This is a genomic window from Geomonas silvestris, assembly GCF_014193515.1.
In the GTDB taxonomy this organism is placed as follows: domain Bacteria; phylum Desulfobacterota; class Desulfuromonadia; order Geobacterales; family Geobacteraceae; genus Geomonas; species Geomonas silvestris.
This window is the reverse complement of record NZ_BLXX01000019.1, coordinates 1-54853: the sequence shown is the minus strand read 5'-3', so window position 1 is coordinate 54853 and position 54853 is coordinate 1. Positions and strand designations below refer to the sequence as shown.

General features: G+C 61.7%; 52 protein-coding genes and 1 rRNA gene. 25 read left to right on the top strand and 28 right to left on the bottom strand.

The window, feature by feature from the left end:
- From GMST_RS22685 to GMST_RS20415, 6 genes are all read left to right on the top strand, one after another.
- Positions 1–99, top strand: a 99-nt coding sequence (locus GMST_RS22685) for an IS3 family transposase (protein ID WP_371873112.1), incomplete at its 5' end; no start/stop codon positions are given.
- Between the two features lie 407 nt (positions 100–506).
- Positions 507–1499 carry a cytochrome c3 family protein gene (locus GMST_RS20435; protein WP_183356560.1) on the top strand — a complete coding sequence of 331 codons (993 nt, stop codon included), beginning with the start codon at positions 507–509 and terminating at the stop codon, positions 1497–1499.
- 57 nt (positions 1500–1556) lie between these two features.
- Positions 1557–1823, top strand: coding sequence for a hypothetical protein (locus tag GMST_RS20430; protein ID WP_183356559.1), 267 nt, complete (start codon positions 1557–1559; stop codon positions 1821–1823).
- Between the two features lie 35 nt (positions 1824–1858).
- Positions 1859–2539, top strand: a complete 681-nt coding sequence (locus GMST_RS20425; protein WP_183356558.1) for a response regulator — start codon at positions 1859–1861, stop codon at positions 2537–2539.
- A gap of 50 nt (positions 2540–2589) precedes the next feature.
- The gene (locus tag GMST_RS20420; protein ID WP_246399970.1) at positions 2590–3684 is read left to right on the top strand and encodes a cytochrome c3 family protein; all 1095 of its coding nucleotides are present in this window, start codon (positions 2590–2592) and stop codon (positions 3682–3684) included.
- 2 nt (positions 3685–3686) lie between these two features.
- The gene (locus GMST_RS20415) at positions 3687–4421 is read left to right on the top strand and encodes a cytochrome b/b6 domain-containing protein (RefSeq protein WP_183356557.1); all 735 of its coding nucleotides are present in this window, start codon (positions 3687–3689) and stop codon (positions 4419–4421) included.
- A 529-nt stretch (positions 4422–4950) separates the two neighbouring features.
- On the opposite strand, the gene GMST_RS20410 is transcribed toward GMST_RS20415, so the two are convergent.
- Complete coding sequence (locus GMST_RS20410) at positions 4951–6360, bottom strand: sigma-54-dependent transcriptional regulator (protein ID WP_183356556.1); 1410 nt, start codon at positions 6358–6360, stop codon at positions 4951–4953.
- A 544-nt stretch (positions 6361–6904) separates the two neighbouring features.
- Between GMST_RS20410 and GMST_RS20405 the strand changes: the two genes are divergently transcribed.
- Both GMST_RS20405 and GMST_RS20400 read left to right on the top strand, forming a co-directional pair.
- The gene (locus GMST_RS20405) at positions 6905–7744 is read left to right on the top strand and encodes a cache domain-containing protein (protein WP_183356555.1); all 840 of its coding nucleotides are present in this window, start codon (positions 6905–6907) and stop codon (positions 7742–7744) included.
- Between the two features lie 35 nt (positions 7745–7779).
- Complete coding sequence (locus GMST_RS20400) at positions 7780–8334, top strand: menaquinol oxidoreductase (protein ID WP_183356554.1); 555 nt, start codon at positions 7780–7782, stop codon at positions 8332–8334.
- Positions 8335–8458: 124 nt separating this feature from the next.
- Here the strand turns inward: GMST_RS20400 and holA are convergent, their stop codons facing one another.
- The 17 genes from holA to der form a co-directional block, all read right to left on the bottom strand.
- The gene (holA, locus tag GMST_RS20395; protein ID WP_183356553.1) at positions 8459–9454 is read right to left on the bottom strand and encodes a DNA polymerase III subunit delta; all 996 of its coding nucleotides are present in this window, start codon (positions 9452–9454) and stop codon (positions 8459–8461) included.
- 128 nt (positions 9455–9582) lie between these two features.
- Positions 9583–10116, bottom strand: coding sequence for an LPS assembly lipoprotein LptE (lptE, locus tag GMST_RS20390; protein WP_246399968.1), 534 nt, complete (start codon positions 10114–10116; stop codon positions 9583–9585).
- Between the two features lie 3 nt (positions 10117–10119).
- A complete protein-coding gene (gene leuS / locus GMST_RS20385) occupies positions 10120–12597 on the bottom strand; it encodes a leucine--tRNA ligase (protein ID WP_183356552.1) in 2478 nt (825 codons plus the stop codon).
- Positions 12598–12782: 185 nt separating this feature from the next.
- Positions 12783–13160, bottom strand: a complete 378-nt coding sequence (locus GMST_RS20380) for a response regulator (protein ID WP_183356551.1) — start codon at positions 13158–13160, stop codon at positions 12783–12785.
- Positions 13161–13206: 46 nt separating this feature from the next.
- The gene (locus tag GMST_RS20375) at positions 13207–14022 is read right to left on the bottom strand and encodes a GAF domain-containing protein (protein ID WP_183356550.1); all 816 of its coding nucleotides are present in this window, start codon (positions 14020–14022) and stop codon (positions 13207–13209) included.
- Between the two features lie 248 nt (positions 14023–14270).
- The gene (locus GMST_RS20370; protein WP_183356549.1) at positions 14271–15338 is read right to left on the bottom strand and encodes a protein-glutamate methylesterase/protein-glutamine glutaminase; all 1068 of its coding nucleotides are present in this window, start codon (positions 15336–15338) and stop codon (positions 14271–14273) included.
- Positions 15338–16204, bottom strand: a complete 867-nt coding sequence (locus GMST_RS20365; protein ID WP_183356548.1) for a CheR family methyltransferase — start codon at positions 16202–16204, stop codon at positions 15338–15340. The genes GMST_RS20370 and GMST_RS20365 overlap by 1 nt, the downstream gene beginning before the upstream one ends.
- Positions 16205–18193 (bottom strand): HEAT repeat domain-containing protein, encoded by a 1989-nt coding sequence (locus GMST_RS20360; RefSeq protein WP_281380077.1) that lies wholly within the window; start codon positions 18191–18193, stop codon positions 16205–16207.
- Between the two features lie 35 nt (positions 18194–18228).
- Positions 18229–19242 carry a response regulator gene (locus GMST_RS20355; RefSeq protein WP_183356547.1) on the bottom strand — a complete coding sequence of 338 codons (1014 nt, stop codon included), beginning with the start codon at positions 19240–19242 and terminating at the stop codon, positions 18229–18231.
- Positions 19236–19787 carry a chemotaxis protein CheW gene (locus tag GMST_RS20350; RefSeq protein ID WP_281380076.1) on the bottom strand — a complete coding sequence of 184 codons (552 nt, stop codon included), beginning with the start codon at positions 19785–19787 and terminating at the stop codon, positions 19236–19238. Before GMST_RS20350 ends, GMST_RS20355 begins: the two co-directional genes overlap by 7 nt.
- Positions 19788–19889: 102 nt before the next feature.
- On the bottom strand, positions 19890–20258 hold the full coding sequence (locus GMST_RS20345) for a response regulator transcription factor (RefSeq protein WP_183356546.1): 369 nt from the start codon (positions 20256–20258) through the stop codon (positions 19890–19892).
- A gap of 44 nt (positions 20259–20302) precedes the next feature.
- The gene (locus GMST_RS20340; protein WP_198424585.1) at positions 20303–21331 is read right to left on the bottom strand and encodes a chemotaxis protein CheW; all 1029 of its coding nucleotides are present in this window, start codon (positions 21329–21331) and stop codon (positions 20303–20305) included.
- A 29-nt stretch (positions 21332–21360) separates the two neighbouring features.
- Positions 21361–22161 (bottom strand): ExeA family protein, encoded by an 801-nt coding sequence (locus tag GMST_RS20335; RefSeq protein WP_183356545.1) that lies wholly within the window; start codon positions 22159–22161, stop codon positions 21361–21363.
- Entirely contained in the window at positions 22161–24248 is a 2088-nt protein-coding gene (locus GMST_RS20330; RefSeq protein ID WP_183356544.1) for a chemotaxis protein CheA, read from the bottom strand. Before GMST_RS20330 ends, GMST_RS20335 begins: the two co-directional genes overlap by 1 nt.
- A gap of 185 nt (positions 24249–24433) precedes the next feature.
- Positions 24434–24799 (bottom strand): response regulator, encoded by a 366-nt coding sequence (locus tag GMST_RS20325; RefSeq protein WP_183356543.1) that lies wholly within the window; start codon positions 24797–24799, stop codon positions 24434–24436.
- Positions 24800–26524: a response regulator gene (locus tag GMST_RS20320; protein WP_183356542.1), complete on the bottom strand. Its 1725-nt coding sequence runs from the start codon at positions 26522–26524 to the stop codon at positions 24800–24802.
- An 80-nt stretch (positions 26525–26604) separates the two neighbouring features.
- Positions 26605–27927, bottom strand: coding sequence for a ribosome biogenesis GTPase Der (der, locus tag GMST_RS20315; protein WP_183356541.1), 1323 nt, complete (start codon positions 27925–27927; stop codon positions 26605–26607).
- A 388-nt stretch (positions 27928–28315) separates the two neighbouring features.
- Between der and GMST_RS20310 the strand changes: the two genes are divergently transcribed.
- Positions 28316–29380 (top strand): pyridoxal-phosphate-dependent aminotransferase family protein, encoded by a 1065-nt coding sequence (locus GMST_RS20310; protein ID WP_183356540.1) that lies wholly within the window; start codon positions 28316–28318, stop codon positions 29378–29380.
- A gap of 157 nt (positions 29381–29537) precedes the next feature.
- Here the strand turns inward: GMST_RS20310 and rd are convergent, their stop codons facing one another.
- Positions 29538–29696, bottom strand: a complete 159-nt coding sequence (rd, locus tag GMST_RS20305) for a rubredoxin (RefSeq protein WP_183356539.1) — start codon at positions 29694–29696, stop codon at positions 29538–29540.
- Between the two features lie 819 nt (positions 29697–30515).
- Here rd and GMST_RS20300 point away from each other — a divergent pair.
- From GMST_RS20300 to GMST_RS20255, 10 genes are all read left to right on the top strand, one after another.
- Entirely contained in the window at positions 30516–32381 is a 1866-nt protein-coding gene (locus GMST_RS20300) for a phosphoenolpyruvate carboxykinase (GTP) (protein WP_308936505.1), read from the top strand.
- 192 nt (positions 32382–32573) lie between these two features.
- Positions 32574–34163, top strand: coding sequence for a phosphoenolpyruvate carboxykinase (ATP) (gene pckA / locus GMST_RS20295; RefSeq protein WP_183356537.1), 1590 nt, complete (start codon positions 32574–32576; stop codon positions 34161–34163).
- A gap of 97 nt (positions 34164–34260) precedes the next feature.
- On the top strand, positions 34261–34455 hold the full coding sequence (locus GMST_RS20290) for a hypothetical protein (protein WP_183356536.1): 195 nt from the start codon (positions 34261–34263) through the stop codon (positions 34453–34455).
- A gap of 347 nt (positions 34456–34802) precedes the next feature.
- A complete protein-coding gene (locus GMST_RS20285) occupies positions 34803–35828 on the top strand; it encodes a hydrogenase small subunit (RefSeq protein ID WP_246399955.1) in 1026 nt (341 codons plus the stop codon).
- Positions 35829–37529 carry a nickel-dependent hydrogenase large subunit gene (locus GMST_RS20280; protein ID WP_183356534.1) on the top strand — a complete coding sequence of 567 codons (1701 nt, stop codon included), beginning with the start codon at positions 35829–35831 and terminating at the stop codon, positions 37527–37529.
- A gap of 10 nt (positions 37530–37539) precedes the next feature.
- Positions 37540–38196 carry a Ni/Fe-hydrogenase, b-type cytochrome subunit gene (cybH, locus tag GMST_RS20275; RefSeq protein WP_183356533.1) on the top strand — a complete coding sequence of 219 codons (657 nt, stop codon included), beginning with the start codon at positions 37540–37542 and terminating at the stop codon, positions 38194–38196.
- A complete protein-coding gene (locus GMST_RS20270; RefSeq protein WP_183356532.1) occupies positions 38197–38700 on the top strand; it encodes a HyaD/HybD family hydrogenase maturation endopeptidase in 504 nt (167 codons plus the stop codon). It begins immediately after the preceding gene.
- Positions 38701–39003: 303 nt separating this feature from the next.
- Positions 39004–39315 (top strand): hypothetical protein, encoded by a 312-nt coding sequence (locus GMST_RS20265; RefSeq protein ID WP_183356531.1) that lies wholly within the window; start codon positions 39004–39006, stop codon positions 39313–39315.
- A 219-nt stretch (positions 39316–39534) separates the two neighbouring features.
- Positions 39535–39933: a Fur family transcriptional regulator gene (locus tag GMST_RS20260; protein ID WP_183356530.1), complete on the top strand. Its 399-nt coding sequence runs from the start codon at positions 39535–39537 to the stop codon at positions 39931–39933.
- Positions 39934–40226: 293 nt separating this feature from the next.
- Complete coding sequence (locus GMST_RS20255; protein WP_183356529.1) at positions 40227–40727, top strand: rubrerythrin family protein; 501 nt, start codon at positions 40227–40229, stop codon at positions 40725–40727.
- A 108-nt stretch (positions 40728–40835) separates the two neighbouring features.
- On the opposite strand, the gene GMST_RS20250 is transcribed toward GMST_RS20255, so the two are convergent.
- From GMST_RS20250 to GMST_RS20225, 6 genes are all read right to left on the bottom strand, one after another.
- A complete protein-coding gene (locus GMST_RS20250) occupies positions 40836–41324 on the bottom strand; it encodes a hypothetical protein (protein WP_183356528.1) in 489 nt (162 codons plus the stop codon).
- Positions 41325–41571: 247 nt separating this feature from the next.
- Positions 41572–42447, bottom strand: coding sequence for an ATP phosphoribosyltransferase (hisG, locus tag GMST_RS20245; RefSeq protein WP_183356527.1), 876 nt, complete (start codon positions 42445–42447; stop codon positions 41572–41574).
- 102 nt (positions 42448–42549) lie between these two features.
- Positions 42550–42927, bottom strand: coding sequence for a phosphoribosyl-AMP cyclohydrolase (gene hisI / locus GMST_RS20240; RefSeq protein ID WP_183356526.1), 378 nt, complete (start codon positions 42925–42927; stop codon positions 42550–42552).
- 262 nt (positions 42928–43189) lie between these two features.
- Entirely contained in the window at positions 43190–43987 is a 798-nt protein-coding gene (locus tag GMST_RS20235; protein WP_183356525.1) for an ABC transporter ATP-binding protein, read from the bottom strand.
- Positions 43984–44892, bottom strand: coding sequence for an ABC transporter permease (locus GMST_RS20230; RefSeq protein ID WP_183356524.1), 909 nt, complete (start codon positions 44890–44892; stop codon positions 43984–43986). The genes GMST_RS20235 and GMST_RS20230 overlap by 4 nt, the downstream gene beginning before the upstream one ends.
- Before the next feature lie 139 nt (positions 44893–45031).
- Positions 45032–46036: an ABC transporter substrate-binding protein gene (locus GMST_RS20225; RefSeq protein ID WP_246399953.1), complete on the bottom strand. Its 1005-nt coding sequence runs from the start codon at positions 46034–46036 to the stop codon at positions 45032–45034.
- 570 nt (positions 46037–46606) lie between these two features.
- On the opposite strand from GMST_RS20225, the gene GMST_RS20220 reads away from it, so the two are divergent.
- Positions 46607–47845 carry a hypothetical protein gene (locus GMST_RS20220; protein WP_246399952.1) on the top strand — a complete coding sequence of 413 codons (1239 nt, stop codon included), beginning with the start codon at positions 46607–46609 and terminating at the stop codon, positions 47843–47845.
- A 76-nt stretch (positions 47846–47921) separates the two neighbouring features.
- Here the strand turns inward: GMST_RS20220 and GMST_RS20215 are convergent, their stop codons facing one another.
- Positions 47922–48686 carry an NRDE family protein gene (locus tag GMST_RS20215; protein WP_183356523.1) on the bottom strand — a complete coding sequence of 255 codons (765 nt, stop codon included), beginning with the start codon at positions 48684–48686 and terminating at the stop codon, positions 47922–47924.
- Between the two features lie 102 nt (positions 48687–48788).
- The gene (locus tag GMST_RS20210; RefSeq protein ID WP_183356522.1) at positions 48789–49475 is read right to left on the bottom strand and encodes a PilZ domain-containing protein; all 687 of its coding nucleotides are present in this window, start codon (positions 49473–49475) and stop codon (positions 48789–48791) included.
- A 450-nt stretch (positions 49476–49925) separates the two neighbouring features.
- On the opposite strand from GMST_RS20210, the gene GMST_RS20205 reads away from it, so the two are divergent.
- From GMST_RS20205 to GMST_RS20185, 5 genes are read left to right on the top strand one after another with little or no spacing between them, the layout of a single operon-like run.
- Entirely contained in the window at positions 49926–50183 is a 258-nt protein-coding gene (locus GMST_RS20205) for an acyl carrier protein (protein ID WP_183356521.1), read from the top strand.
- Between the two features lies 1 nt (position 50184).
- Positions 50185–51330, top strand: coding sequence for an acyl-CoA dehydrogenase family protein (locus GMST_RS20200; protein ID WP_183356520.1), 1146 nt, complete (start codon positions 50185–50187; stop codon positions 51328–51330).
- A 2-nt stretch (positions 51331–51332) separates the two neighbouring features.
- Positions 51333–52943 carry an amino acid adenylation domain-containing protein gene (locus tag GMST_RS20195; RefSeq protein WP_183356519.1) on the top strand — a complete coding sequence of 537 codons (1611 nt, stop codon included), beginning with the start codon at positions 51333–51335 and terminating at the stop codon, positions 52941–52943.
- Complete coding sequence (locus tag GMST_RS20190; protein ID WP_183356518.1) at positions 52940–54049, top strand: amidohydrolase family protein; 1110 nt, start codon at positions 52940–52942, stop codon at positions 54047–54049. The genes GMST_RS20195 and GMST_RS20190 overlap by 4 nt, the downstream gene beginning before the upstream one ends.
- Entirely contained in the window at positions 54009–54662 is a 654-nt protein-coding gene (locus GMST_RS20185) for a GNAT family N-acetyltransferase (RefSeq protein ID WP_183356517.1), read from the top strand. The genes GMST_RS20190 and GMST_RS20185 overlap by 41 nt, the downstream gene beginning before the upstream one ends.
- 84 nt (positions 54663–54746) lie before the next feature.
- Here the strand turns inward: GMST_RS20185 and rrf are convergent.
- Positions 54747–54853: ribosomal RNA gene (gene rrf, locus GMST_RS20180) — 5S ribosomal RNA — on the bottom strand; the annotation flags it as partial.

Sequence of the window (54853 nt, the reverse complement as noted above, 5' to 3'; positions counted from 1 at the left end):
TTTGACTACATCGAGCGGTTCTACAACCGCAAACGGATTCATTCCTCGCTGGGGTATCGGACCCCGTTCGAGGTCGATCAACTCAACCTAGCCGCTTAACCGACTGTCCACGAAATCGGGGCAATTCCAAACACCCATCCGCGCCCCGTATAGTAGCGCTATACACCTCCCCTCCCCCCCCACATCCCACTAAAGCCGCGCCCAGAGCGGGTCCAGCCTCATTTCTTCCCTAAGGGAAAAACGTGCCGGCCAAATGGCTGTATAGAGCTCCTATACATGAATCCGGAAAACGGCTGCGATTCATGGGTTTTCTGTCGCGGAAATAACGACGCCAGGACAGCGGGTTATGAGAAAACACTCAAGAAGAGACAATTCGGGCACGGCTGATGCTAGTTCCTGGGTGACCGGCCGTTTTTATGCGCAATAACCCCAAGAGAATCAGCTGGATCGGTTTCACAGACGACGCTTTAGCGATTCCAAAATCATAGGCCTGGGAGGGAGACATCATGAGATTCGGATCAGCCATCATCGTCCTAACAGCACTGGCAGCAAGCGTCTCGGGAGCAGCCGCACTGGAGCTCAAGGAAGTGACCTACAACACCCCCGGCGCGGGGAAGGTGCTCTTCAGCCACAAGCAGCACCTGAGCCAGAAGACGGAGAAGCTCGGCAAGGTGAGCTGCAAATCGTGCCACGACAACGTCAAGAACACCAGCAACGTGCGCTATTCGATGGCGGACATGGAGAAGGGGAAATCCTGCGGCAAGTGCCACGACGGGAATATCGCCTTCAGCATCACCAAGTGCACCGCCTGCCACAAGGTGAAGGAGATCACCTACCAGGTGAAGCAGACCGGCGCCGTCCGTTTCAGCCACGCGAAGCACCTCAAGGATCAGCAGTGCGACGCCTGCCACCCGAAACTCTTCGCCACCGGCCCGAACCGGACCTTCACCATGGCGGAGATGGAGAAGGGGAAATCCTGCGGCGCCTGCCACAACGGCGCGAAGGCCTTTGCCCTCGCCAACTGCGGCGGCTGCCACCCAACGAAAGAGATCGTCTTCAACGTGAAGCAGACCGGCCCCACCCGCTTCAGCCACAAGACGCACCAGCAGCAGTACGACTGCAGCGCCTGCCACGCGAAGCTCTACCCGATAGGCCCGCGCAAATCGGTGACCATGGCGGCCATGAAGAAGGGGAAATCGTGCGGCGCCTGCCACAACGGCAAGGAGGCCTTCGCGGTCGCCAGCTGCGGCAAGTGCCACCCGGTAAAAGACGTCAACTTCAAGCTGGCGGGGATCGCCAACGTGAAGTTCAGCCACAACGCCCACTTGGCCAAGTACAGCTGCAGCTCCTGCCACACCCGGACCTTCCCGCTGAAAACCGGCAACAAGCCGGTCAGCATGGCCGAGATGCGCAAGGCCAAATCCTGTGGAGCTTGCCATGACGGCGGCACCGCCTTCACGGTGCGCGGCAACTGCGACAGCTGCCACGTCCGCGGCTGAGCCGGAACCGGAGCGGGCAGGACGCGAGCAGCCCCATAAGGGGGAAAGGAGAACGCCATGAAAGCCGAAACGGAAACCAAGAAATCCAAAACGGGAAAAATCGCCACGGTGGGGATCATCGCGGTGGTGCTGGCCGGAGCGGTCGCCATCTCGGGAATCGCGGACGTGTCGGGGGGGCTTACCTCCAAGCTGTTCATCTTCTTCCTGGGTGCGGTGATCGTGTTGCAGATCGTCCCCTGCATGATGCTCTTCGGGGCGATGGCCAAGGGAGTGGCGAGCGTGTTCCACAAGAAGGAGAAGGTCGCGGCGTCGGGGAAGAAGTAGCCGGAGCCTTCACGGCGCGCAAGTCGAGGTGAGGTATGGGCGAGCGAGAGATCATCATAGCCGACACAGACGCCAAGTTCCGCAGGCGCATGGCCGACTTCTTCAAGGACGAAGGGTTCCAGGTCGGCACCGCGGCGAGCGCGGACGAGGTACTGGCACGGGTCATGGAAAACCGGGTAGCCGTCCTTTTGCTGGGAAGCAGCTTCGGCGACCGGATCTCCACCACGGAACTCATCCACCTGTTGAAGAAATGCAACCGCCACCTGCACATCATCATGGTATCCGAGGCCTTGAGCCTGAGCCAGGCCCGCCAGGTGCGCCAGGAGGGGATCTTCTACCACGCCCTGAAGCCGGCCAGCTCCGCCGACACCGGCGAGCTCTGGCAGGCGGTGGCCTGTGCCTTCGAGAAACACCGCACGAGCGTCCTGGCCGACCCGCACGGCCCGCAGCGCAACCAGGCCGGCCCGGGACCGAAAACGCGCCTGCCGGTGAAGCTTATGAGCTGTCTGCTGGTTGCGACTCTCATGGGAGCGAGCTATTATCTCCTTGCTGCTCCAAGCGCCGCCTCTCATGGGAACTGGGCCATGCTCCTGTTCCTCGGATTCTTTGCCCTGATCGTCGTCGGGCAGTTGCTGCCGATCTTTCGCATCAAGCTGCCGGCCCGACTTTTGGCGGGTCGGAAAGCACCGGAGAATTCGCCTCGCGGCGGGAAGTGATCCCCGCTGTGCGGCCCCAGATTTGGAATTCATTTCAAAGGAGGCAACCAGTGAAAGCAGCGACGAAACACATCATGTACCGGTTACTCATGACGGTAGCGCTCGCCGGGGCCTTGTGCGTTCCCGCGCTTGCCGAGTCCGATGGTCCGGGCTACTCGTTCGGGGAGACGACCGGGAAGAACGAGGCCTGTCTGACCTGTCACGCCGACGGCCAGAAGGTGAAAGGGGCGTCCCTCATCGACCCGGCCCAGTTCGGCCACACCACCCATGCCCGGATCGGCTGCCCGTCCTGCCACGAGGGTGTGGCACCGACCCACCCCACTGACGGCACCCGGACCCCGCGGGCCAACTGCCAGCAGTGCCACACCGAGGTGAACAGCGAGTACGCCCTGAGCATCCATGCGGGGAAGGCCTCCTGCTCGGGATGCCACAACCCGCACAAGGTCGAATCGCCGCGCGAGATGTCGGGGATGGAGATCAACCAGATGTGCGGCGGCTGCCACGATAAGTTCAAGATGTCGGCCAAGCACGGCGAGTGGCTCCCCCAGGCTGACCTGCACCTCTACATGCTCCCCTGCATCACCTGCCATACCGGGTCGAAGAACTACTTCATCAGCATGTACCTGGTGAGCACCAAGAACCAGGGGAAACTGGGTAAACCGGAAGTGGCGAGCTACGAGGAGCTCAAGGAGGCGACCGGAGGGCGTGACATCCTGACCCTGATCGACACCAACCACGACAACTACATCTCGATCGCCGAACTGAGGTCGTTCAACCTCAACAGCGAGCACAAGGCCCTGAGGCTCCAGGGGATGCTGACCCCCGAGACGGTTTCGCACCGTTTCGAGATCCTCGACGACCGGCGCAACTGCACCTTCTGCCACGGCTCCGGCCCTACCGTGATGCAGACGAGCTACCTCTCCCTCCCCGAGGCGAACGGCACCTACCGGCGGGTCCAGGTTGAGAAAGGGGCGGTCCTGGATGCGCTGTACGGCACCCCCGACTTCTACCTGATGGGCTCCAACAAGAACAACATGCTGAGCTGGATCGGCCTCGCCGTCATCTGCGGCGGCCTGATCATGCCGGTTTGTCACGGATTCCTGCGCTTTCTGACGCGCAAAAACAGAACGAGAAAGGAGCACTAGTCATGAGCGCCAAGAAAATGGTCTACCTCCAGCCGATCCCGATCCGCATCTGGCACTGGGTTAACGCCCTGGGTATCGTCACCCTGATCATCAGTGGCGCGCAGATCCGCTTCCCGGAAGCTATCACCATCCTGGGCAGCTACAAGACCGCGATCCAGGTGCACAACGTGGCAGGGCTCATCGTTGCCGTCTTCCTCGCCTGGTGGCTCGTCTACTACAAGATGGTGCGCAACAGCCTGGACGACATCTACATCCCGAACGAGGAAGACATCAAACATGGTATCGTGCGGCAGTTGCTCTACTACTGCTTCTGGTACTTCGTTGGTCGCCCGAGCCCCTTCCACGCCATGCCGGACTCCAAGTTCAACCCGATGCAGAAAGCTGCCTACCTGGTGGTGATGTTCATGCTGGTGCCGCTGGTGGTCCTCACCGGGATCCTGCTCATGAACGTGACCCCGTTGCGCGTGCTCATCCTCATGTCGGGCGGCATCAAGATCATCGATACCCTGCACTTCCTGGTGGCCTGCTCGCTGTTCGCCTTCCTGTTCACCCACGTCTACCTGGCGACCCTGGGGGCCACCCCGCTTGCCTACTTCAAGCCGATGATCTTCGGTTGGGAGGAGGTTGAGGACCACGACGAGGAGCACCACGAGGAAGCGCACCAGGAAGGGGAGCCGCAGACCGGCTTCCGGCCCGTGCGCCACTATCCGGAACATCCGGCGCACCCGCAGGCCTGACGCAAGCGAAACGTATCGTCGCACCAGCCGAACCCGGTTCCGCTAAGGACCGGGTTCGGGTCGCCTCCATCCATACATTTAAATCCGCCGGCCACTGGTTTTCAGTGGCCGTTTTTTTGTTGCTACACGGTCGGGGAAAAGCCCGGAAACGCGCGACGATGGTTCCGCGAAGCAGAGCAGGTGGCCCCACGTCCTCCCCTTTGGGAAGGGGAGACAGAGGGGATTTGCTTATTTCTTGTTCCCAGGCTCCTGCGTGGCGTAACAGCTGAGAATCGGGGACGCTGAAGCGTCCCCTGAGGCGTTCCCGCGCGGAGCATGGGAACGAGAATGGTGCGTTCCCGGAAATCCCGGAAGAACCTTCGGAAAGGTGGCATGTTTCGGGGAAAGAGAGTGATGTTCGGGGGAGCGGCGAGATGTGCGAGATGTGTGGATAAGCGGATAGTCACTGCGGCGGCCCGGGCTCGCGGCAACAGAGAGTTTTCTGCGCGCTGTGCCGGACTGGAGAGGATTACCAACGTGCGGAGAGGGGTTATCTCTCGAAGTAGTCCTTGACGGAGATCCCCAGTTTTTTCAGCATGGTCTGGAAGTTGGGGCGCAGCATCCCGGTGTCCTCGGCGGCTCGGGAGATATTCCAGTTGTTGCGCTTGAGGGCGCTCATCACAAACGCCTTTTCGACGTTCTCCACCGAGCGGTCGCGGATCTGGCGCTTCATCTCCTTCAGGGCCTCGGCGTTCTGGGGGACGTACCCCTCGAACTCCGCGCTCGACGCTTCGGCCGCCTCGGCGAGCTCCAGGTTCTCCTTCTGGATGATGTCTCCCTCGGCAAGCACCACGGCGCGCTCGATGATGTTGACCAGCTCGCGCACGTTACCGGGGAATGAGTAGTTCTCCAAAAACTGCATGGCATCGGGCGCCAGCCCGCGCAGGTTCTCCTTGCCGGTCTCGCCGATGAACCTGGTTATGAAGTGGTGGATGAGAAGCGGGATGTCCCCCTTGCGCTCCCTCAAGGGGGGGAGGTCCAGCGGGATGATGTTGAGGCGGAAGAAGAGGTCCTCGCGGAATTTCCCCTCGGAGACCATGGTCTTCAGGTTCCGGTTCGAGGCGGCCACCAGGCGAACGTTGAAGGAGACCGGCTGGGTGCCGCCGATCGGGGTCACCTTGCGCTCCTGCAGGACGCGCAAAAGCTTCGCCTGGGTGCCGAGGCTTATGTTGGAGACCTCGTCGAGAAAAAGTGTTCCGCCGTCGGCGACCATGAGAAGCCCCATCTTGGTCTGCATGGCGCCGGTGAAGGAACCTTTGACGTGGCCGAAGAGCTCGCTCTCCAGGAGGTTCTCGGCGAGGGCGGTGCAGTCGACCGCCACGAAGGGCTGGTCGCGACGCGAGGAGTGCTTGTGGATGGCGCGTGCGGCGACCTCTTTGCCGGTGCCGCTCTCGCCGGTGATGAGCACGGTGCTGTCGGTGGCTGCCACCTGGATGATGCGACGGTAAACCTTCTGCATCTCCCGGCTCTCACCGATGAACTGGTCGAAGCCGTGGTGGCAGTCAAGCTCCTTTTTTACCAGGATTTCCTCCGTGGTCACCGGCCGCTGTTCCAGGGCACGCTGCACCTTTTCCAGGATCTGGCTCGGCTCGAAGGGCTTGACGATGTAGTCGGCGGCACCGTTTTTCATGGCCTCCACCGCGGTCTCCACGGTGGCAAAACCGGTGATCATGATGACGGGGGCCTCGGGCTGCAGCGCCTTCACCGCGCTCAGCACCTCGAAGCCGCTCATGCCGGGCATCTTCAGGTCGGTGATGATGAGGTCGTAGTTTTTCTGCTGGAGCATCTCGATGGCGAGATGTCCGTTACTGGCTGTATCGACAGTAAAGGAAGCCCCTTCAAGGGTACGGGTTAGCCCAATTCTGATCACCGGTTCATCATCCACCACAAGAACGTTCATAACCCCACCTTTTCTCCCAGGTTATTCCACTCTATCCGGTTCCCGATCAGGCCTAGTGACAGCGCAGAAGTGCCATCGACCTGTACTGCTACATACTGGTTACCAATATCACCACTGTCAATAAGATGTCAACAAAAAGACATGAAGATATCTTTAGACCAAATAGGGACGAAAACTGACATTGTGTAAACATAATGCTCAAAGCAGAAGTAATTGAGACAGTGCGGCCGGCGACTCGAAGTTTCTAGGTGTATGGGGTGCAGATACACCTTCTGACACCGGCAGACCCCCTGATTTGACAGGCGAAATTGTACCATGCCGCATCCCGTTCTGCACGCGCGCAGGCCGAAGCTGTATGAACAAGATATACAGACGGCGGCTTTTCCTGACAGAGAGGTCCGTTTACCGTGCGTAATACCGCGATCTTTCAGGCTCGAAACGGTTGGCACCCGAAATGCATTTAATGGGTAAGCACCAAACCCGACACCGGCTCAGCACCGGCCGAGACCAGGGAACCGAATCCGCCACGATGGGAGAGAGCGCCATGTTCGACAAGATTGCAGGAAGAGCCCTGATACCCGTGGGAATCGTCGTAACCGGCTTTCTGGTGGTCTGCTTCGTGCTCTTGTACGCGGCCATCAAGAACGTGGTGATCCGCGACTCGATCGGGCACGCCAACAACCTGGCCGGTATCGTCCTCAAGTCGACCCGGTACGCCATGCTCAAGTCGGACAGGGAACTGAGCGCGAACATCGTGCAGAACATCAGCCAGCAAAAAGGGGTGGAGCACGTCCGTATCTTCAACAAGTCCGGCAGGGTCGCCTTTTCCTCCAACCCCTCCGAGGTAAACCGCCTGGTCAACAAGCAGGCCGAAGGGTGCATCCTGTGCCATGCCAAGAAACAACCGATCACCACCCTCGGCCCGATGGAAAAGGCGCGCACCTTCAAGAACAGCGCCGGCGAGCAGGTGCTGGCCATCACCACCCCCATCTACAACGACCCCGAGTGCTCCAATGCCGCCTGTCACTTCCACCCCGCTAACCAGCGGGTGCTGGGCACCCTCGACATCGGGCTCTCCCAGGAAACCACCCTCGCTTCGCTCTCTTCCATCCGCGGACAGATGGTGGTGTTCTCCTTGCTCACGCTGATCCTGACTACCACCGGGGTCATTGCTCTTTTGAAGATGATCGTCCTGGAACCGATGCGCAAGCTGCAGGAATACACCGAACGCTGTGCCAGTAACGCCGCGGCATCGCACCCCAGGAACCTCCCCTATGAGCTTGACAGGATTGCTAAATCTTACTACTTTATCAAAAACAAGCTGGACCAGGCGCAACAAGAAGCTTTGAAAAAAAGTTCGAATCTGCAACAGCCCGGACAATGATGTCGGCACCTAACGTGGATACAATAGAGCGCCCCATGGAGCAGCACGTTCAACAAGAACCGCCCAGCGCGGAGAATACGGTCGGCGAGATCCGGGCCACCCTGCGTCAGGGGCTCCTGGACGACATCAAGGGGCTCAGGCGGTTCTCTAACAGGGGGCTCTGGGCGCTGTCGCTGTTCCTCGTGGTGAGCACCCTCGCCTGGCGCAACTTCCCGTTCCTGCCGCGCCCCCAGCAGTTCGTGCAGGCCATGGGCCCCGCCCCAGGCGCGCAGCTCATCAGCATGGTGCTGATCCTCTACACCTTTTCCGCGATCGTATTGAGCCTGTGCCGGATGATGGCCAACCTGCGCCACCGCAGCAGCTTCTGCCACGTCGGGTACCTGAGCGTCTTCTACTTCTTCTACTATTTAAGCGAAGGGCTCGCCGACAACTACTGGGCCGTATTCGGCGCGGGCTTCACCATCCTCTGCATGGAGAGCTACCGGATCTGGACCTGGTGCAACGACAACATCCAGAAGAAGAACGAGCAACTCGCCTACCTGGAGCGTAACGGGCGCCTCCCCTTGGACGATTCCTACCTGGAGACCTGACAGGTCCCGGCACCGGTCCAAAGCCACCACGTGAGCACGAAAAAGGGGAACCCTCCACGAGGATTCCCCTTTCTAATTTGTAGCAGTGGCTGCTTCCCCTCGCCTGAAACCCGCGGAGTTTTTGTCACCGCGCCGGCTTGCAGGCCTCCAGGACAAAGCGCTCGAACAGGGCGTCTTCCACCCCGCCGGACTTGAAGGCCAGGTCCAACTCCAGCATCCCTTCGAAGATCTTCAAAAGCTCGCTCACCCGGTAGTTGCGCGCCTGCTGCAGCACCTTGTTCAAAAAGTACGGGTTAATGCCGGCCGCCTTGCCGATCTCCGAGTTGGGCAGCTTGCGGTCCAGGAGTTCGCGCACCTGCCAGAGCTGCCGGTAGTGGCGCGCCACCCCGCCCAGGATGCGCAGCGGCGCCTCGCCGTCGTCCAAAAGCGTGGTCAAAAGGCGCAGCGCCCGGGCGGTGTCCTTGGAACCCAGGGCGTCGGTGAACTCGAAGACGCTCTCCACCTTGGTGTCGGAGACGATCGCCTTCACGTCGGCGACCGTGATCTGCTCCTTCTTGCCGCAGTAAAGACAGAGCTTCTCGATCTGCGAGACCAGCTCCTGCAAGTTGTTCCCCACCAGGTAGGCCAAGAGCTCCGCCGCCTGGGCGTCGATCTTCTTCCCCGCGGCGCGCACCTCGTCGCGCACGTAGGGGCCCAGCTGGTTCTCGTAGGGCTTCTTGAACTCCACGAACTCGCCGCGTTTTTTGAACTCGGCGAAGAACTTCTTGCGGCCGTCCACCTTGTCCGCCTGGAGGATGAGGCAGGTGGAGGGGGAGGCGTCCTGCAGGTAGGGTAGCAGCACCTCCTGGGCGGAGGCGGAAAGCTCCCCCCCCTTCTTCACCAGCACCACGCGTCGGTCGGCGAACATGGGGAGCGTCTGGGCGGCCGAGAAGATCTCCTCGCCCTTGCACTCGTTGCCGTAGAAGAGGTTCAGGTTGAAGTCGCGGAAGCCCGGATCCACGGTGCGGTCCAAAAGCTTCTTCACGGCGCGCTCCACGAGGTAGGGCTCGTCCCCGCACAAAAGGTACAGGGGAGCGATCTCCCCTTTCTCCAGCGCTCTGTCAAACTCTTCCGGTTTCATCGCGTACGTTCTCATTTGGTTCGGGTTGAGCCTGCACCACGCCGGCCGGCACCCTGCGCCGTTAAAATGAAAGCGCCGCCCACCTCGTTAGGTGAAATGGGCGGCGCGGGAGGTACCTAAATGCTGTTTCAGAACCGCTCGCCGGCCTTTTGCCAGATGTCCTCGGCGAGCCGGCGGCAGACCTTGGCGGCGGCCGCCTCCTCGGAGTTGCGCTGCAGGGCGAGGTTCAGGTTAACCGGATAGGTCTGCGACTCGACGAGTTCCCCCTTCCAGACCACGCGCTGGGTGATCCGGTCGCGCAGCACCGCCTCCACCGAGATGTCCAGCCGGTACTCGCGGATCTGGTCCAGGGAGTTGTAGGATACGGCACTGCTCCCGTAGGTGAGCACGGTCCCGGTGAGCTCGAGGGTGGCCTCGCTCCCGGTAACGACCCTGCCGCCGGAGCGCAGCGCCAGTTCGTCCACCAGGCTGCGCGCCAGTACCCCCTCAACCCCGGCCTGGTAGCTCCGGTTGGCGAAGACCACCACATCTACCCCCTGGCCGGCGAAGAGCGGCTCGTCGCGCAAGACGGCATGGTAGCCGCAGCCCCCGATGAGGGAGGCGAGCAGCAGCATCCCGGCGAGAACCGGGAGGGTCAGCCCTGTGCGGAAAACAAGGCGCATCGGCTAGGCGACCACGATGTTGACCAGCTTGCCCGGGACGTAGATCACCTTCTTCACGCTCTTCCCTTCCAGGAAGACCTGGATCTTGTCGTCGGCGAGTGCCGCCTGTTTCACGGTCTCCTCCTGGACGTCCGGGGCGACCAGGAGCTTGCTCCTCAGTTTCCCGTTCACCTGGATCACCACGGTGATCTCTTCATCGACCACGGCCTCGGCGTCGTACCCCGGCCAGCCGGCCTGCTCGACCGACCCAGTGTACCCGAGTTCCGCCCAGAGCTCCTCGGTGAAGTGAGGCACGAAGGGAGCCAACAGGCGCACCACCGATTCCACCGCCTCGCGCACCACGCCGACGTTTTCCGGAGCGGTTTTCCCCTCGAAGCCCTGCAGGGTGTTGACGAGCTCCATGACCGCGGCGATGGCGGTATTGAAGTGGAAGCGGCCGTCGATGTCCTCGGTCACCTTCTTGATGGTCTTGTGCACCGCACGGCGCAGGTTCTTCGCCTCGGCGGAGAGGGTCTCAAGGTCTGCGGGAGCGGCGTTTTTCACGGCCGGCAGCACGTCGAACACCAGGCGCCAGACGCGGTTTAGGAAGCGGTAGCTGCCGTCCACACCCTGGTCGCTCCAGTCGAGGTCCTTCTCCGGCGGAGCGGCGAAGAGCGAGAAGAGGCGCGCGGTGTCGGCGCCGTAGCGCTCGATGAGGGCGTTGGGGTCGACGACGTTCCCCTTGGACTTGCTCATCTTGGCGCCGTCCTTGATCACCATCCCCTGGGTAAGCAGGTTGGAGAACGGCTCGTCCACGTTGCAGTACCCCAGGTCGCGCAGCACCTTGGTGAAGAAGCGGGCGTACAGAAGGTGCAGCACCGCGTGCTCGATGCCGCCGATGTACTGGTCCACCGGCATCCAGTACTCCACCTTCTCGCGGTTCAACGGGCCGCCCTGGAACTTGGGCGAGCAGTAGCGCAGGAAGTACCAGGAGGACTGCACGAAGGTGTCCATGGTGTCGGTCTCGCGCCGGGCCGCCTCTCCGCACTGCGGGCAGGTGCAGTTCACGAAGGAAGGGACCTGGGCGAGCGGGTTGCCCCCCTCGCCGGTAAAGGCGGCATCCATCGGGAGCACCACCGGCAGGTCCTTTTCGGGCACCTGTACCACGCCGCAGAGGTCGCAGTTGATCACCGGAATGGGGTTTCCCCAGTAGCGCTGGCGCGAGATGCCCCAGTCGCGCAGGCGGAAGTTTACGGTCTTCTTGCCGATGCCCTCGGCCTCCAGGTAGTCGGCGATCTTCTCCTTGGCCTCGGTGTTCGAGATGCCGTCGAAGCTCCCCGAGTTGACCATGATCCCCTCGCCGGTGAAGGCCTCGGTCATGGTTGCCGGATCGAGGGTCTCCCCTTCGGGGTTGATCACCACCTTAAGCGGCAGGCCGTACTTGCTGGCGAACTCGAAGTCGCGCTGGTCGTGGGTCGGGACCGCCATGACTGCGCCGGTGCCGTAGTCCATCAGGACGAAGTTGGCGAGGTAGATGGGCATCCTCTCCTTGGTGACCGGATTGATGCAGTAGGAGCCGGTGAAGACCCCTTCCTTCTCCAGGTCGTCGGAGCCGCGCTTGATCCGGTCGGTCTTCTTCACCTTCTCGACAAAGGCCTCGACCTCAGCGCGCTGGGCCTCGGTGGTGAGTTCGGCCGCCATCGGGTGTTCCGCGGCGAGCGACATGAAGGTGGCGCCGAACAGGGTGTCCTGGCGGGTGGTGAAGACCTTCACCTTGGAGCGGCCGTTTTCCAGCGGGAACTCGATCTCGCAGCCAACCGAGCGCCCGATCCAGTTGCGCTGCATGGTGAGGACGCGCTCGGGCCAGCCGCCGGCGAGCTTGTAGGTGTCGTCCAAAAGCTCCTGGGCGTAGGCGGTGATCCGGAAGGACCACTGCTCCAGCTCCTTCTGCTGAACGATGCTGTCGCAGCGCCAGCAGGCACCGTCTTCGACCTGCTCGTTGGCGAGCACGGTCTCGCACTTGGGGCACCAGTTGACCGGGGAGACCTTCTTGTAGGCGAGCCCCTTCTTGTACATCTCCAGGAAGATCTGCTGCTCCCACTTGTAGTAGTCGATGTCGCAGGTGGCGAGCTCGCGCTCCCAGTCGTAGGAGAGCCCCAGGCGCTTCAGCTGCCCGCGCATGTAGGCGATGTTGTCGTAGGTCCAGTGGGCCGGATGGCTCTTGTTCTGGATGGCGGCGTTCTCGGCGGGCATCCCGAAGGCGTCCCACCCCATCGGGTGCAGCACGTTGAAGCCCTGCATCCTCTTGAAGCGGGCGATCACGTCACCGATCGAGTAGTTGCGCACGTGCCCCATGTGGATCTTCCCCGAGGGATAGGGGAACATCTCCAAAAGGTAGTACTTCGTTTTCTCGGGGTCCTCGGTGGCGCGGAAACTGTCGTGTTCCGCCCAGAACGACTGCCACTTATCCTCAACACCCTTGGGGCTGTACTTCTCTTCCATGAAAAACCTCCGTGGTATAAAAAACAGGTTGAGGTCACGGTTGAGGTCGAGAAAGATCTCCACCAAAACCGCGGCCAGCAACCGCTGTGCTAGAAACAGGTCAAGGTTAAGCCGGGGAAACAGCATACCCCAGGCTTAACCTTAACCGCAATCCCTACCTGCGTTGCCGCTACCTTGAAGCGGTGCTAGACGATCCGCAGGAGCCCCTTGGCCACCTCGAGAATCTTGGTGGGCTGGATCGGCTTGGTGATGTAATCGTTCGCCCCCAAAGCCAGCGCCCGCTCGCGGTCCTCCTGCGCCCCTTCTGTGGTTATCACCACGATCGGGATGCTGCGGTAGTTGGCGTCGTTGCGCACCAGGCTCACCAGCTTGAGGCCGTCCATGATCGGCATGTTGATGTCGGTGAGGATGAGGTCGAAACGCTCCGCGGAGAGTTTCTTCAAACCGTCGACACCGTCGTTCGCCTCCACGATCCTGACCCCCCTGATCCTTTTCAGGGCAAAGGCGATGAGCTGCCTCATGGTGGGCGAGTCCTCGACTATCAGTACATTGTATTCAGACATCTGTCCGCTATCCCCCCTGGCGTTACTGCGCAATGGCAGTCACCGCTTATTTCGTCAAAAGGTCGATGAAACCCTGGATGGTTGAGAGCTTGCGCTCGGAGTCGCTGTAGAGCCGGGAGCTGAAGATGGCGGTGGCGGCGTGTCCGGCCAAGAGCGTGAAGAGCTCGTAGTCCACCGGCGCGAACTCCTTTTTCTGCACCAAGAGTTTGTAGATGGCGAGCACGCCGATCACGTGCTCCTTGATCTTCAAGGGGATGCAGACCATCGGACTCAAGAAGTCGCGCTGGTAGTCGTCGACGTCGGAGACGAAGTGGTTCTCGCCCGACTGCGCCACCAGACCGATCACCCCCTTGCCCAGCCGCACCACCGGGATCTGCTCGCGCTCCACACCTTCGGTCGCCACCGCCTGCAGCTCGTCGCTCTTCTCGTCCAAGAGCAGGATGGCGAACTCCTCGGCACCGATCAGGTTGATGATGATCTCGGTGATGATCTGGAGCACCTCGCGGAAGTCGAGCGTCGAGTGCAGCTGGTAGCTCGCGATGTAGAGGTTGGCGAGGTTGTTGTTCTCGTCCTCGATCTCCAGGTAGCGCGCGGCGAAGTCCTGGTTCTCCTCCTCGACCTGGCGGATGCGGTCCAGGATCTCCTGCTTCTCGGCCTCGAGGTTGGCGATCCGCTCCGAGAGCCGCTTCACCTCGTGGGTAGGCGCTTCGCCCCCAGGTCCCGGGGCCCTCTCCAGCTCCAAGAGCCGGTAGCGCAGCCGCTCGTTCTCCCGCAGGAGGTCCTGGGTGAACTCGGCCCCCTTCTTGAAGACCTGCAGAAACTCCTCGCCCCTGCTCGTCAACCGATCATCGTCCTTTTGCATACGCTCTCCACAAAAACAGGTTCTATGTTCTACGTTCTAGGTTCTACAGAGATTCAGGTTCTACGTTCTATGTTCTACGTTCTAGGTTTAACTGTACCGAGCAGAAGCCCTTCCCAGCGGGCTCATTCGAGGGAACCACCTGTGCCGGTCCCACGTTCTTCGTCCCATGCCGCGCTTCCGGCCGGCCGCAGGCTGGGCCGCCGCCAACGTAGAACGTACAACGTAGAACCTAGAACGGCCGTTGGCCGTTACCCAAACCTCGGCATGAGGCCGCAGCGGTACACGATTTCCCGCACCATGGCGTCGATGGGGACCACCCGGTCCACGAGCCCCGTGGCCACCGCCTCGCGCGGCATGCCGTAGACCACCGCGGTCTCCTCGCTCTCGGCGATCACCTGGGCGCCGTAGCGCTTGGCCTGGCGCACCCCTTGCGCGCCGTCGTTCCCCATGCCGGTCAGCACCACCGCCAGCATCCGCTTGCGGTAGATCTCGGCGAGGCTCGCGAACATGGCGTCCACCGACGGGACGTAGCGGTACTTCGCATCCGGCTCGATCACCTGGGCCACCACCTTCCCGCCGCTCTCCACGAAGATGAGGTTCTTCCCCCCCGGCGCCAAAAGCGCGCGCCCCGGTATAAGCTCGTCGCCGTCTTTCGCCTCGCGCACCTCGAAACCGGTCAGGCGGTTCAGCCTCTCGGCGAAGGTGGTGGTAAAGCCGGGGGGCATGTGCTGCGCGATGGCGATCGCGACGGGGAGCGGCTCGGCGAAGGCGGAGAAGATCCGCTGCAGCGCGGGGGGGCCGCCGGTCGAGGAGCCGATGGCCACCAGGTCGAGGCTCGCCGGGCTCACCGCGGCCGGGGTCGCGGGGATCTCCACCACCGCCTGCGGTACCGGTTCGGAACGCCTTTGCACCCGGGCCATGTTCAGCTTGAAGACCCCCTGCACCTTCTCGTGCAGGTCCTTCTGGATCTTCAGGAGCTCGTCGGAGATAACCGTGGTCGGCTTGGCGATGAAGTCCACCGCCCCCAATTCCAGCGCCTTGAAGACCTTCTCGTCGCCGGAGGTGGAGCTGATCACGATGGTGGGGACCGGCGTCGAGGCCATCAGGATGCGCAGCATGGTGAAGCCGTCCATGCGCGGCATCTCGAGGTCCAGGGTGACCAGATCCGGGGTGAGATCGATCACCCGGCGGATCCCCTCCTCGCCGTTGGTGGCGTACCCCACCACCTGCACCCCGGGGAGCTCCTCGAGCATCTTCGTTATGGCGCGGCGGTTGTAGGCCGAGTCGTCGACCACCACTACCCGTATCCTTTTCATTACGCAGCCCTCCCGAAGCTGGGGGCCGGCTTTTGATAGACCATGTCGTTTTTCAGGTGCCTCAGGGCAAACGCGGTGGAGAGGTTCATGAGCGATTCGGAGTGCCCGAGGAGCAGGAACCCGCCGTCTCTGAGCGTGTTGTAGAAGGAGTCGATGACCCGCTTCTTGGAGTCCTGGTCGAAGTAGATGATCACGTTGCGGCAGAAGATCAGGTCCATCTTCCCTAAAAGCGCCAGCCGGTTCGCGTCGAACAGGTTCATGTGGCTTATGGAGACCAGCTCGCGCACCTCGTCGCAGATCCGGTACCCCTCAGGGGTTTCGGTGAAGAAACGCTTCTGGTACTTCTCGTCGGTGCAGCGGAAGGAGGACCTGCCGTAGATCCCCTTGCGCGCGTGCTGCACCACCCGCTGGCTGATGTCGGAACCGACGATCTCGACCCGCCACCCCGGAAAGAGCCCCTGTTCCAGGATCAGCATGGCGATGGTGTAGGGCTCCTCGCCGGTGGAGCAGCCGGCGCTCCAGATGCGCAGGGTCCGCTCGCGCTCCTTGAGGCTCTTAAGCTCGGGGAGGATCTCGTCGGTAAACGCCTTCAACTGGAACGACTCCCGGAAGAAGTAGGTCTCGTTGGTGGTGAGGATGTCCATGATGTCGGACAGCTCCTCGTCCTTGCTGCGATCGTACTTCAAAAACTGGTAGTAATCCCGGAAGCCGGCCAGGTTGTGCAGGGTGAGCCGCCTGGCCAGACGCTTGTCCAAAAGGTACTTGCTGTCCTGGTCGAAATACAGCCCGCAATGGCTGTAGATCAGGTCCCGGATCAGGCGGAACTCCTCCTCGGAGAGTTGCAGTTCTGGTTCGATACTGAACATTTAGCCTAACCTGCACAGGAGACCGGAGATCTCCCCCCTGACCAGCGGGTCCGCTTCCTGTGCCAGGGCGGCTTCGAGCCGCGGGAGCGCCTCGGCCCCCAAGCTCTCGGCCAGGGCGCGCGCGAAGCAGCGCCTGACGCCCCAGTGCGGGTGCCCGAGCAAGGCCTCGCAGTGCCGCTCGAGCCAGCCGGTTCCGCTGCCGCTCAGGATGCCGATGGCCGCCTGCACCACCTCTTCGTCGCCGTCGGAAAGCGCAGCCTCGACCGGCGCGAGATCCGCGCCACTCCCAAGGGCCGCCACCGTCCCGAGACCCGCGATGAGGACCGGGCCGCGGGCATCGCCGAGAAGCGCCGCCACGCCGGGGAGCGCCCGGGGATCGCCCAGGGCGGCGAGCCCCTTGAGCGCTGCGGTCTGCACCCAGGGGTCGGCGTCGTTTAACGCAAGCAGCAGCGGCTCCAGGGTCTCGGCCCCACCGACCTCGCCCAGGGCCTGGGCTGCGGCGACCCGCACCTGCGGGGACTCGTCCACCAGCGCCATCACCAGGCTCCCCACGCACTGCGACTGCCCGCAGCGGGAAAGCGAATTGACCGCGGCGGTCCTCACCCCTGCATCCTCGTCCTTGGCCAAAAGCCCCAGCCGCTCGCAGTCCGACAGGCTCGCCAAGAGGAGCGCGGCATCGCGCCGGCGTTCGGGGCGCCCGGACTGCGAGAGGTCGCTGCACAGGCGGGTGAGTTCCTCGGGCTCGCGGCTGCTCAGGCGCCTCAGCGCCTCCAAGGCCGCCTCGGCCACCTCGTGGGACGCGTCGCCCAGCAGGGAGGCGATGCGCCGCGCCGCCCCTTGGGGGGCGAGTTTGGCCAGGGCCAGGGCGCAGGCGCTTCTGAGCTGCGGCGCGTCGTCCTCGAGCCCCTCGCCCACCAGCTCGACTGCCGCGACGAGCCCCAGCTCGCCGATCACCTGGGCGATGAAGGCGCGCTCCGGTGCGTGCGCCTCGGGGTAGCGCTCCAAAAGCGTGGCGAGAGCCGCATCCCCCACGCCGCGGAAGGCCTGCAGGCAGGCGGCCCGGTGCCGCTCCTGGCGGGCCACGGCGAGCAGTCCGGCCACGGCGCGCTCCTCGCCCATGATGCCTATCACCTTGACCACGGCATCGAGCACCACGGGGTCGTTGCCGTCCAGCGAAGCGATGAGTCCCGCCACCTGGGCCGAGCCCCTGAGCTCTCCGAGCGGCCGGTCGATAAGCTCCTCAGACTCTTCCCCCCCAAGCCTCAGCCTCAGGCGCATCAGGGCGACCGCCGCGGCCTCGCGGGCGTTTTTCACCGCTTCCCCCAACCCCTTGACGAGCAGCGGCGCGCAGGCCGGCTCGCCCAAAAGCCCCAGGCAGTCGTAGACGGCCCGGCGCAGGAGGCTCTCGGAAAGCAGCGGGGTGAGTACCTCGAGCGGAACCGGCGCCCCGATCTTGCCGAGGGAGTCCAGAACGGTGAACTTGAGCCACAGATCGCCCCCTTCCAGCACCTTCAAAAGCTGGGGTTGGGCCTTCGGGTCGCCGATCTTCCCGAGGTTCTCGGCCGCGGCGACCCGCACGTTGGGGTCCGGGTCGTCCAGTGCGGCGACCAGCAGCGGCAGGCAACTCTTCGAGCCGATGCTCCCCAGGATGTCGATCACGAACTTCCTCAGGTCGTGGTCCGGGTCGTTCAGGTGACCGCACAGGGGGGCCACCGCCCGGTTCCCCAGCCGCTCCAGGAGCTCGACCGCCGAGGCACGCAGCCCGGCGTTGTCGGCCGAGCGCAACAGGTCGATGATCCCCTCGACGGTCTCGGGCTTCAGGGGCTGCGCGGCGAGGAGTGCCGCCACCGCGTCCTTGCGGACCCGCCAGCTGCCGTCCCCCATGGCGCTGAACAGAAGCGGCATGGCAGCCTCGAGCGGCTGGCGCGCCAGGCCGACCACCGCCAGGCGCCGGGCCTCCTCGTCAGGTTCGCGGAGTTGCTTTGAGATTTCTTCCAGGCTCGTCAGCAGGGGGGCTCTCCTTTTTACAGGTTCAGTTCCGCACGTTTCTTGGCAATGAGCTCTTCAAAGGCCTCTTTGAGGTAGTCGGTCTTCTCGCGCACCGACTCCGGCACCCGCTGCCGGTAGAGCTGCTCCCCTTCGCGGATGTCCTCGGCCAGAAGCTGGTAGAAGTTCCCCTCGCGCACCCCCTGCTCGACCTTCGCCTGGCTGTACAGGGCGATGTCCGAGACGATGATGCGGGCCAGGCGCCGGGCTTTCAACTGCGCCTCGGAGAGCTCCGCCTGCGCCGCCGGCTCGGCCGCGCGGGTCCCTTCGGTCTCGGCCTGGCGGATCTCGTCGCGGCTTATTTCCTGCCGGGCCAGCTCCTTGGCGGGCGGGGCGCTTGGCTGCACGCTGGCTCCCGAGACCAGCCGGTGGATCATGGGGACCAGCGAGTCCGGGATGTGGTGTTTCTCCAGGTAGTCGTCGGCGCCGTAGAGCGAATTGGGGGAACGCTTGTAGCGGGTCTTGTCGTAGATAGAGGCGATCAGGACCACCTTTATCCCGGCAAGCTCCGGGTTCTGCCGGACCCTTTCCACCACCTCGAAGCCGAACATGGTGGGGAGCGCCACGTCGAGCAGCAAGACCTGCGGCCTCTCGCGCTCCACCGTCTCCAGCGCTACCTTCCCGTCGGTGCAGACGAAGAGCTCGAAGGGCTCGTTCGCGAGGATCTTGCGCACCGCCTCGCAGAAGGCGGCGCTCTCGTTGGCCAGGACCACCTTGACCCCGTCGGTCGCGCCTGCGGCGGGAACCGGAGAGGCAACCGGGGCGCGCGGCACGATGGGCGCCTGCACGGGCGCAGCCGGAGCAGCAGGGGGAGCCGGAGCGGCAGGGGCTACCGGCCGGGGCGCGGCAGTGGCGGGCGCGGCGGCGGGGGCCTGCCGGGAGACCAGGCGGAACACCGCCCGGCAGTTGGAACAGCGCAGCTTCTGGTCGCTGACGGCGTAGGCCTCGTCGATCTGGAATTGTTTCTTGCAGTTGGGACAGGCTATCAGCATGCGGCGCTCTTTTTGTTGGGTGAGGTGGGCCCGGCGTCGGGGCCTAAGATGCCCAGCTCCGCCTTTTCCTGGAAGCTGAGCAGCGAATCGATGTTGAGCAAAAGGACCGGGACCTCCTCGACCAGGGCGAGGCCGATCAGGTACTCGCTCCCCACGGCACGCACCCCGCGCGGGGGAGGCTTCAGGTCGCGCAGCGAGATGGTGATCATCTCGGTCACCTCATCCACCACGAGCCCCAGCTGCTGCCCCGAGATGGAGAGGATCAAAAGACGTGCGGTCTCGGGGTGCTCACAGAGGGGAAGCCCGAAGCGCTTTCTCAGGTCCACCACCGGGATCACGCTGCCACGCAGGTTGATGACCCCCTCCACGAAGGGGAGCGCGCGCGGCAGAGGCGCCAGCTTGGGGAGCCGGATGATCTCCTTGATGCGCATGATGTCGACGGCGTAGAGCCCGTCGGCCATCCTGAGGCAGGCCACCTGGATCTCCTGGAGCTGCTCCTGCTTGACTTCCTCGACGACCTCGGTCCCGATGGTTTTCCTTCGCACGTTTCCCTCACCCCGCAGCTGCTCATCCCCGCGTTTCCACCGGGGCAACCCGGCCCTGGCGCGCGGAGCCTTTGAAAAATCTTCAAACCTGTCCCGGCATGGTCAGCCGAGGAGCCCCTCGATCACCTCGAGGACCTTCACCGACTTGAACGGCTTGGTGATGTAGGCGTCCGCCCCCGCCACCTTGCCGCGCTCCAGGTCGACGCTGCTCTTCTTCGCGGTCAGCATGATGACCGGCAGCGACCGGGTCGCCGGGTTCTCCTTGATGGCCCGGCAGATGTCGAACCCGTCGGTGTCCGGCAGCATGACGTCCAGGACCACCACGTCCGGGCGGTCCCGCTCTATCGCCTCCAGCGCGCTCTTGCCGTCGCGCACCCCGGTCACCGTGTACCCTTTCGAGGTGAACAGGATGCTCTCCAGCTTGAGCAGGCTCTCCTCGTCTTCGACCACCAGGATCTTGCTCTTCTTCATGGTGCCCCCGGCTCGTACAAGTTAGGTCCAGATCTCTTCGGTTCTTACAGGAGCCCTACGTCCAGCACCTTCTCCATGTCGAGCAGGATCAGCATCCGTCCCGAGACCCGGCCGATACCCTGCACGAAGTCGCGGTCGATCCCCTCGAGCACCACCGGCGCAGCCTCCACCGACTCCTCGGCGATGCGCACCACCTGCACCACCTGGTCGACCAGGATGCCGCAGAAGCCCCCCAGCCGTTTCACCACGATGATCCGCTCGCGCTCCGAGCGCTCCCCCTCGGGGAGCCCGAGCCTTAAGCGCATGTCGAAGATCGGGATGATGATGCCGCGCAGCGAGAGAATCCCCCGCACGAACTCCGGCACCCGGGGGACCTCGGTCACCTCGCGCGGCTTGATGATCTCCTTGATGTCCATGATGCTGATGGCGTACTCCTCGGTCGCCACCTTGAAGCAGAGCAGTTCCAGGGTCTCCTCGGCCGCCTCGGCCTCGAGGAACTCCTCGTCACCCTGCGCGCTCTCGCGCCCCCTGAGGATCAGGGCCGCCGGGTCGAAGCCCGTGGGCTCCGGCGCCTCGGCGGGCGGCGAGAAGAACTGCGGCACCTCGGGGTGGGAGAGGCCGGGGTAGCTCAGGGTCACCGGCTCCTGCCAATCCTCCGGGGCCCCCAGGTCGTCCAGAAGCTCCGGCTCCTGCACCGGCGCGGCAGCGCTCCGGGGAGCCTCGGGCTCCGGGGCGGACCGGGAGAGCTCGGGTGCCGGGAGGTCGCGGTACGGCTCGCTCTGCGGCTCGGGGCGGCGCGGTTCCCACTCGGGGGGAGGCTGCCAAAGCGGCGGCTCGGGGCGTTCCGGATCGGGGCTCACCTGGGCCGGGTCCGGCTCCGGGTAGTCCTCCTCGAAGGCCGGGGGCTGGGCCGGGGCCGCAGGGCGAGCATCGAGGACCGGGTTAAGCGGCGAGCCCGCCACCGCCTGCCAGAGCGCCTCGATCCCCACCGCCGTCGCCTGGGCCGCCGGCGGTGCCTGCTGCGACTGCGCCTCGGCAGCCTGGGCCTTTCTTCTGATGTCGGCGAGATTCATGCCTTTTCCACCTTTTCAGCCGAGAACGGCTAGTTCACAAGTTCCGCTGCGCACTCCGTGACGATCGACGCGTCGATGAGAGCTGCGTCCCGGCCGTAGCCGACCAAAAGCGCGTTGGTCGCCACCGCGTTGATGCGCCGGGGGACCCCGCCGGAGAGCTGGTAGATGCACTGCACCGCGTCCGGGGTGAAGAGCCCGGGGTCGCCGCCGGCGGCGATCAACCGGAAGTCGAGGTACTCGAGGGTCTCCTCCAGGGACAAGGGGCTCAGGTGGAAGCTGAGCGAGATGCGCTGGCGAAACGGCTCGTAGACCGGGGAGGCCAGCATGCCGCGCAACTCCGGCTGCCCCATGATGACGATGCTCAAAAGGTTCCGGTCGTCCAGCTGGAAGTTGGTCAAAAGCCTCAGCTCGTCGAAGAGCTCGCGGTCCGGGATGAGCTGCGCCTCGTCGATCACCACCACCGGGATGCGCCCCTCGCCGTGCATCCGGTACAAGGAGCCGGTGATCTCGTTTAAGAGCTCGTCCTTTCTCAGGGAGGGGGTGCCGATCTCCAGCCCGGAGGCGATCACCCGCAGGAACTCGTCGGCGCTCAGCCGCGGGTTGAAGACGAAGAGGAAGTGGTAGCGCGAGCCGGCCCGGTCCATGAGCGCACGGGAGAGCGTGGTCTTGCCGCAGCCGATGTCGCCGGTCAAAAGGGCGATCTCGCTCTCCTCGATGGCGTACTCGAGCCTCGCCAGCGCCTCGCGGTGCCCCGAACTCATGTAGAGAAAACGCGGGTCAGGCGTCTTGCTGAACGGCTTTTCCTTGAGGCCGTAGAACGCCTTGTACATCAGACCGCACTCCCCCGGGTCGCCTCGCTGATGAGGCTCCCCACGTCGAGCACCAGGATGGTGCGCTGGTCCCCCAGGTCGGCGGCGCCCGAGATCCCCCGGAAGGTCTCGAAGGTCTCGCCGATCGACTTGATAACGATGTCCTGCTGTCCCAAGAGGTCGTCCACCACGATCCCCAGGCGCTTCTCGGCCACCCCCACCACGACGACGTAGAAGTTGTCCGGGGTCACCCGCTCGCCGGAGAGCTGGAACAGGTCGGCCAGGCGCAGAAGCGGCAGCGTGGTCTCGCGCAGCTGGATCACTTCCTTGCGCTCCACGGTCTTGATCTCGCTCTTGCCCACCAGGATGCTCTCCAAAACCGAGGTGATCGGGAGCGCGTAGGTGCGGCCGGCCGTTGAGATGATGAGCGCCTTTATGATGGCGAGGGTGATCGGGAGCGTGATGGTGACCGTGGTCCCGTGCCCCGGGCGGCTTTCCAGGTCGATGAGGCCGGAGAGCGCCGCGATGTTGGTGCGCACCACGTCCATCCCGACGCCGCGGCCGGAGATCTCGCTCACCTCCTGGGTGGTTGAGAAGCCGGGGAGGAAGATGAACTCGAGCGCCTCGCGGTCGGATACCTCCTCGCCCGCCCCGAGGACCCCCAATTCGCGTGCCTTCTGCTTGACGCGGGCCACGTTGATGCCGCCGCCGTCGTCCTGTACCTGGATCACCACATGGTTCCCCTTCTGGAAGGAGGAGAGGATGATGGTCCCCTTCTCGTCCTTGCCGGCGGAGAGGCGGCGCTCCGGGGACTCGATGCCGTGGTCGATGGAGTTACGCACGATATGCATGACCGGGTCGGAGATGTCCTCGATGATCAGCTTGTCGAGCTCGGTGTCGGTGCCGAAGAGCTTCAGGTCGACCTTCTTCCCCTGCTCGCGGGAGATCTTGCGGACGATGCGGGACATCTTCTCGAAGAGCTGCCCCACCGGGATCATACGGATCTCCATGACCCCTTTCTGCAGCTCGGCGAGCTTCTTCTCGAGCCCCTTGGCCGCCTTGGCGAGTTCGATGGAGGGGGACAGAAGGCCGTCGCGGCGCATGCGGATGGCGACGTCGGAGATCATCGAGTGGGAAAGCACCAGTTCCCCCACGATATTCATGAGCTGGTCGAGCTTCCCAATGTCGACGCGGACCGTGCGGCTCATGCTCTTCGCGGTGACGGCCCCGGCGTCGCTGGCAAGCGCGGGGTGGAACTCCTCCTCGACGCTTGCCGGGAGGGGGAATTCGGCGGCAGGGGCGGGCACGCGGACGGCCGGCGTGAACGGGGCCGCGGCGGGGGCCTGGCTCTCGGCCTCCCCCCCCAGCCGGGTTACCGTGAGGTGCTCGCGCTCGATGAGCGCGGTAAGTGCAGCGGTCGCCAGCTCGGTACCGAAGAGGATCTCGAAGTCGATGCCGGCGTCGAGCCCCCCCGAGGCGGAGGGGAGCGTGGAGATCACCTCCCCCACCTGCTTCAGCTGCTCGGTGAGTTCCATGAGCTCCGAGTCGAAGCTCACCAAGAGGAGCGAGACCTGGATCGAGTAGACCTTGCGCCCCTTCTTGACGTTCTCCAAGAGGCGGTGTTCCTCGTACTCGGTCATCGAGTTCAAGACCCGCTCGGGGAGGTTCAGCTGGGCCAGCGGCGAGGCCTTCGGTGCGCCGGGCTTCTTGGTGAGGCAGTCGCTGATCCGGTTTTTCACCGCAGAGAGGTCAACCGGTTCGCGGGTCGTGTCGCCGGCGTTACGCACCAGGGTCCCCAGGAGGTCGAGCGCCTCGAAGAGCGCGCTCACCACCGCCTGGCTCAGTTCCACCTTCCCCAGGCGCAGGGCGTCCAGAAGGTTCTCCAGGTGGTGCCCCAGGTCGGCGATCTCGGTGAAGCCGAACATGCCGGCGAGCCCTTTCAGAGAGTGGGCCGCCCGGAACACCGAGTTCACCAGGTCGGGATTGAAGTCGCCGCCGTCCGCGCAGTCGGAAAGTGCCACCAGGTCGAGGCTCAGCTGGTCCAGGATCTCCTCGGCCTCGGCCAAAAAGTCCTTCACCGCCTTGCCTATGTTCTCATCGACGCTCATAGTCTCTCTTTTCAGAAGACGTTCTAGGTTCTACGTTTCTAGGTTCTAGGTTAACGGCCTGTTGGTTCTGGTACCGGCTACCGGCTCTGGCAGCCGGTTGCGCACCCCGTGCACGCGTTCGGTTCTCGACGTAGAACCTAGAACCTAGAACCTAGAACGTAGAACGTAGAACCTGTTTTTCGGTTTTAAGCCAGGTACTGGCAGATGAGCTGCTGCAGCTTCTGGGGGTCGAAGGGCTTCACCAGGTACTCGTTGGCCCCCAGTGCAAGCCCCTTCTCCAGGTCCTTGTCGCCGCTTTCGGTGGAGACGATGAACAGCGGGATCTGCTGGTAGTTGGGGTTGTTGCGCACGTAGCTGATCAGCTCGAGCCCGTTTATGTCGGGCATGTTGATGTCGGTGATGATCAGGTCCACCTGCTCGCGCGGCAACAGGCGCAACGCCTCGAACCCGCTCGCCGCCTCGACGATGGTGAAGCGCTCCAGGGCGTCGATGGTGGAAACCAGCATCGAACGCATGGTATTGGAATCTTCAGCTATAAGTATTCTCTTCACTTACCTACCCTCCCGCCCCTGTTCTTGCAGCCTGCGCTGCAACAGGGCCTTTTCCATGGCTATTCCGGCCTGGCTCAGGAAGATCTCCAGCGAGTCGGTGTCGCCGATCGGTTTTTCATCGGGGAGGTTGTCGCCGTACAAAAGCGCCACCACCTTCCCCTCGCTGACAATCGGCCCCACGAAGACCTCCGCGGGACGGGCGTCGCCCAACTGGCCGAGAAAGAACTGGCTCCAGCGTGAGGCGTCGGGCTCCCCCTTCAGGGGGAACCGGGTTTCCAGAACCGGAGAGAAGAGCGAGGTCTCCTCGCGGGGGACCCTGAGGCTCCTGATCCGCGCATCGGCACTGCCGTCCCGGTCTTCGATGCCAAACTGCCCCAGTCCCTCGATGACATCCTTCTTCACCAAAAGGACCACCGCCCGGTTCATGAACTCGGCGGCAAAGCGCAGCACCAAAAGGATAATCTCCCCCCCAAGGGCGGGGTTGTTGAGCTCCTCCAGCATGCCGCGCAGCTGCGAGATGCCGGTACTCTGCTGCAGCTGGGGCGCGGGAAGGGCCGGTTCCTCTCCCATCTCAAGGCGCAGCTCGTCGCCGATGTTCACCCGGTTCAGGGTGATGCCGCCGCCGTCCGCCTCGACCCGGGAGAGCCCGGAGAGGAGCGTGGGGGCGAAGGCGGGGACGCCGTCCTCCAGGTCCCCCTTGAGCGGCTTCATGAGTACCGGGATCCCCATGGAGCGCGCCTTTCTCTGGGCGTCCTCGTTGCGGAAGTCGCTCAAGGCAAGAAGCGGCAGGTCGGGGAAGTTGTTGCGCAACAGTTCCAAAAGCTCGAGCCCCCCCAGGATGCCGGTGCCGTCCATGCGCGGCATGACCAGGTCCACCACCACGGTGGGGTGCACCCCGTCGCGGAACATGCAGTCCACCCGGATCAGGGCGTCCTCGGAGCGCTCGATCGCCTCCACGCGGTAACCGTTCTTCTCGAGGAGCGCGGCCAGCGCCGCAAGGGTCGGCGGGTCGTCGTCCACCAGGACCAGCGGGCGCCCGGGGCGCTCGGCAGCCGGTGCCGGCGCGGGTGCCTGCAAAGGCTGGGGATCGGGAGTGCTCGGCTCGAAAGCGGGTGCGGCTGAAGGGGCGCCATCTTGCAGCAGATCGAAAGCGAGGTCAAGGGAGGGTTCTGCCTCGGCGGAGGCGGCGGGTTCGTCGTCGAGCTCGCCCCGGTGCCGCTTCTCGTCGATGATGCGCGACCCTTCCATGGCGAGGTACTGCGGGTTGAGGCCCTGGTTCAGCATGAACTGCACGGGGTCGAGCTTCGCGGCGTCGCCGGGGGCGATCTCCTGCAGCTCGAACTCGAAGGTCCCCTCCGCCCAGGCGAACAGGGAGTAGACCACGTTCTCGATCTGCTCGCGGACCACCGTCTCGATCGCGTCGTCGCTCACCCCGAAGCGCTCGATCATGATGGTGCCCAGGAGCTGGCGGTACCCCTCGTCGGCCTGGATACTGAGCGCCCGCTTCAGGATGCTGAGGTCGATGACCCCTTTCTGGATCAGGACCTCGCCCAGGTTCTGCTGAAAGGTGGTGGAACTCGCCCGGACCACCTGCCCGTTTTGAAAGACTATGCGCGCCTCGCGCCCACGGCTCTCCAGCGAGAGCACGCCGGACCGTCTGCTCAGACTGACGATCTGCAGGATCTCACCCAAGCCGAGGTCTTCAAGATTTCCAACGAGACTCATGGTTGCGGTTCTCTCATGTGGGAAATGGGCGCAGAATTCCGGCCATACTAAACCATCGTATGAGCCAAGTAAAGAATGATTTAGCCTTGTTTCTTGTCGCGCCCGCGGAAGATCAACTTCATCGGAGTACCGGTAAAACCGAAGGCTTCTCTGAATCTGTTCATAATGTACCGCTCATAGGAAAAGTGAATTCCCTCGGGACGATTGGTAAAGATGACAAAGGAAGGGGGCTTGGTGCCCACCTGGGTAGCGAAATAGAATTTAACCCTTTTCCCCTGATCGAGCGGCGCGTGGTTTTCTTCGGTCGCGTTGGAAAAGACCTTGTTCAGGTCGGAGGTAGAGACGCGTTTAGAGTACTGCTCCATGACCAGGTCCACTTCCTGGATGATCTTACCGGAGCGCTGGCCGGAGAGCGCGGAGACGAACAGGATCGGGGCAAAGGGGAGGTACTTGAAGCTGCGCCGGATCTCCTCGACGAACTTCCCCATGGAGGAGTTGTCCTTTTGGAGGGTGTCCCACTTGTTCACCACGAAGATGCAGCCGCGGCCCGCCTCGTAGGCGTAGCCGGCGATCTTCGAGTCCTGCTCGGTGACGCCGTCCTCGGCCGATAGGACGATGAGCACCACGTCGGCGCGCTCGATGCTCCTGAGCGCATCCATGACGGAGTACTTCTCCACCTTCTCGACGGTCTTCCCCTTGCGCCGGATGCCGGCAGTGTCGATTAAGAGGTAGGGCTTCTTGTTGCACATGAAGCGGGTGTCCACAGCGTCGCGGGTGGTCCCGGCGGTGGGATTCGCCACCACGCGCTCGTAGCCCAGCAGGCGGTTCACCAGGGTCGATTTCCCCACGTTGGGGCGGCCGACCACGGCGATGCGGGTGATATCCTCCTCGTCCTGGCGGTCGGCGTCTTCAGGGAGGGCCTGGACGACCTCGTCCATGAGGTCCCCCACCCCGCGGTTGTGCTCGGCGGAGATGGTGTAGACATGGTCGACCCCCAGGGAGTAGAAGTCGCCGGTGGCGGCCTCCTGACTGTCGCCGTCCACCTTGTTGATGATGTAGAAGACCGGCTTGTCGATGCGGCGCAGCATCTGCACCACGTCGTGGTCGGCGGGGGTCAGACCGCTGCGGGCATCCATCACGAAGAGGATCACGTCCGCCTCGTCCATGGCGAAGCGGGACTGCTCGCGCATCTGCTGCAGGAGGCGGTCGTTGGTCTCCGGCTCGAAGCCGCCGGTGTCGACCAGGATAAAGGGGACGTCGAACCGGTTCACTTCCGCGTAGTTGCGGTCGCGAGTGACGCCGGGCATATCGTCGACCATCGCCTTACGGCGCCCGACCAGCCTGTTGAAGAGGGTGGACTTCCCGACGTTCGGGCGTCCGACGATGGCAATAATAGGTTTCATGGGGTTCCAGCGGGAAAATGCAAATTCACAGCTCGTGGATAAGACAGCATTTTCTTCTTTCTAAGGTATTTGACTGCCGACCGGTATGTGTAACATTTTGCGAGATATTACGCAAGTAATCCCCGCTTTTGCCGGGACCTCGCCACCCGCGCCGCAAGCGCCGCCGCCACGGGTGCGGGCGGGGAGTTCCCCTCGAGAGTCGCGGACAACGTGAGGCAGGGCCCGAAACCGGGGACGCGATAATTGACATCTCCCATCCCATCTGCTAGGTTTAGCGCTCGCCTGAACGGGCCCAAGCCCCGCCCAGAGCGCTTCGGCCCACAGCTCCCTCCCCGTTCCGCCTTAAGCTGCCCCGGACCAATCTCACCGCATAAACGGAGCCTTTACGATGCACAAGAAGCTCTATATCCCCGGACCCATTGAAGTGAGCCCCGAGATCCTCAAAGCCATGGCGGCCCCCATGATCGGGCACCGCATGCCCGAGTACGCGCGCCTGCACCAGGGGGTCACCGACAAGCTCAAGAAGCTCATGGCGACCCAGGACCGGGTCTTCCTCTCCACCTCCAGCGCCTTCGGTGCCATGGAGGGGGCGGTCAGGAACCTTGTGGGGAAGCGCTGCGCCAACTTCTGCAACGGCGCCTTCTCGGACAAGTGGCACGGCGTGACCACCTCCTGCGGCAAGGAAGCCGACGCCATCAAGGTCCCCTGGGGCCAGCCGATCACCGCGGAGCTCGTGGACCAGACCCTGGCGACCGGCAAGTACGACGCCATGACGCTCATCCACAACGAGACCTCGACCGGCGTGATGTCGCCGCTTACCGAGATCGCCCAGGTGCTCAAGAAGTACCCCGAGGTAGTCTCCATCGTGGACACCGTCTCCTCGATGAGCGCGCTCAACATCCCGCTTGCCGAGCTGGGGATCGACTGCTGCGTCTTCGGGGTCCAGAAGGCCTTCGCGCTGCCGCCGGGCCTCGCCGTCTTCACCGCCACCGAGCGCGCCCTCACCCGCGCCAAGAGCGTCCCCAACCGCGGCTACTACTTCGACTTCCTCGAGTTCGCGGCGGCCGACGAGAAGCACAACACCCCCTCGACCCCGTGCATCTCGCTCATCTACGCCATGGACGCCCAGCTGGACCGCATCTTCGCCGAGGGGCTCGAGGCGCGCTTCAAGCGCCACGAGGAGATGGCCCAGTACCTGCGCGGCTGGGTGATGGAGCAGGGTTTCGGCTTCTTCGCGGCCGAACCGTACCGCTCGCTCACCCTCACCTGCGCCACCAACGACCGCAACGTCGACCTGGCGGCGCTCAAGAAGGGGCTGGGGGAGCGCGGCTACGCCTTCGACGACGGCTACGGAAAGCTGAAGGGGCAGACCTTCCGCATCGCGCACATGGGCGACATGCAGGTCGCCGATCTGAGAGAGATCACCACTCAGATCGAGGAGCTTTTGAAATAAGGCTGGTTAAGTTGAGGTTGGGGCCAGGTGGAGGCCTCAACCTCTTCGCTTTTAATGGGGTGGCACACGCCCCGGCGCAGACAAAGAAAAGGGACGGAAGCCAGTAACCTCCGTCCCTTCTCAACCTCAACCGTAACCTCAACCCGCTTTACCTGCCCTACTCCGGCTCGAAGGCATCCTTGCCGGCGCCGCAGACCGGGCAGACCCAGTCGTCCGGCAGGTCGGCGAAGGCCGTTCCCGGAGGGATCCCGTTGTCGGGGTCGCCGACACTCGGGTCGTAAACGTATTGGCAGATGGTGCAGATGTAAGGCTCCATTTCGGTATCCTCCTTGAGCTGCCAAGGCAGCAGGCGCGTTGGCCGAGTGGCGGTGCCGGCTCGGGCGAATAAAAAATCGTCCCCGTTCTCCGTATACTGACAGTTTGAAATGGGGTTCTCTGTCATAGCTAAACGGTTCGTGACACTCCGTTTTTCGGCAATCCGGGCACAAGTCTAGCAGACGCAGACGAGGTGTCAATGAGGGGACGCCCCGTAATTTGGACTTGATTTTAAAACCCGTTGTGTTACTTTGTCATAATTAAAATTTCTGGCTCAGGAGGGGAACGGCAGACGCTCAATGACAGAAACCGGTGCACGTGTTCTGAGATAACATGGCGTAGTAGCAGTTAAATCTTTCCGCCGTGCCAGTACCCAGCACAGGCAGTTCCGAGCACATCGTCAAAGCGGCCGAGCAGCTCAGGCCACCTCTCCCGCCAATGACGATCCACCCAATCCCACATCCAGTGTCACAACGTTCGCAGCATCACCAAAGAGCAAACTACCACGAACAATGTAGCCGGAGACAGCGTTTCCGGTTGAGACACAGCGCGCCCAACGACGGCTGAAGCCTTAGCCCGCCAGTAGCACCTGCCGATCTTCCGGACAACCTCCTTCTCCCCTACCGACTGCACCTGCCGACAGCCACGCCCCAGCCGCATCTTGCTGCAACCGGGACGGAATCCGCTCGTCAGCTGCATTTTTTGCCGCCCGAGAGCGGACGCGGCACCCGGACTTCGCGACACCTGTGAGCTTCCTGAAGCACTCTTCGAAGTTACAGCTTGGAATAGATATTTTGAGTCCTAACAACACAAGGAGGGAATGAGCATGAGTTACGAGGTGAAGAACCAACAGCTGCTGGACTGGGTCAAGGAAGTGGCCGAGCTTTGCCAGCCCAAAGGCATCTACTGGTGCGACGGTACCGAGGAAGAGTACGACAGGCTGTGCGGTGAGCTTGTTGCAGCCGGCACCTTCCGTAAGCTTAACCCGGAGAAGCGACCCAACAGCTACCTCGCCTGGTCCGACCCCGGCGACGTCGCCCGCGTCGAAGACCGCACCTTCATCTGCAGCCTCGCCAAGCAGGACGCAGGTCCGACCAACAACTGGATGCCGCCCAAAGAGATGAAGAAGACCCTGACCGGCCTCTTCAAAGGTTGCATGAAGGGCCGCACCATGTACGTCATCCCCTTCAGCATGGGCCCCTTGGGCTCCAACATCGCGAAGATCGGCGTCGAGATCTCCGACTCCGCCTACGTCGCGGTCAACATGAAGATCATGACCCGCATGGGCAAGAAGGTCATCGACGTCCTGGGCGAGAGCGGCGAGTTCGTCCCCTGCCTGCACTCGGTCGGCGCACCGCTTGAGCCGGGCCAGAAAGACGTGACCTGGCCCTGCAACAAAGAGAAGTACATCGTGCACTTCCCGGAAGAGCGCTCCATCTGGTCCTTCGGCTCCGGGTACGGCGGCAACGCCCTTCTGGGCAAGAAGTGCCTGGCACTCAGGATCGCCTCCAAGATCGCCAAGGACGAGGGGTGGCTGGCCGAGCACATGCTGATCCTGGGGATCGAGGATCCCAAGGGCGAGAAGACCTACCTGGGCGCCGCGTTCCCGAGCGCCTGCGGCAAGACCAACCTCTCCATGCTGGTACCGCCCGAGCACTTCCAGAAAGACGGCTGGAAGGTTTCCACCGTGGGCGACGACATCGCCTGGATCAAGCCCGGCCCCGACGGCCAGCTCTACGCCATCAACCCGGAAGCGGGCTTCTTCGGCGTGGCCCCCGGCACCTCGTTCAAGTCCAACCCCAACGCCATGCACTCCTGCGCCAAGAACTCCATCTTCACCAACGTGGCGCTCACCGAGGACGGCGACGTCTGGTGGGAAGGGATGGACTGGACCCCGGAGAAGTGCACCGACTGGCAGGGCAACGAGTGGACCAAGGGCTGCGGCCGCAACGCCGCGCACCCGAACTCCCGCTTCACCTCCCCCGCCAGCCAGTGCCCCTCCATCGACCCCGAGTGGGAGAACCCCAAAGGGGTGCCGATGCGCGCCTTCGTCTTCGGCGGCCGTCGCAACAACGTGATCCCGCTGGTCTACCAGGCCTTCAACTGGAGCTACGGCGTCTACCTGGCCGCCACCATGGGCAGCGAGACCACTGCGGCCGCGGTCGGCGCCATCGGCAACGTGCGCCGCGACCCGTTCGCCATGCTCCCCTTCACCGGCTACCACATGGCGGACTACTTCAACCACTGGCTGCAGATCGGCCGCACCACGCCGAACCCGCCGCGTATCTTCTCGGTCAACTGGTTCCGCAAGGACGCCAACGGCAAGTTCCTCTGGCCGGGCTTTGGCGAGAACATGCGCATCCTGAAGTGGATCGTGGAACGCGCCCAGGGTCACAGTGCAGGGGCCGCCGTCGAGAGCCCGCTGGGCTGGATGCCGCGCTACGAGGCCCTGGACTGGACCGGCCTCGACAGCGTCTCCCGCGACCAGTTCAAGGAGCTCATGTCGATCGACCGCGACACCTGGAAGGAAGAGATCCTGTCCCACGAGGAGCTCTTCGTGAAGATGTACGACCGTCTGCCGAAGGAGTTCCTGCACATCCGCGAGCTGATCCTCTCCGGCCTGTGGCGCTCCCCGGAGCACTGGGAGCAGTTCACCCCGGAAGACGAGGAAGGGTACAACGACTAATCCAAGCGAGATAGCAGCAATGAAGGGCCCCGGTGTCAGCACCGGGGCCCTTTTTGCGTTTCAGGCGCCGCGTTGCATTCGGCGACCTCCATGCTACCCTTGGAAGCTAATCTTGCGCCCCCCTTCCGGTTTTCCGACCGGGGAGGCTCTTGGCTCTTAGTGAAACGGTTCCAGCAGACAGAGGAGGGGGACGTGAAACTAAACGACATCACCCGCGGTACCGGCCTGGAAGAACACGGTATCAGCAACGCGAACCTGATCTACTGGACCTCGCCCACCGCGGTGCTCTACGAGCAGGTGGTCAAGCGGGGCGAGGGGCTCATCTCGCACATGGGGGCCCTGGCGGTGAAGACCGGGCACTACACCGGCCGGGCTGCCAACGAGAAGTTCATCGTCGACGAACCGGGGAGCCGCGACCAGGTGAACTGGGGGAAGGTGAACCGCCCCTTCGACCCGGAACGCTTCGACGCCCTCTACAAGCGGATGACCGCCTACCTGCAGGGGCGCGACCTCTTCGTGCAGGACTGCTTCGCCGGTGCAAGCCCCGAGCACCGCATCCCGGTGCGCATCATCACCGAGCGCGCCTGGCACTCGCTTTTCGCCCGCAACATGTTCATCCGCGCCACGCCCGAAGAGCTGCAAAACCACCGTACCCAGTTCACCGTCATCGACTGTCCCGCCTTCCACGCCGTCCCGAAGCTCGACGGCACCAACTCGGAAGCCTTCATCATCATCAACTTCGCCCGGCGCCTGGTGATCATCGGCGGCACGAGCTACGCGGGCGAGATCAAGAAATCGATCTTCACGGTGCTCAACTACCTGTTGCCGCAAAAGGGGGTAATGTCGATGCACTGCTCGGCGAACGCCGCGCCGACCGGCGAGGTCGCCATCTTCTTCGGGCTCTCGGGCACCGGGAAGACCACGCTCTCGGCCGCACCCAACCGGAGGCTGATCGGCGACGACGAGCACGGCTGGGATGAGAACGGGATCTTCAACTTCGAGGGGGGGTGCTACGCCAAGGTGATCAACCTCTCCAAGGAGAGCGAGCCGGAGATCTACCAGTGCACCCGGCGTTTCGGGACCATCCTGGAGAACGTGGCGATCAACACCATCTCGCGACGCATCGATCTCACCGACGCCTCCTTCACCGAGAACACCCGGGCCTCCTACCCCATCACCCATATCCCGAACATCGTGCGGGAAGGAACCGGCCGGCACCCAAGCCACGTGATCATGCTGACCTGCGACGCCTACGGCGTACTCCCCCCCATCGCCCGGCTCTCCCCCGAGCAGGCGATGTACCACTTCCTCTCCGGCTACACCGCCAAGGTGGCCGGCACGGAGGCCGGGGTGACCGAGCCGCAGGCGACCTTCTCCAGCTGTTTCGGGGCCCCCTTCATGGCGCTGCGCCCCTCGGTGTACGCGCGCCTTTTGAGGGAACTCATCGATACCCACAGGGTCGAGTGCTGGCTGGTGAACACCGGCTGGAGCGGCGGCGGGCCCGGAGTGGGGAACCGGATGAGGATCGCCTACTCGCGCGCCCTGGTGAACGCGGCACTGGACGGGACCTTGCTGGGCGGCGCGTTCGAGAAGGACCCGGTCTTCAACCTGAGCATCCCGACAAGCTGCCCGGGCGTGGCGGCCGAGGTGCTCAACCCGCGTAACGCCTGGTCGGACAAAGAAGCCTACGACGCCAGCGCCCACAGGCTCGTGCAGATGTTCCGCGACAACTTCGAGCAGTTCAAGGCGGGGGTGGCCCCGCAGGTGGCGGCAGTGCTCTAGCCGGAGCTCTCCTCCCGGCATTCCGGGGAGTTGGTTGCGACAGCGCCGGTCAGCTGCTATCATTTGAATCAATGAAACTCTTATGCGAGGTGTAATCATGAAAGCTCTACACTCAGAGATTTGCGACACCACGGAACGCAAAGAGCAGAGGGTGAAGGTGAAAAACCGCAACTCTGGCGAGACCGGCCTTTCCTACGGCTGCACCATCGAAGGAGACACGGTGCAGGTGGAACTGCCGGACGGTTCGCTGGACAGCTGGCCTGAGGACGACTGTGAGATAGTCGAGGGGTAACAGCAAAGACGTAACCGACAGGTGCGACGGACTGATTCACGACGAGGGTTCGATTGAGAGATCGGACCCTCTTTTTTTGTCTCATGCGCCGGCCCTCAAACTTCCCGCTTGACAATCTCCCATTTTAGTAAAACAATGTTCTCCACCACACAAACCACCTCCAACCGCCCTGCCCCGACCGCACCAACCACCATCTTTGCCGACCTGGCGGAGATTTAGCACACTGCACGCCAAAGGAGGAGTCACCGATGGGAGACTCAACGAGGGAGACATCAACCGGTGCGGTAGAACGTATTTTTAATGTTTCGCAACTACTCGAGGAAAAGGGGGTGTCACGGCGGGACTTCATGAAATTCTGCACCACGCTCTCGGCGGCCCTGGCGCTCCCCGCAGGTTTCGCGCCCCGGATCGCGCAGGCGCTCGACGAGGTGAAGCGCCCTACCCTGGTCTGGCTGGAGTTCCAGGACTGCGCCGGCGACACCGAGGCGCTGCTCCGCGCTGCCAATCCGACCGTCGGCGAGCTGATCCTCGACATCCTCTCGGTGGACTACCACGAAACGGTGATGGCGGCCGCCGGGTTCCAGGCCGAGGAGGCGCTCGCCAAGGTGGTGCGGGAGCAGAAGGGTAAGTACATCGCCATCGTGGAGGGCTCGATCCCTATGAAAGACGGCGGCGTCTACTGCTGCGTCGCCGGGCGCAGCGCGCTCGACATCGCCCGCGAGGTCTGCGGCAACGCGCTCGCCACCGTGGCAGTCGGCACCTGCGCCTCCTACGGCGGGCTCCCGGCCGCGCGCCCCAATCCGACCGGCGCCGTCGGGGTGAGCCAGGCGGTCCCCGGGGCTAAGGTGGTGAACCTCCCCGGCTGCCCCTTAAACGCCGACAACCTGACCGCCACCGTGGTGCACTACCTGGTCTTCAACAAGCTGCCGGCCGCCGACGCGCTGGGGCGCCCGCTCTTCGCCTACGGCAAGAGGATCCACGACAACTGCGAGAGGCGCGCCCACTTCGACGCCGGTCAGTACGTGGAGAGCTGGGGGGATCCCGCCCACGCCAAGGGGCACTGCCTCTACAAGATGGGGTGCAAGGGGCCCGAAACCTACCACAACTGCCCGACCCAGAAATTCAACGAGAAGACCTCCTGGCCGGTCGCCTCCGGACACGGCTGCTGCGGCTGCAGCCAACCCCAGTTCTGGGATACCATGACGCCTATCTACCACCGGCTCCCCAACGTGCCGGGCTTCGGTATCGAGTCGAGCGCCGACAAGATCGGCATGGGGATCGCTGCGGGAACCGCGCTGGCCTTCGGGGCTCACGGCCTGGTGAGCGCGTTCAGAAAAGGCGACAGCGCCGAGGGCGCCAAGGAGGACCGCTAGATGAGCAAGATCGTCATTGACCCGATCACCAGGATCGAAGGGCACCTGCGCATCGAGGCGGCCCTCGATGGCAACACGGTTTCCGACGCATGGAGCAGCTCCACCATGTTCCGCGGCGTGGAGAACATCTTGAAGGGACGCGATCCCCGGGACGCCTGGTACTTCACCCAGCGCTTCTGCGGCGTCTGCACCACCGTGCACTCCATCGCCTCGGTGCGCGCCGTGGAGAACGCCCTCAACATCAAGGTCCCGCCCAATGCCGAGCTGATCCGCAACATCATCATCGGCATCCAGAACGTGCAGGACCACGTGATCCACTTCTACCACCTGCACGCGCTCGACTGGGTCGACATCACCTCCGGGCTCAGGGCCGACCCCGTGAAGACCGCGGCGCTTGCGGCAAGCATCTCCGAGTGGCCCTTGAACAGCCCGACCTACTTCAAGGAGGTGCAGGACAAGGTGAAGGCCTTCGTCGCCAAGGGTCGGCTCGGCCCCTTCGCCAACGCCTACTGGGGGCACCCGGCCTACAAGCTCCCGCCCGAGGCGAACCTTTTGGCCACCGCCCACTACCTCGAGGCCCTCGAGTGGCAAAAGGACATCATCCGGATCCACGCCATCCTCGGGAGCAAGAACCCGCACCCGCAGACCTTCCTGGTGGGGGGCATGTCGATCCCCATCGACCCGGACTCGCAGAACGCGCTGAACGCCGACAAGCTCATCGAGATCCGCCGGCTCCTGGCCCGCTCCAAGGAGTTCGTCGAGAAGGTCTACATACCGGATCTTTTGGCGGTCGCCTCCTTCTACAAGGAGTGGGCGGCGATCGGCGCCGGGGTGGGGAATTACCTGAGCTACGGGGAGTACCCCGATCCGGTGAGCGGCAAGCAGTGGCTCCCGGCCGGAGTTATCGTGGGGAAGGAGCTTGACCGGGTGCACCCGGTCAGCCAGGAGAAGGTAGCCGAATACGTGGACCACTCCTGGTACCAGTACCAGGGGGGCGCCGGCCGGGGCCTGCATCCCTGGGAGGGGGAGACCGATTACCGCTACACCGGCCCGATGCCCCCCTACCAGAACCTGGATACCGACCACAAGTACTCCTGGGTAAAGGCGCCGCGCTACCAGGAACTACCGATGGAGGTGGGCCCCTTGGCCAGGCTGCTGGTCGCCTACGCCTCGGGACAGAAACAGGTGCAGGACGCGGTAAACGGGACCCTGAAGAAGCTGGGTGTCGGTCCGGAGGCGCTCTTCTCGACACTTGGGAGGACCGCGGCGCGCGGCATCGACTGCCTGCTGGTAGCCGAAGAACTCCCCAAATGGCTGGACCAGTTGGTGGATAACATCGGCAAGGGGGACCTTAAGGCGCATACCGGCGAGAAGTGGGATCCGGCGAACTGGCCAGTGCAGGCGGCGGGGTACGGCTGGCACGAGGCGCCGCGCGGTGCACTTGGGCACTGGATCAAGATCAAGGACGGCAAGATCGAGAACTACCAGGCGGTGGTTCCCTCGACGTGGAACGCGTCGCCCCGCGACGCCAAGGGGCAGCGCGGCCCCTACGAGGCGGCCCTGATCGGCACCCAGCTCGCCGATCCCGCCAAGCCGCTGGAGATCCTGAGGACCATCCACTCCTTCGACCCTTGCCTCGCCTGCGCGGTCCACGTGCTGGATGCCGGGGGGAACGAGCTGGTCAAGGTCAAGGTCCTCTAGGAGGTGCGCCATGGCAAACCTGTACGAGAAATACGTCTGGGAGGTACCCGTCCGGGTAACCCACTGGATCAACGTGATCTGTATCGCTCTCTTGAGCATCACCGGGCTCCTGATCGGCAACCCGAAACTTTTCACCCTGTCGACCTCGGACTACCTGATGGGCTGGATCCGCTTCGTCCACTTCGTGGCGGCCTACACCTTTACCGTCAGTGTCGTTAGCCGGCTCTACTGGTCGCTGATCGGCAACCGCTACGCCTCCTGGCGCGAGTTCGTCCCGTTTCTCACTCCCGAAGGGCGCCGCGGAATGCTGGACACCCTGCGCTACTACACCTTTGTGAGCCGCAAGGCGCCGCACGTGGTGGGGCACAATTCCCTCGCCGGCACCGCCTACTTCGTGGTATTTCTGCTCTACCTGACCATGATCGTCACCGGGTTTACCCTGTACTCGGAGCGCGCCCCCCTGGGGGTAACGCACAAGCTGTTCGGGTGGGTCATGGTGCTCTTCACCAACCAGGGGCTGCGCCTCACCCACCACATGACCATGTGGTTTCTGGTCGCCTTCGCCATCCACCACGTCTACAGCGCCTGGCTCATGGACGTGAAGGAGAAAGGGGGCGTCATGTCCAGCATCTTCAGTGGCTACAAGGCCGTGCGCAAAGAGGGGTAGATGGAAATTCTGGTGCTGGGGATCGGAAACCTGGTGATGAGCGACGACGGTATCGGCGTGAGGGTCGTGCAGTCGCTGGCGGAGCACTACCGGTTCCCCGAGCAGGTGACTGTGCTGGACGGCGGCACACTCGGGCTCGACCTCTTGCCCCAGATCGGCGAGGCCCGGCGGCTGGTGATCGTCGACGCGGTGGATACCGGGGAGCCCCCCGGGACGCTGGTCCGGCTCACGGGTGAGGAGATCCCGCTGGCACTCGAGACCAAGCTCTCACCGCACCAGATGGGGCTCAAGGACCTCTTGACCGTCGCCTCGCTACTGGGACAGGCGCCGCAGGAGACCGTCCTGCTGGGCGTTCAGCCGCAATCCGTGGAGATGGCGCTGGAGTTGACCCCGCCGGTCCAGGCTCAGCTCGCACCCCTGGTGGTCCGGGTGCTGGACGAGCTGTCTGCCTGGGGCGTGCGCCCCGAACCGGCATCGGCCTTCCTCCATAACCTCAACACCTAAAGAAACTCAAGACACGATTTCCCCGCCTGCCGCAACGAGGCCGTCCTGATCCGGACGGCCTTTTTTGTGCCGTAGGGTTCCCCGTTGCACGACGAGAAGAGGACAATATTCTGCGCTCCCTGTCGAGTATCTTACGCCTGCCGAAATCCTCCGGACGCCGCATAACGGCAACTGCCCATGATTGCGCATCTTTTTGGTTTGGCACAGGACGTGATACGTACAACATCAAAAGAGAGGCGGTTGCCGCCACGCGACAGCTTCACTACCGGCCACCCTAAACAATTTCCCTGGAGGAACCACGACATGAAAAAAGCACTCACCGCACTTATGGCCATCACCCTTTTCTCCGCAGTACCCGCGCTGGCAATGGAGCACACCGGCGAGCACGCCGCACAGCATGAGATGAGCAACATGGATTGCGCCAAGGAGTGCGACATGCTGCTCAAGAACTGCGCGCAGGACGTCGACAGCTTGCAGCACAAGATCAAGAAGCTCCAGGCCGCACTGAAAAAGGAAGGTGCCGACCAGGCGCAACTCGACCAGGTGAAAGCGCTCAAGCAGAAACTGGAAGATGCCCAGGCGACCCTGAAGGCCCTCGAGAAGCCGGGCCACTGACAGTAACCTCTCAGTCCACAGCAAAGGCCGCCTCAAACGGGTGGCCTTTGCTGGCCTCTCTACCCACCCCCACCATCCGCTAACCTAACCCCGGCACATCACCGCCCCCAGATAAAAATGTTATTGACAATGTGACGCACTGGCTGTATTTATCTCTCCAATCAGGAACCATTCCTGATTAGGGAGGCAGCCATCAACGGTCCAGCCATCAAACAAGCCATGCTCGAGGGGCTCAAAAAGAGCGGTTGCAAGCTGACACCCCAGCGGCGCAGCATCGTCGAGGTCATCACCCGGGACCGCAGCCACCCCTCCGCGCTCGGCATCTACCAGGCCTGCCGCGAGGAGCATCCGAACATCAGCCTCTCCACGGTTTATGCGACCCTTGCAGTTCTGAAACGGCTGCGCTTGGTGAAGGAACTCGAGTTCGAGGGGATGGACAACCGGTATGACCGCGACACCGAGGATCACCTGAATCTCATCTGCACCCGCTGCGGCAAGATCGAGGACTTCACTGACAGCTCGTTGGTCCCGCCGAAGGTGGTTGAGCAGCACACGGGCTTCAAAGTGCACGACATACGCTTCGAGTACTACGGTCTCTGCAGCACCTGCAGCAGTTAACGCCCCACCGTCAGTTTTTCACCGTCGTATCAGCAAGACGCGCCGCAGCTGCGGGCACCGGTTACCTGGCCGGTTTCTTTTTGCAGCTCGCCTGGAACTATTCCGGATTGCACTAAGGCAGCGGCCTTTACCTAAGGCCAGAGCCGCCGGCTGTTTCCTGCAATTGTCATCAGATTCGGGATTCAGTTGTCGGGAAGGGATGTCGATAAGAGGGCGAGGTTTGAGCTGCTGCATTCATGACACAATTAACACCAGGTGGATCCCCCACCCAATTCCAAGGAGGTAGTAACTAGATGGCAACCAAAGAAAATCTCGCAGGTGCCTTTGCCGGCGAAAGCCAGGCCAACCGCAAGTATCTCGCATTCGCCAAGCAGGCTGAAAAAGACGGCTACCCCCAGGTCGCCAAGCTCTTCCGCGCCGCGGCCCACGCCGAGACCGTTCATGCTCACGCCCACCTGCGCGCCATGGGCGGCATCAACAACACCCTTGAGAACCTCAAGGCCGCCGTGGCCGGTGAAGGGTTCGAGTTCGAGACCATGTACCCGCCCTACCTGGCAGAAGCCCAGCAGGAAGGCAACAAGCCGGCGGAGATCTCCTTCCGCAACGCGCTTGCCGTCGAGAAGGTGCACTACGACCTGTACAACGCCGCGCTCGAGTCCGTGCAGGGAGGGAGCGACCTGGCCGCCCGTCCGGTCTACGTCTGCGAGGTTTGCGGTCACACCGTGTACGACCAGGCGCAGGACAAGTGCGAAGTCTGCGGTGCAGTGAAGGACCGCTTCACTCTGATCGACTAGTCCGGTTCTCTCGACTGCGCGGCTCGCGCCGCGGAATCCTCTCGAGTTACCACAAACAAAAACGGCGCCTGTAAAAGGGCGCCGTTTTTGTTACAACCGTCGCAGTACTCAGCTGAGGTCGCCATTGCCTATGAGTAGACTGTGCAACTCATTTATTCTGGAAACCGCAAGGTCCCCACGAGCCATGTCGGTGAGATAGATCTCGCTCGTCTTGGTAAACCGGTGGCTGATGCGAACCGTATAGGACTTAAATATCCAGCTGGAAAAGTTGGTGTAGTAGACGGCGCCTTCCAGGTCGCGCCACTTCACCCCGTAGCCTCCCCGGTTCCAGGGGAGAAAGCCGTAGCTCACCCAGACTCCCGTCCTGTTGTAATAAAGGTAGATGCTTTGCAGTGCCCGTACGCTGGACATCAGGTGCACGGTAATAACGAGGATGAACAACGCAGCCAGATGTTGAGATATCAGGGCGAGAATCGGCGCGACAAGCAGGATGACCAGCAACGAGACGACAAACAGGGGAAGGTAGGCGGTCCAAGATTTTTTGCCGATGATTTCGTAATCGGGTGAGGCAACGGTCGTTTGGATTTCTTGTGCCATGGCATCGCTCCTCTGGAAGAACCGGCGCAAACGTTAACGCAAGCACATCAAGAAGCATGCCGAGCGGAAGGCCTTAAAATTAGACCGCTTTTAAAAATGGCCATCTCTGCCTTGTTCAAGAGCTGCGCACCAGGTGGTAACCCCCGAGACGATGGGCAACCGCAACCCAAGGCATGGTGATAAAAAAAGGCCGTCCCTGGCAAGGAGCGGCCTTTTCGATCTTCGGGAAGAGAGAGCTCTCCCGTCTTTAGATGATCTTGTTGAGCGAGTACTCCACAATTCCTTCCGCGCCCAGCTTGAGGAGCTCCGGGACGATGCGGCGCACTTCCTTTTCGGGCATGATGCTCTCGATAGAAACCCAGTCCGAATTGTGCAGGTGCGCCACGGTCGGGCGATTGAGGCTGGGGATGATTTCGGTAATGGCGGCAACCCGATCGCCGGGGGCGTTCATCTTGAGGCCTACCATCCCCTCGGCGCGCAGCGCAGACTGCAAAAGCGTGGCAATCTGCTCGATCTTGGCGCGCCGCCAGGGATCGGCCCAGGCCGCCTTGTTGACGATCATCACCGGCACCGACTCCATCAGCTCGGAGACGATGCGCAGGCCGTTCGCCTTGATGGTGGAACCGGTCTCGGTCACTTCGACGATCGCGTCGCAAAGCCCTTCCACGACCTTCGCCTCGGTGGCACCCCAAGAGAACTCCACGTTGACCGGGATGTTGCGCTCGGCAAAGTAGCGCTTGGTGAAGCCGACCAGTTCGGTGGAGATGGTCGCGCCGCGCAGATCTTCCGGTCCCTGCACCTTGGAATCGCCGTTTACCACCAGCACCCAGCGGGCCGGACGGCGCGAGACCTTCGAGTACACCATCTCGCACAATTCGAAGACATCCGATTCGTTCTCCCGCACCCAGTCGCGGCCGGCGATACCGACATCGATGGTCCCGCGCTCCACGTACTTCGCCATCTCCTGCGGACGCATGAGGGAGCACTTGATCTCGTCGTCGTCGATGGTCGGGAAATAGCTGCGCGACGAGATGCCGATCTGCCACCCCGCTTTCTTGAAGAGCTCTACCGTTGCTGTTTCCAGACTTCCTTTCGGGATACCCAACTTCAGTACACTTTCCATTGCAACACCCCTTTCAGTTTTCCGGAAAGGCGGCAGGCTCCGCGCGGCAACACCCGCCGGACAGCGGGGCTTCTTCTGGAGCACCTCCGCCCGGGCGGATTGTTATTTTTTGTAGACCTGCGAAGGATCGAAGAGCGGGTTGGAGTGCTCGACCCAGGTGCCGTTTTCGTACTTCACGTAGAAGCAGCTCCGGTTGCCGGTGTGGCAGGCGGCGGGGCCGTTCTGCTTCACCTTGATGACCACCGTGTCCGCGTCACAGTCGGTGAGCACCTCGACCACTTCCTGGGTGTTGCCGGACTCTTCACCCTTCATCCAGTACTTGTTCCTGGTACGGCTGAAGAACCAGGTCTTGCCGGACTCCAGGGTGAGGTTCAGGGTCTTCTCGTCCATGAACGCCACCATCAGTACTTCGCCACTCTCGGCGTCCTGGATAACCGCCGGGATCAATCCGCCCATCTTCTCAAAGTCGATCTTGATCATGTTTCCCAGTCCTTGCGCTGCCGTATTCACAAAAAAGTTATTCCTCATACAACGCACCTGCCCCAACTGTCAACTCTTTATGGAGTTCGGCCGCCGGCATTTGACCTGCCGGAATTTATATCTGGGGTGATCGAACCTGGGCGCAACGTCGTGCGTGGAGAGGCGGACAAAAGAAAAGGGCGGACCTAAGGCTCGCCCTTTTCCCACCTGCGTATGCTCGTTCTGGCCGGCTCCCAGACAGGCGGCCGACCTCGCGAACTCCCTACTCCTCTGACAGGAGGGTACGGTCGTTCTCGAAGCTCTTGTGGCGCAGCTCATGGAACTTCTGGATCAGCTTCTCCACGGTGAGCGCCTTTTTCGCCTCGCCCTCGATGTCGAAGATGATCTCGCCCTTGTCCATCATGAGCAGGCGGTTGCCGAACTCGATGGCGTGGCTCATGTTGTGGGTGATCATCATGGAGGTCAGCTTCTGCTCCTTGATGAACTTGTTGGTGAGCTCCAGGATGATCTCGGCGTTCTTCGGGTCGAGCGCCGCCGTGTGCTCGTCCAGCAGGATCAGGGCCGGCTTCGAGAGCACCATCATCAAAAGGGTGATCGCCTGGCGCTGCCCGCCGGAGAACATCACCAGGTTCTCCTTCATCCGGTCCTCAAGCCCCATGCGCAGCTGTACCAGCTCGGTCTTGAAGTACTCGCGCATCTTGTTGTTCAGGCTGCGCTTGAGCCACTTGAAACCCTTTTTGTAGGTGATCATCATGTTGTCTTCCAGGCTCATGTTGCTCGCAGTGCCAAGCGTAGGGTTCTGGAAGATGCGGCCGATGTACTGGGCGCGCTTGTACTCCGGGTCGCGGGTCACGTTGCGGTCGTTGACCAGGATCTCGCCGCGGCTTGGGAGGTGGGTGCCGGCGATGGTGTTGAAAAGTGTCGACTTGCCCGCGCCGTTGCTGCCGATGATGGTGATGAAATCGCCTTCCTTCACCTTCAGGTTGATATTGGAAAGCGCCTGGTTCTCGTTGACCGTCCCCTGGTTGAAGACGATGGAAACGTTCTTGAGTTCTATCATTTTGCAACCACCGCCTTAATTCCGATTTTCTTGAGCTTGGTGAACTGGGTCAGGATCAACAGGCAGATGATGAGAACCCCCTTGATCAGGTTCAGGTCGCTCGGGGTCATGTTGATCACGTAGCCGTAGTAGCGGCCAAGGTACATGACCGCGTAGAACAGGATGGAGCCGGCCAGGGCGCAGAAGGTAAGCACCCCGATGCGGTTACTCTTCAACACCAGGAACTCGCCGATCATCACCGAAGCGAGACCCGAGACGATGATCCCCTGACCGAGCCCGACGTCGGCGAAGCCCAGGTATTGGGCGGCAAAGGCGCCGGAGAGGGCCACCAGGCCGTTGGAGAGGCCGACGCCGACGGTCTTCAGGGTGCGGGGATCGACCCCCTGCGAGATCACCATCTGCTCGTTGTTCCCCATCGCCCCCATGGTCAGCCCCAGGTCGGTCCTGAAGAAGAGGTCCAGAAGCACCTTGACGACCAAGGCCACGGCAAGGAAGAACACCAGCAGGATGTATTCGTCAGGGATGATGCCGGTGAGCCGGTCGGTTACCTGGGTGAGCAGGGTCTCGTGTTTGAGGATCGGCACGTTGGCCCGGTTGCCCAGGATGCGTATGTTGACCGAGTAGAGCATGGTCATGGTGAGAATACCGGCAAGCAGGTTGGGCACTTTCAGGTGGTTGTGGATCACCGCAGTGATCATCCCGGCGACCACGCCACCGGCGAACGCGACCAGAAGCGCCAGCCAGCCGTTCATACCCATGAGCAGGCACTGCACCATGAGGGCCGCGCCCAGGGGAAAGGAGCCATCAACCGTAAGGTCGGGGAAATCGAGGATACGGAAGGAGATGAAAACGCCGAGGACCATTATGCCGTAGATAAGACCTTCTACGAAAATTCCTTCTATCATAGCGAAACCGTTTACCCTTTTGTCTTAAAATAACTACGGCCCGGCAACCCAAGAGGGCTGCCGGGCGTTAACGTACATCCGGGGTGATACCCGGCAGCGACCGGGGTACCATGGTCCCCGCTTGCGCCAGTGTCAGGAGTTACTTCGCCTGTTTCTTGGTCAGCTTCCCGTTTTCCTTCACGGTATTGGCAACCTTAACCAGGTCGGCGGGTACCTTGATCCCCAGCTTCTTGGCGACGTCCAGGTTGATCATCAGGTCCACGTCGGAAGCCTTGGTCATGAAGCGGGTCGGGATCTGCTCGGGCTTCTTCCCTTTCAGGATCTCGATGATCAGCTTGCCGGTTGCGCGGCCCATCTTGTAGTAGTCAAAGCCCCAGGCGGCCAGGACGTCGTAGGTCTCCGAGGAACTCGGATCGGCAGACATGACGGGCACCTTGTGCTTCATGGCAACATCGGTCACGGCGCTCAGGGCGGAGACCACGGTGTTGTCGGTGGAGATGTAGATGGCATCGACGCGGCGGATGATCGACTCGGTGGCCTGCTTCACTTCGGCAGACTTGGTAACGGTGGCCTCGACGAACTCGATATGCATCTCCTTGCAGACCTGCTTCACGATGTTCGCCAGCACGACGGCGTTCTCTTCGGAGCTGGTGTAGATGTGGCCAAGCCTCTTGATCTTCTTCATCCGCATCAGCAGCTCGATCTGCTGCTTGACCGGCGTCATGTCAGAGACACCGGTGACGTTCTTGTCACCTTTTTTCAGGGAGGTGACCAGGCCAGCCTTCACCGGATCGGTCACCGCCGAGAAGACGATCGGGGTGTTCTTCAGGGTGTTCACCAGGGCCTGGGCGGTCGGAGTGGCAACGCCTACGGCGAGGTTAACCTTCTCGGACTGGAACTTGTTGGCGATGGAGGCGGCGGCGTTCATGTCACCGTTGGCGTTCTGCACGTCGAAGGTCGCATTCATCTTGGCAGCGGCCAGTTCGTCCTGCACACCTTTTACCACCGCGTCCAGGGCCGGGTGGGAAACGATCTTGGAAATACCGATCACCACCTTGCCCTGCGGAGCGGCCGCGAAAGCAGTGGCAGCGCACATCAGAGAAACCGCGAGAAAGCTCAACACCATGCTCAATCTCTTACTCACCAGACACCTCCTCAATTCAATTAAATTTTTCCTGCGAGCACAACCATCCCACGAAGGATACACTTTTCCGAGGCGTGAGCATACCATCCAGGATAAGATCCAGTCAATGGTCATTATTGCGCAAGTAGGAACAGTGCTTTGATAATCTTGAGACTTGAGCGTCCAGAGCGAGGAGGTTCCACGAAGAAGACGAAACACACAATTTGGTTTAATTATCCCCCCCCAACCATACAACAACTCCTCCGGGGAGAGCCGCAGCGAGCTGCGGGCATGTCTACTGCAAAAAAAGATCCCCTCTTTTGTTGACACCACACCGGCAAACAGGTTAAAGTACCGAAAGCCTGAACCTTTCGCGGGTGAACCGGTGCAAAAATGGCAGCCCGCACCTCATCGGCGGCGCCCACGGGCGCTCCTCCCATGTTGACTCGGCCGTTCGCAAGACATCGCACGTCGTCAAATCTCACAAAGGGCCGCGCAGTAACCATCCAGGCAGCCTCCGCCACGTGCCGCAGCTGAAGCGGGGCGGATGTGACGAGGCCCTTGGGCATCACTATACGTTAAGGAGTCTACGTGAAGCATCAGCATACCATTCGCACCCCGAAGGCCCTGGCCTTCCTGCTCTGCTCCCTGCTGGCCCTGCCGCTCTCGCTGGCCGGGTGCAAGGACGCCAAGCCGACTGCCAAACCCGCTGCGGCGGAGACACTGAAAATCGGCAATTCCAGCACCGCCCAGCAGCCCCCCCAGTCCCCCGCGGCACAGGCACCCAACGCAGCGTCCCCCGCGGTCCCGGCTCCTGGCACCGCTCCGGACCAAAAGGCTACGCCCCCCGCCGCTGTGACCGCTCCCGGCGCTCCCGCCCCAGCGACCTTCAACCAGAACAGCAGTGCCGGGAAAAAGGCGAACAAGAAAGGGGCTAAGGGTGGAGCCGCCCAAGCGGCCCCGGCGAAAAAGTACCTCGCCGGCGAGGACCCGGACTTTGCGGCGCGCAAGGGGTGGCCGGTGAAGCATCCCGCTCCGCTTCCCGGCTCGATCCTCCCCCAGAAAAGGATTGTGGCCTACTACGGCAACCCGCTCTCTAAGCGGATGGGCGCCTTGGGTGAATATCCGAAGGACGAGATGCTGCAGAGGCTCAAGCGCGAAGTGGCGAACTGGCAGAAGGCGGATCCCTCCCATCCGGTGCAGCCGGCGCTGCACCTGATCGCCGTCGTCGCCCAGGGCGAACCGGGCAAGGCAGGGCTCTACCGGATGGTCATGCCCGACGATGTCATCAACAAGGTCTACGGCTGGGCCAAGGAGTCCGGTGCCATCCTCTTTATCGACATTCAGACCGGCCACGACAACATCCGTGCCCTGCTGCCGCGCTTCGAATGGCTGCTGAAAAATCCCGATGTGCATCTCGGCATCGACCCGGAGTTCAACCTTATCTCGAGCAAGAAGCGCCCCGGTACCAAGATCGGCACCTATGACGCCGCCGACATCAACTACGCCTCTGGTTACCTCAGGGATCTGGTGAAGAAGTACAACCTCCCGCCGAAGGTCTTCATCGTGCACCGCTTCACCCGCAACGGCGTGACCAACTCGAAGAACATCGTGCTGCGTCCCGAGGTGGATATCGTCATGAACATGGACGGCTGGGGCGCCCCGTGGCTCAAGCGCGACTCGTACAAGGACTACATCGTCTCCGAACCGGTCGAGTTCACCGGGTTCAAGCTCTTCTACCACAACGACACCAAGAAGGGCGACCCGCTGCTTGCCCCGGCGGACGTGCTGAAGCTCAATCCGAAACCGCTCTACATCCAGTACCAGTAACGAGGCACTGGAGCGCTGAACACAAAAACGCCCGTCGGAACTTCCGACGGGCGTTTTTTATTGGGCACTGCCCCTGTCAAGACGCGCTCACGTTCAGGGTGAACTGCACCTCGTCGGGGTCACTCCCCTCGTAGCGTCGCTCCGCAAAGGTCAGGTTCCCCTCAGCATCCAACAGCACCGCCGTCGAGGAGCGGGTGCCGTAGTGCTCGCTCACGATGAACATCGGCGAGAGCAGGCGCTCCCACTCCAAACCGACGCCGGTCTCGGGCAGTTCCTCGTCGGGCGCCGGCGTCTGGTCGTGCAACAGGTCCAGAAGTGCCGCCGAAGAGAGGTTCTCCTCCTGAAGCAGGCGCCGCAGTGCGTTTCTGCCCCGCACAACCTTGGGCCAAGGGGTGTTCCAGAACCGGTTGCTCAGGCCATGAACGCCGGGTTCGACTCGGACGACGCCATCGCTGCGGTTGGAGTAGCAGCTTAGGTTCTCCGCAGTACCAAAGAGGAGGTTGAACCCGTGGTAGGCTCCCCCTTCCCGCCTGAGCCGGTCCAGGAACTCTTTGTACCCCGACGTTCCGGTGAGAAAGCTGCTGACGAGATCGCCCCGGGAAGGAGCCATCGGGTCCGTCTGGTGCGGCTCCCGGTAGTTGGTCAGGGCTGCGAGGCGGCCGTCACGATTCACCCCGAGCCAGGTACCGCCCCGCAGGAGATCTTTCCCCGCCAGCAGGTCGGGTGCCTCCTCCCAGAACCCGGCCTGCCGGGCGGGGCGTTCGTAGAACTCGTCTCGATTGGCCGCGATGATCAAGGGATAGCGAGGGTGCTGCCGGTAGGCAACCAGAATGAGACACATGTTTTCCCCACAAAAAAAGCCGGCCCCCCACGGGCCGACCTTGTCGTTTATCTGCTGTTAACAGTCCTGCCCTCTTCAAGGGACGCCGGGTCGGGCAACCGGCTAATCGTTCGCAATGAGCTTCACCAGGTGTTCCTGCGCCTCATCCAGCTCCTCGAACTTCACCCCCAGGCCGGGGATGGAGCGCGACTGCCCCCACTCAAGCGACCAGCGCACCGAGGCCTGGATCGGCTCGTGATCCGGAAACTCCACGAACTGCAACCAGACCCGTTCACCTTGTGCGAAATCATGAGTGGTGTGCAGGAAGGCACCCCCAAGAGAGATATTCAGCGTGAAGGTCTTGATGGTATTCTCACCCGCGAAACGGCCGTCCGGGGAGAGCAGTACGTTGAGATTGTAGTTCTTTCGGTTATGCCGGCGCAACGGCCTGGCCGGAAAGGGAATGCACCGGCTCTGGACGAAGAACTTCAATGCCGAGGCGGTATCAGGCGAGAACGCCTGTTCGAGAGGGCTCAGGTTGATCTTCTTTTTCTTGTTCTCCCACTTTACCCTGAGGACCGGGTACAAGTTGAAGCACTCGTAGGCTATGACCTTTTCCTCTTTGGAACTGCGCACCAGGGTCAGGATGTCCACCAAGAGGCCGTTGTAGGAGTTGTCAATGGCTAGTTCCGCCATCTCGGTGAAGGAAACCGCTATGTCGTACCCGACACATATCTCACGCAGTGCTTCTGCGTAGGCCTGCCCTGCCTCCGGATCTTTCGCGATAATCAGTATCCTGGCTTCGGTCATGTGGGCCGGAATTCCTTGGGGATCACTCTGGGGATTGGCTTGACGCAGGGAGCTACTGACTGGCTTAAGCTGACCACCTGGTAAAGCTGTGAAGGTACACTATAGCGCCTTCCCCTGAAAGATCAATTTTTTTCTCAACTACAGAGGGTCTATCACTATCACCTGAGTGTTCTACCGACAGCAGTTGCCTTTGCAACCGTTTCCTCCCTCAATCTGGGCCTGTTTCACCCCTCTCTCCTGTCCACTATGCCTTTGGCACCCCGGCCTTTGACTTCTCCGCGTTTCACGCTACAATCGGTGGGGATTATATTTTTCTAATGTTTTCGGTAATTGATAGCTGTTCCTAGCCATTGGCATCAACGTGCCCACGACGGGGGCGCCAGAGTCCTTGAGGCAGCCGACTCCCATAGGTGTCGGCAGATCCACCACCATCAGTACAGGAGAATCCTCATGCAAGATGACGCCAAGCTCATCGAGTTCATCAAGACCGACCTGGCAAGAGGGAAAGTCACCGGAAAGCTGGGGGCAAACGATGACCTCATCGAAACGGAGATCCTCGACTCACTGGGAATCATGAAACTGATTCTTTTTCTGGAGAACAACTATGCGGTGAAGATCTCCGACGAGGATCTCACCCTGGAGAACTTCACCTCGATCATGTCCATTAATTCGCTCATCCAGAGAAAGCGAGCTGCACAAGGGGCCTGACATGGACTTTTCTTTTACGGACACCCAGGTACTGCAACGCGAAAGCATCGTCGAGTTTGCACGACGCGAACTGAACGACAAGGTACGTGAAAACGACCAAGCGGGGGGTTTCCCGCTGGAGAACTGGCGCAAGTGCGCCGACATGGGGCTGCTGTCTCTGCTGACTCCCGAAATCTACGGCGGCCTGGGTGAGGACTTGGTAACAACAGCTAACTCGCTTGAGGCTCTCAGCTACGGATGCGAGGACAGCGGTTTGGTCCATGCCATCGTCACCCAGCTGTGCTGCATCGTGCTGATCAACCTGTACGGCTCGCCGGCGCAGAAGGAGCGGTACCTTCCCGAGCTGTCCTCGGGTGGGATGATCGCCGCCCAGTCCATCACCGAGCCCGATGCCGGGTCCGACGTGCTCTCCATGCGCACCCGCATCGAGGGCGATGGCGCGGGCTGGCTCCTGTCCGGAGGCAAAGTCTTCATCTCCAACGGCCCTCTGGCCGATATCATCATCGTTTTTGCCAGGTGCGGTGCAGGAAAGTCTGCCTTCGGCGAGATTTCCTGTTTCCTGGTTGAAAAAACGGCAGCAGGCTACAGCATGGGAAAACCCCTGCAAAAGATGGGGCTGAGAACGCTGCAGAACTGCGAGATGTTCTTTGACTCCGTCGGCGTCGGCGAGGAAATGCTGCTGGGAAAAAACGGACACGGTATGTTCATCTTCAACGAGGGGATCGAATGGGAACGCGCCCTGATGACTGCAGCACATCTGGGAACCCTCGAGCGCGTCTTGGGAAAAAGCATCAGCTACGTAAAGACGCGCAAGCAGTTCGGCAAGGAGATCGGCAAGAACCAGTCCCTATCCAACAAGATCGGGACCATGAAGCTCAACCTCGAACTGGGCAAGCTCATTCTCTACAAGATGGCTTGGCTCAAGGACCAGGGGAAACGGGCAACACTCGAGGCATCGCTTGGTAAGCTTTTCGTCAGCGAGAGCCTGAAGAGCGCCTGTCTCGATGCCATCCAGATACATGGCGGCTACGGTTACATGCAGGAGTGCGACCTGGAGCGCGACCTCAGAGACAGTGTGGCTGCGACCATTTATTCTGGTACCTCCGAAATGCAGCGCAACATCATAGCGCGAATGCTGGGGATCTAAAAATGAACGGGTATCTGGCTCAGACCTACTTGGATGAAGTTTGGGGGGCAGACCCGGACCGGGTTGCCATCGTTGATGACCAGCGCACCATGACCTATGGCCAACTGTACCGCGATGCCAACCGGATCGCCCACTGTCTGGTCTCGCACGGGGTGCACAGGCAGGACCGGGTGGCGATTATTATGAAGCGCTCCGCGCAGGTAGTCATGGCCATCCTCGGGGTGCTGAAGGCAGACGCGATCTACGTACCGATCGACTCGAAAGCCCCCATTGAGCGAACCTTGAAGGTGATCCGCGACTGCCGGCCCAGCGCCATCATCTGTGACGGCGACGCCCTGTCGGTCCTGGACGGGGCAATGGCACATATGGGATCGGTGCGGCATCTGGTGGTGGGCGGCGTCTCAGAGCTAAGACCCGGCGACATTCCGAGCACCCTGCTCGAGGAAGTGCCACTCGACGCCGTACCTGCTCCGCAATACAAGAACATCGATGCCGATGCAGCCTACATACTCTACACCTCAGGATCGACGGGAAGCCCCAAAGGTGTTGCCATATCTCACCTCAACATCCTCAACTACATCGATTGGGCAGTCGAGTATTTCGCAATCACGAGCGCAGACCGCGTTCTTGGGACAGCTCCGTTCCACTTTGACATGTCGACCTTCGACATCTTTGCGACTCTCAAGGCCGGTGCAACGCTCTGCATTGCGCCGGAACGTTTACTGCTTTTCCCGCACAAGCTCTTCGATCTGATCGAGAAGGAAAAGGTAACCGTGTGGAAAGGAGTCTCTTCACTGCTCATGTACCTGTCCAGTACCAACTCGCTGCGCAAGGATCGCATACCTTCGCTGCAAAAGGTACTGTTCGGAGGCGAGGTGCTGGCTACCAAGCATTTGATCAACTGGATGCAGCACTACCCGAATAAGCGTTTTTACAACGTCTATGGCCCCACCGAGGCTACAGGCATTTCCTCGTGCTTTCCAATCGAGCAGGTACCCAAATCACCAAGCGAGCCAATCCCTATAGGGAGAGCCTGCGCCAACACAGAGATCTTCATATTAACAGAGGACAACACGCTTGCCGATGTTGGCGAGGCGGGCGAGCTCTGCATACGCGGCTACGGCCTCAGCATGGGCTATTGGGGTGACGAGGAAAAGACCGCTCGTGCTTTCGTAAGAAATCCCCTGGGATGGACCCAGAACGATCGAATTTACCGCACCGGGGACTTGGCCAGGGCGAGGGCCGACGGTTGTCTGGAGTACGTTGGAAGAAAGGATTTCCAGGTTAAATTCATGGGGTACCGCATTGAACTCTACGAGATAGAACAAGCCATGCTGACCCAAGACAGGATCCACCAGGCTGCCGTCGTCCTTTGCGATACGACTCAGAGCGAGGTCCCGGAACTGGTAGCCTTCATTGCCGGCCCCAATCTCCTTGACCCGGACTCGGTCATGGAGGAGTTGGGCCGGGTGGTACCATCGTATATGCTCCCCAAGCGGATAATTCCGCTCGTGGAAATGCCCTTGAACGACCGAGGCAAAACCGACCGCGGCGCCCTGCGTCAACTCTACCAGAACGCCCTCCAGGCAGCCGGCAAAGGTGAACTATTGTGAGAACACTCCCCCCTGAAATATGTGCGAGCTATCTGGCCATCCTCGCAGAGATCAAGCAACACCACCGTCTCTATGACGTGCACGTCCATCCCTATGAGGTACTTTTCGATCGCTTCACCTACCTGGAATCTGAATCAACACCAGGAATCTTAAGTGTTGACGGCAAAGGCTACAGCACTCCATCAATCTACCATTTTCGTTTTCCTGAATTAGGGGATCTTGGCAATGATCACAAGTCGTTGAGACTTCAAGACATCTCTGCGATGCTGCTTAAGAAGGTCTATTCGTACGTCGGGGCAAAAGTCTTCTCAGACCAGATGGATGTTGGCGGAATCGACAAAGTCCTCCTACTCCCGGTCGCATCCGAACTTAGCAATGCAGCACAATTTGAAAACCGACTGCGCTGGGTCACGCATCACTACCCTGACCGTGACCGTTTTGCTATTGCTGGCAGCGTCCCCGGCTCCATCCCGACTGAAGGGTTACAAAATTACATCCTGAACCTGCAGGCGACATTTAACATCAGGGCCATAAAGTGCCACCCGGTGGTAACGGGAATAGATTTAAGCAGGCCTGCCCGAAAACAGTGGCTGGAAGAACTGGTGAGATCGTGCGGGCAGTGCGGGCTCCCCCTTATTCTTCACAGCGGGCGTAACAATCCATATTGGGGAGGGCGGCGCACCAATTGTGCGGCACTGGAAAATCTCAGGAACATCAATTTTTCCGCCTCCAAGGCACCCGTGGTCATCGCTCATGCCGGATTCCACAGGTGCAAAATGAGCGATATTCTCTGCGAGGGGATGCCTCTGCTGAAAAACCTTCTCAACACCCACGACAACCTTTTCGTCGACATCTCCGGACTGACGTTTGAACCGTTGAAGGTGGTAATCGAGCAACTTCCGACAAGCAGGATACTTTTTGGATCTGATGCTCTCTATGAACCCCAATGGGAAGCCGTAATCCTTACACTCCACGCCCTAAAGGCAAAAGGGCGGCGGATTGAGCAGGATTTCATCCAATACGCAAGCGTGAACCCAAGATCGCTGATTTTCGAGGAGAAAAAACATGTTAAGTATTCTGCTGATCAGGTTCCATCAGTTCCTTGAAGAAGCCAGGCATAATACACTCGCCAAAGCCGTGAAGAAGCTGGTTGGTAAATGCCTGCACAACGACAGTATCGTGGTTCCTGTCTATAATGACCTTTCAGAGGTAAAAAAAATAAAGCAGGAAGAGACAAACAACTTTGAATTTATCGTCGTGGATCAGAGGAATCTCGGTTTAGCGGAAAGAATGATGAAGACGCGCAGCCGGCGCATGAAGCTGGCTGCGAATAACAGGGCTGGATATTACGCTTATGCAGTAGCATGCAACGGTGAAATAATCGGAGATATCTGGTGCGCAACCCATAAACAGACCCAGAGAAACCCCATACATCCCGATCTGCCTTGGCTCGGAATTACATGTGAAGACGAGCGCGAGGCGTACATGTTCGACATGTATGTGACACCGGACTCCCGGGGAAAAGTCACCACAACGTACCTACTCGCAAATGCCTTGGACCATTTGAAAAAGAGCGGGTACCGCAGGGTTTACGGGTTCTATGAGAAAGATAACCTTCCCGCGCTCTGGACACATCGCCTCTTTGGGTATGCTGAACTCGGCAAACGGAGGTCATACCGCCTTCTCTTTTACAAGAAAACCGAACCCGTTGCAGGTTAGTCCTTCAAATAGAAACCTACCAAGCTCTCGCGGCAACAACGCGAAAAGCCCCACCGTGTGTACGGTGGGGCTTTTCAATTAAATTCCCTGCGGCGACCTACTCTCCCACACAGTTACCCGTGCAGTACCATCGGCCCAGAGAGGCTTAACTTCTGTGTTCGGGATGGGAACAGGTGTGACCCTCTCGGCAT

Coding starts and splice junctions, on each gene's coding strand:
- GMST_RS20215 (WP_183356523.1), bottom strand. CDS start 48,686: ATGTGTCTCATTCTGGTTGCCTACCGGCAGCACCCTCGCTATCCCTTG.
- GMST_RS20280 (WP_183356534.1), top strand. CDS start 35,829: ATGAGCAAGATCGTCATTGACCCGATCACCAGGATCGAAGGGCACCTG.
- GMST_RS20405 (WP_183356555.1), top strand. CDS start 6,905: ATGTTCGACAAGATTGCAGGAAGAGCCCTGATACCCGTGGGAATCGTC.
- GMST_RS20365 (WP_183356548.1), bottom strand. CDS start 16,204: ATGTTCAGTATCGAACCAGAACTGCAACTCTCCGAGGAGGAGTTCCGC.
- GMST_RS20270 (WP_183356532.1), top strand. CDS start 38,197: ATGGAAATTCTGGTGCTGGGGATCGGAAACCTGGTGATGAGCGACGAC.
- GMST_RS20260 (WP_183356530.1), top strand. CDS start 39,535: ATGCTCGAGGGGCTCAAAAAGAGCGGTTGCAAGCTGACACCCCAGCGG.
- GMST_RS20345 (WP_183356546.1), bottom strand. CDS start 20,258: ATGAAGAAGAGCAAGATCCTGGTGGTCGAAGACGAGGAGAGCCTGCTC.
- GMST_RS20375 (WP_183356550.1), bottom strand. CDS start 14,022: ATGCAAAAGGACGATGATCGGTTGACGAGCAGGGGCGAGGAGTTTCTG.
- cybH (WP_183356533.1), top strand. CDS start 37,540: ATGGCAAACCTGTACGAGAAATACGTCTGGGAGGTACCCGTCCGGGTA.
- der (WP_183356541.1), bottom strand. CDS start 27,927: ATGAAACCTATTATTGCCATCGTCGGACGCCCGAACGTCGGGAAGTCC.
- GMST_RS20430 (WP_183356559.1), top strand. CDS start 1,557: ATGAAAGCCGAAACGGAAACCAAGAAATCCAAAACGGGAAAAATCGCC.
- GMST_RS20370 (WP_183356549.1), bottom strand. CDS start 15,338: ATGAAAAGGATACGGGTAGTGGTGGTCGACGACTCGGCCTACAACCGC.
- GMST_RS20435 (WP_183356560.1), top strand. CDS start 507: ATGAGATTCGGATCAGCCATCATCGTCCTAACAGCACTGGCAGCAAGC.
- GMST_RS20300 (WP_308936505.1), top strand. CDS start 30,516: ATGAGCATGAGTTACGAGGTGAAGAACCAACAGCTGCTGGACTGGGTC.
- GMST_RS20285 (WP_246399955.1), top strand. CDS start 34,803: ATGAAATTCTGCACCACGCTCTCGGCGGCCCTGGCGCTCCCCGCAGGT.
- lptE (WP_246399968.1), bottom strand. CDS start 10,116: ATGCGCCTTGTTTTCCGCACAGGGCTGACCCTCCCGGTTCTCGCCGGG.
- GMST_RS20210 (WP_183356522.1), bottom strand. CDS start 49,475: ATGACCGAAGCCAGGATACTGATTATCGCGAAAGATCCGGAGGCAGGG.
- GMST_RS20380 (WP_183356551.1), bottom strand. CDS start 13,160: ATGTCTGAATACAATGTACTGATAGTCGAGGACTCGCCCACCATGAGG.
- GMST_RS20290 (WP_183356536.1), top strand. CDS start 34,261: ATGAAAGCTCTACACTCAGAGATTTGCGACACCACGGAACGCAAAGAG.
- GMST_RS20310 (WP_183356540.1), top strand. CDS start 28,316: ATGCACAAGAAGCTCTATATCCCCGGACCCATTGAAGTGAGCCCCGAG.
- GMST_RS20355 (WP_183356547.1), bottom strand. CDS start 19,242: ATGCTGATAGCCTGTCCCAACTGCAAGAAACAATTCCAGATCGACGAG.
- GMST_RS20340 (WP_198424585.1), bottom strand. CDS start 21,331: ATGAATCTCGCCGACATCAGAAGAAAGGCCCAGGCTGCCGAGGCGCAG.
- rd (WP_183356539.1), bottom strand. CDS start 29,696: ATGGAGCCTTACATCTGCACCATCTGCCAATACGTTTACGACCCGAGT.
- GMST_RS20320 (WP_183356542.1), bottom strand. CDS start 26,524: ATGAGTCTCGTTGGAAATCTTGAAGACCTCGGCTTGGGTGAGATCCTG.
- hisG (WP_183356527.1), bottom strand. CDS start 42,447: ATGGAAAGTGTACTGAAGTTGGGTATCCCGAAAGGAAGTCTGGAAACA.
- GMST_RS20425 (WP_183356558.1), top strand. CDS start 1,859: ATGGGCGAGCGAGAGATCATCATAGCCGACACAGACGCCAAGTTCCGC.
- GMST_RS20410 (WP_183356556.1), bottom strand. CDS start 6,360: ATGAACGTTCTTGTGGTGGATGATGAACCGGTGATCAGAATTGGGCTA.
- GMST_RS20330 (WP_183356544.1), bottom strand. CDS start 24,248: ATGAGCGTCGATGAGAACATAGGCAAGGCGGTGAAGGACTTTTTGGCC.
- GMST_RS20205 (WP_183356521.1), top strand. CDS start 49,926: ATGCAAGATGACGCCAAGCTCATCGAGTTCATCAAGACCGACCTGGCA.
- GMST_RS20235 (WP_183356525.1), bottom strand. CDS start 43,987: ATGATAGAACTCAAGAACGTTTCCATCGTCTTCAACCAGGGGACGGTC.
- holA (WP_183356553.1), bottom strand. CDS start 9,454: ATGAAACCGGAAGAGTTTGACAGAGCGCTGGAGAAAGGGGAGATCGCT.
- GMST_RS20185 (WP_183356517.1), top strand. CDS start 54,009: ATGTTAAGTATTCTGCTGATCAGGTTCCATCAGTTCCTTGAAGAAGCC.
- GMST_RS20400 (WP_183356554.1), top strand. CDS start 7,780: ATGGAGCAGCACGTTCAACAAGAACCGCCCAGCGCGGAGAATACGGTC.
- GMST_RS20265 (WP_183356531.1), top strand. CDS start 39,004: ATGAAAAAAGCACTCACCGCACTTATGGCCATCACCCTTTTCTCCGCA.
- GMST_RS20250 (WP_183356528.1), bottom strand. CDS start 41,324: ATGGCACAAGAAATCCAAACGACCGTTGCCTCACCCGATTACGAAATC.
- hisI (WP_183356526.1), bottom strand. CDS start 42,927: ATGATCAAGATCGACTTTGAGAAGATGGGCGGATTGATCCCGGCGGTT.
- GMST_RS20195 (WP_183356519.1), top strand. CDS start 51,333: ATGAACGGGTATCTGGCTCAGACCTACTTGGATGAAGTTTGGGGGGCA.
- leuS (WP_183356552.1), bottom strand. CDS start 12,597: ATGGAAGAGAAGTACAGCCCCAAGGGTGTTGAGGATAAGTGGCAGTCG.
- GMST_RS20255 (WP_183356529.1), top strand. CDS start 40,227: ATGGCAACCAAAGAAAATCTCGCAGGTGCCTTTGCCGGCGAAAGCCAG.
- GMST_RS20415 (WP_183356557.1), top strand. CDS start 3,687: ATGAGCGCCAAGAAAATGGTCTACCTCCAGCCGATCCCGATCCGCATC.
- GMST_RS20335 (WP_183356545.1), bottom strand. CDS start 22,161: ATGTACAAGGCGTTCTACGGCCTCAAGGAAAAGCCGTTCAGCAAGACG.
- GMST_RS20230 (WP_183356524.1), bottom strand. CDS start 44,892: ATGATAGAAGGAATTTTCGTAGAAGGTCTTATCTACGGCATAATGGTC.
- GMST_RS20200 (WP_183356520.1), top strand. CDS start 50,185: ATGGACTTTTCTTTTACGGACACCCAGGTACTGCAACGCGAAAGCATC.